Here is a 57,671-nt window from a genome sequence, read left to right on the forward strand (position 1 = left end):
TTTCATATTTACCTCCATTTCCGTCCGTCTTCGTCGGTCGGACACAAACATTTTATTAAAAATAATTTCTCTCCAATCGTTTTTGTAGTATCCTATAAGAGAGGTGGTATACTACAGAGCACGTGGAGGAGAGTAGGCAATTCTACTCGATATAGAATATCCTGAATATTTATAAGTCGCCGTCAGTCTTTCAAGCACAAACAAGTAGGACTTAGAGCCTGGACACTTAAGATTGTTTTAATCAACTATAGTGATATTTCGCAGACTGACAGTCAATGCCACTTCTCCTTTTTTGAAAGGAGTTTTTTTATGCTTAAAATCCACCGTTTTAATTGTGCTGGTCTTGATGTTCACAAGAACCTTATTGTTGCCACCATTGGTATCACTGACAAGAAAACTCGTGTCACTGAATATATTCAAAAAGTTTTCTCTTCTCTTAACTATGATCTCTATAACCTTAAAAACTGGCTTATTGAGCACAAATGCTTTGATGTCTGCATGGAATCTACCGGTAAATATTGGATCCCTGTCTTCAATATTCTTGAGACTGAATCTAAAATGAATATTGTCCTTGTTCATCCTAAATATGTCAAAGCTATCAAAGGCAAAAAAACAGACAAGAAAGATTCCAAATGGATTTGTGATCTTTTCAAACATGATCTTCTCAAATCATCTTTTATCCCATCTAAGGATATTCGTGAATTAAGAAATCTCTCTCGTTACCGCTTCAAGCTCATCTGTATGCGTACTTCTGAACGGAATCGTTATCAGAATTCTATGACCGTTTCCAATATCGCTCTTGCTTCTGTTGTTTCTGATCCTTTTGGAAAAACAGCTAAAGCCATAATGAATGAAGTTCTATCTACTGAAGCTATTGATGAAGCTAAAATCACAAAACTTATACATGGCAGCTGCAGAAACAAAGACAAAATAATTGAATCTCTTAAAAATTCCAAGATTGAGCCCGATCAAAGATTTAAGATGACAGAAATTCAATCACATATGAATGAACTTGATAAACATATTGAAGCTGTTGAAATAGAAATCATCAAACGTGCTTCCAGATACTTTGATGATTTCATCCATATTACGGAAATTGATGGAATACAGCTTATGTCTGCTATTCTTATCATTTCTGAAATCGGTGTTGATATGACACAATTTGAAACAGATAAACAGCTATGCTGCTGGGCTGGAGTCTCTCCTGCCAATAATGAAAGTGCAGGAAAGAAAAGATCAGTTCGTATCAGCAAAGCCGGGCAGTATCTTAAACCGGTATTAGTACAATGTGCATTGGCAGCCATCAGAAAGAAAAACAGTTATTTTGGTCAAAAGTATACAAGGATCAAGAAAAGAAGAGGACACAAGAAAGCAATCATAGCTATCGCAAGAATGATGCTTGTCAGTATTTATCACATGATTCTTACTGGAGAAAAGTTCAATCCTTCAGACTACGAATCATTTAAGGATCCAAAGCCACAAAGAGAAAAGAATAATTATACAGTTGAGACAGCACTGGACTTTCTAAAATCACAGGGATTTGATGTATCATCTATTCAAGAAATTCCTAAATAATATTCTGTTTTTTCTAAATGAAACCGAACTTGTTTTTAAGTTCGTCTTTTTTTGTGTTTTTACTCACGATTGGGTCAAATTATTTTTCACACTTCCTCCAGTAATAATGTAGCAAAAAAAAGATAAAGTTAGTTTATTTATTGATTAAGTGGTTGAAATTAATGATTGAACGGAAAAACGAAGAGTTGCCTCTTCGTTTTATCCATAAATTTATTCATATTTTATTATATTAGTTTTAGTCAAGACGATTATTAGCAACAACAAAATGCAATGCAATAAAAGCTAGTTCATCATCGTTAAATGAAAGATTTAATTGTTGCTTGATAATTTCATTTAAAACCTGGCTATATTTAAATTCAGTTGGATGACGTTCAATTATTTTATCTTTTAACGGATTTTCAACTTGTTCATTTTTACTTAAGCGTTCTAAAGCCGGTTCTAAGTGTAGACCGATAGCAATGATCAAACGATCATCATTACGATAATCATGTTGGAATTTTTCATTAATTACATCCATTGATTGTCTTAAAATTTGATAAACATGCTCATCGAGTAAGTCTAATCCTGAATTAATTTCTAAATCTAATTTTTGATTTTTTGATAAATACATTGAAACTAATGATATTTCGGCTTCAGGAAATTCAATATTAAATTCAGTTGCTAAGCGATCACAAAGCATTTTAGCATATGGATAACTATATTCTTGTTTATATGAAGAAATTTGACTATTACTTAAAGGAATATAGTTATTAGATTTAATTCTTAAAATTGCAATAGCTAAGTGAACTGCTAGATTATTGATTGAATTTTCACTAAGTGTTAAATCATAATCGTTGATTGTATTTTTTATGATACTTGTAATAAGCGCTTTTGTTTGATCAAAAGCTTCGTCATTATTGACTTGTAAATCCATTGTGAAACCTCCTACAACATAGATTATACTATATAATAAATTGAAGAAAAAATCTACTATTAAATCATTTATTTTTTTACATCTAATAGTGTTTGTAACTATCTGTTATTAGTCTATGGTTATTTGTAATCAATAATACATAGTATTATATTATTTTAAATGGAAGCGCTTACAAGAAAAACGTTTTTATCAGCAAAAATCAAAGAAAAAGAATTGTTAAAAATAATTTGTTTTTTTGGTGCAAATCACTGGAATATAAAATCATTTTATAATATAATGCAATCGTGGATAACAAAGGGAAAACAAGTGATTTTCCAAAATATAGTGTGTGTTATTCTTATTTGTAAATGTTTACTTAGAGTTAAATGAGTAATCTGCCAATATCCCTTGCTTAAATCAGATTATTATAAACTCAAGTAAGATTTGCTGGAAAAAATTTAAGGAGGAAAAAATTTATATGTTAAAGAAAGAACAATGGAATGGCTTTAAAGGTAGACTTTGGAAAGAAGAAGTAAACGTTCGTGACTTCATCCAACAAAACTACAAACCATATTATGGTGATGAATCATTCTTGGCCGGACCTACTGAAGCAACAGATAAGTTATGGGGTAAACTTCAGGAACTTCAAAAAGAAGAACGTGCTAATAACGGAGTATTAGATATGGAAACTCATGTAGTTTCTGGATTAACTGCTTATGGGCCTGGATATATTGATGAAGATCTTAAAGATCTTGAAAAAGTTGTAGGTCTTCAAACTGATAAACCTTTAAAAAGAGCATTTATGCCTTATGGTGGTATCAGAATGGCTGAACAAGCTTGTGAAACTTATGGATATACACCTGATCCAGAATTACACAAAATCTTTACAGTATATCATAAAACACATAACCAAGGTGTTTTCGATGTTTATACACCTGAAATTAGATTAGCTCGTCGTAATAAGATCATTACTGGTTTACCAGATACTTATGGACGTGGACGTATTGTTGGGGATTATCGTCGTGTTGCTTTATATGGTATCGATGAATTAATCAACTTTAAACAACAAGATTTGGCAGTTTGTGGTAGTGGTTCAATGACTGATGATATTATTCGTCGTCGTGAAGAAATTGCTGAACAAATCAAAGCTTTACAAGGTATGAAAAAGATGGCAGAAATTTATGGATATGATATTTCTGAACCAGCTAAAAATGCTCCAGAAGCAGTTCAATGGTTATACTTTGGATATTTAGCAGCTATCAAAACTCAAAATGGTGCTGCAATGTCAGTAGGACGTATTTCTACTTTCTTAGATATCTATATTGAAAGAGACTTAGCTGCTGGAACAATTACTGAAGAAGAAGCTCAAGAATTAATCGACCATTTCGTTATGAAATGTAGAATGGTTAAATTCGCTCGTATTCCTTCATATAACCAATTATTCTCAGGTGACCCAGTATGGGCTACACTAGAAGTTGCTGGTATTGGTTGTGACGGTCGTCCAATGACAACTAAAAACGATTTCCGTTTCTTACACACATTAGAAAACATGGGACCTTCACCAGAACCAAACTTAACAGTATTATATTCTTCTAGATTACCTGAAAACTTTAAGAAATATGCTGCTAAAATTTCTATTCAAACAAGCTCAATCCAATACGAAAATGACTGCGTAATGCGTCCAGTATGGGGAGATGACTATTCAATTTGCTGCTGCGTTTCTGCAACTCAAACTGGTAAAGAAATGCAATTCTTCGGTGCCCGTGCTAACTTAGCTAAATGTTTATTATACGCTATCAACGGTGGTGTCGATGAAAAAACTAAGACTCAAGTAGCTCCTGAATATCGTCCAATTACTTCTGAATACTTAGACTATGATGAAGTTATGAGAGCTTATGATCAATGTATGGACTGGTTAGCTGATATTTATGTAAATACACTAAACTTAATCCAATACATGCATGATAAATATTACTATGAAGCTGCTCAAATGGCTTTAATTGATACTGATGTTAAACGTACATTTGCAACTGGTATCGCTGGATTCTCTCATGTAGTAGACTCTTTAAGTGCTATCAAATATGCAAAAGTTAAAACAATCCGTGATGAAGATGGTATCGTTGTTGACTATGAAACTGAAGGAGATTTCCCTCGTTATGGTAACGATGATGACCGTGCTGATGATATCGCAGTTTGGTTATTACAAACTTTCTTAGGAAAGATCAAAAAACATCACACTTATCGTGATTCTGAACCAACTACTTCTATCTTAACTATTACTTCTAACGTAGTTTATGGTAAAGCAACTGGTTCATTACCTGATGGACGTAAAGCTGGTGAACCATTATCTCCAGGTGCAAACCCATCATACGGTGCTGAAAAATCTGGTTTATTAGCTTCATTAAACTCTGTAGCTAAATTACCATATGAATGGGCATTAGATGGTATTTCTAATACTCAAACAATCAGCCCTGATACATTAGGACATGATTTAGAAGAACGTAAAAATACATTAGCTAGAGTATTAGATGGATACTTTGATCAAGGTGCTCATCACTTAAATGTTAACGTATTTGGAACTGAAAAATTAATTGATGCTATGGAACATCCAGAAAAAGAAGAATATGCAAACTTCACAATTCGTGTATCTGGATATGCAGTTAAATTCATTGACTTAACTCGTGAACAACAATTAGACGTTATTTCAAGAACTTGCCATAAATCAATGTAATTTATTACAAAAATTTAATGTCAACAGCCTCTTAGTTTAAAGAGGCTGTTTTGATAAATCTAGAAATAGGAAAATGGAGAAAACAATGGATACTACAATTAAAGCAAAAGTGCATTCAATTGAAAGCTTTGGTTCTGTCGATGGCCCAGGAATTCGTTATATTCTCTTTTTATCTGGTTGTCCTTTACGCTGTAAATATTGCCATAATCCAGATACTTGGGCTAATGCTAAACCAACGATGGAAATGACCCCTCAAGAAGCTTTAGATAAAGCTATGAAATATAAGAGCTATTGGGGTGAAGATGGTGGTATTACTGTCAGTGGCGGTGAACCATTATTACAAATTGATTTCTTGATCGAATTATTTAAAATGGCTAAAGCTGAGGGAGTTACTACTTGTATTGATACTAGCGGGGGTAATTTTACTCGGGAAGAACCATTCTTTTCTAAATTTAATGAATTAATGAAATATACTGATTTATTGTTAGTTGATATCAAACATATCAATGAACAAGAACATATTAATTTAACTGGTAAAACTAATACTAATATCTTAGATATGGCTCGTTATTTATCAGATATTGAAAAACCAGTTTGGATCAGACATGTCTTAGTTCCTGGAATTACCGATAATGATGAATATTTAAAACAATTAGATCAATTTATTAGTACTTTAAATAATGTTCAAAAAGTGGAAGTTTTACCTTACCATACATTAGGTACTTTTAAATGGGAAGAATTAAAGATTCCTTATCCATTAGAAGGAGTTAATCCACCTAGCGAAGAAAGAGTTGCTAATGCCAAGAAATTATTACATACTGATCAATATCCAAAAAAGAAATATTAATCGACGGGATAAACTTAAAGGTTTATCCTTTTTATGTTCAATTATTTGGAAAATTAAGTTATAATAGGATATATGAACGAGGAGGTATAGTAATGAAATTAGGTGCGATTGAAGCTGGAGGAACAAAGTTTGTTGTTTGTATCGGTGATGAATCGGGAAATGTGATTGAAAGAGCGACATTTCCAACAGAAACTCCAGAAAAAACAATGGCCAATGTATTTAAGTTTTTTGATGGGAAAGATATTGAAGCATTAGGAGTAGGAAGTTTTGGTCCAATTGATCCTGATGTTAAAAGTCCAACTTATGGTTATATTACTACAACACCAAAACCAGGATGGCAAAATTATAATATCATAGGTGAGTTAAAAAAACGTTACAATATTCCAATGGGATTTGATACTGATGTTAATGGTGCCTGCTTAGGAGAAGCTTATTTTGGAGCAGCTAAAGGATTGGATAGTGCTTTATATATGACAATTGGTACTGGTATTGGTTGTGGTGCTATTGTAGAAGGAAATTTAGTTCATGGATTATTACATCCTGAAATGGGACATATTAAAATGATCGTCCGTGAAGATGACAGCTATGCTGGTAAGTGTCCTTATCATGGTACTTGCTTTGAAGGATTAGCTGCTGGTCCAGCAATCGAAGCTCGTTGGGGTAAAAAAGGTCAAGAATTACCTGCTGATCATCCAGCTTGGGATTTAGAAGCTTATTATATTGGACAAGCATTAGCTAATTATATTTTGATCTTATCACCTAAAAAGATCATTATTGGTGGTGGGGTAGCTAAACAAAAACAGTTATTTCCAATGATTTTCAAATATGTTAGAGAATTTTTAAATGGATATGTGCAAAAAGATGAGATTTTAACTGATAAAATTGCTGAATATATCGTTTCACCAGGATTAGGTGATAATGCTGGAGTATGTGGTGCTTTAGCTTTAGCTAAATTAGCATTAGAAAAATAAAAGTGGTAATATCGATTTGATATTACCATTTTTAATTAAACCAGTAATTTTTATAATCATACTTAAAAACTCGATACCACCAGGTTGCTCCATTGCCTTTAAGTGATTGGATCAACTGATCGTTATTATCAAATTCAAATGCTTCAAAAGCACTGCCGCTATCAACAAGTGTATTATTATCTAATTCTTGAACAGAACTAACATAGCCAGAATATGTAACTGGGATCTGTTTAACTAAACTAAAAGTCCGGTTGTTTTCATCGACTAAATATTTTTCATAATATGAATATTCACCATTAGTTCCTATTCCGGTACCATAATAGCTATCATCCAATGAATAATCATAATCGCGACTACTGCAGTAAGTATTATTATTGTTATAGAAGTATAAATAGTACTGTCCAGCTGGCAAAGAATCATCTGCTTGATAAACTACACAATGTTGACCAGCATTTAAAGAGAAATTACCACTGGCATCTAAAACAAGATCATCATAACCGCTTTCCTGCCAGAATTGTTTAGAATCAATCAAGTAATCTATTGTTGGTTCTTGATATAAATTAGATATTTTAATGATAGTTGATGTCTCACGAGAACTGATGATAATGCTGTTATCATCGATTAAATCAATCGAGTTAATATGCATCCAGTCTAAGGCTTCATCACCGTCATTAGTTAAATTTTTATAATAGTTGCTAAATAAATCTTTTAAATCAATCAGCTTGTTGATATCACCAGTTGTTGCATCAATGCTGATAATCAAATCTTCCTGGGTATCACTATTTTTTTGACTTGTTAGAACTAAAAAGTCGTTTTGAGCCCCAAAAATATAATCATGATGCAGTTTGTAATCACCGGTATTATATAGATTGGTAATTTGACCAGTACGATCCATTGCTGCAATTAAACTGGCACTAGTACTGAAGTACATAATATCATCTTCAAATAAGATCCGACAGCTGCGATAGCTGATAATCGGAATTTCACTGCGTATAGTACCATCATTATCATATATTAAAATAAAATCAATTTCTTCATTATCCTCTGCTGTTCGATTTCCTAACATTGTATAAAAACCATCGCTTAAGGGTTCGTTACTTTCCCCGTTAGTAACTTCAAGTTGAATGTTATCTTCACTCCCTGCAAGGTTAGTGGCATCATAGCTCCAGCATAGACTATCAACTAAATTATCAGTTTCATCATACAAATTAACCGTAATAATATTAGTAGTACCAGGAACACTGCCAACTAGTAAATATTCGTGAACAGTAGTATAGCCGTCTTGTTCATCGTTATTTAATGATTCACTGAAACTGTTATAGCCACTTGTTTCAATGCTATAATCAGCTTTACAAGCAATATCAGTAGTAAAATACATGTAAATTCCTGTAGTATTAGTTCCGAAAGGGTTTACGATCAATAGCGGATTATCAAAAGTATAGTTGTGCTTTTTGATTAAATGATTGATTTGTGATTTTATCTTTCCCTGTATTGTAAGTCATAGATAGTATTGACATCATCTGTAATCTCAGTCAGTTTAGTATATGTGATACTGTTATCATCTTCACTAGAGTTATAGGTCGTAACATTATCTCTGGTGATGAAAAGAACTAGTATTAAAGCTAAGACTACAATTAGTACTGGGATAATTATTTTTAATTTTGCCTTCTTCATTGTACCTCCTTCAGTCGCATTATTGTATAGAAATATGTAATAATTATCGAAATATCATAAAATTAAAAGGTATTGATATTAAGTTTTATGATGCAAATATATTTAGTAAAACAATATTAATTGACAGATAATATTATACAACATATAATATTATTGAAAATAAAGTAGGAAAGGGGATTGTCAGATGATTTTTAATACCGGAGCAGCGTTGTTAGATACGATTGTATTATCGGTTGTTTCTAAAGAAGCTAAAGGGACTTATGGTTATAAAATAACTCAGGATGTTAGAACGGCATTGGATGTATCGGAATCCACATTGTATCCGGTTTTGCGACGATTGTTGAAAGATGATTGTTTAAAAACATATGATCAAGAATATGGTGGACGTAATCGGCGCTATTATCAGATAACACCCAAGGGAAAGGCACAGTTACAGTTATATATCAAAGAATGGTATGAATATACCAGAAAGATAAATATGATTATTGGGGGAAATAATGATGAATCGTAAAGAGTTTTTAGATAGATTAGCATTTTTGCTTCAAGATATTGATGAAGAAGAAAGAAAGTCAGCGTTAGAATATTATGAAGCCTATTTTGATGATGCTGGAAAAGATAATGAGCAACAAGTTATTAGTGAATTAGGTTCACCTGAACAGGTGGCTGCGATAATTAAAGCTGGATTGGATGAAAGTTTTGATCAAAATATTGAATATAGTGAAACTGGAATGAAAAATTCTCGTTATAAACAAAATGATACTATAATTGAAGCTGAAATTATAGATGAAAGAAAGCAAGATAAAAATAGTCATTTTAAAGGTAATCCTGATCGAAATCGTATTTTATTGATCTTTATCGTTATTGCTGCTATTTGTTTGTTTGCAGGGATAGGAACTGGAATTATTCCAGTATTAGTGGGAATCTTCATTGCTGTTATCTTTTTTGGAATCGGAATTTTTATTGGTGGATTTGCCTGTTTAATTGGAGCTGTAGCCTGTATAATTAAAGGAATATTAGTAATTGGTGGTTTCACGGGCGCTGGTTTAATTACGATTGCTGCCGGTATAGGTTTGATAGCTTTAGCTTTATTGTTTTTTATGCTTGATGTTTTAATTATTAAATTGTTTCCATCACTCATTAGATTTGTCGTCAGATTAATCAGAGATATTATTAATTATATTTTACGACTATTAGATCGAGGAGGAAAAACAGAATGCGAAAAATAGGATATGCGATTTTAGTTATATCAATAATTGCGCTAATTTTTCTTGTTTCAGGGGCAATGTTAGGTGGTTTTAGTGAATTAGAAACGTTATATCACAATGGCGATTATAATATTAATTTACCATTTTATCAAACTAAGAATGTTGTTCAAGAATTTAGAGATGTGAGTAATCTAGAAATTAATTGTGAGATAGGAACTGCAAATATTAAAAGTTATGGTGGTTCATCAATAAAAGTTGAAGGTAGAAATGTTAGTAGAAAGATCAAGATTGAAAAAGAACATGAAACGCTAGTTATAAAAGACGGTAGTCAGTTTGGTCGTATATTCAACTATAACGATAATGATACTGGAATAACGATTTATGTGCCTAATGATTATCAATTTGACCAGGTAAATCTAGAAGTGGATGCTGGAAAAATGACTATTGATCAGCTTAACTGTCAAGAGTTGGAAATAAATGTTGATTTAGGTGATTTTTATGGTAATCAAATAGTAGCTACACAGGCTAAAATTGAAGTTGATGCTGGTGATATTACTATTGATTATTTAGATAGTATGAATTGTGATTTTAATTGCGATTTAGGAAATATTACCGCCACGGTGGCTGGTAGTGAAGCTGATTATGATTACGAGGTTGATAGTGACTTAGGAGATGTTACTATTGGTAGCTATAATAGTGACAGTATGGAAGATAAATATACTTTACAGCGTGGTGCCAATCGTAGATTAAAGGGTAGCTGTGATGCTGGCAATATTGAAATTTTCATGGAGGTATAAAGATGAAACGTTTATATCGATCAAATCAAGATCGGATGCTTTGTGGGGTTTGTGGTGGTTTGGCAGAATACTTTGATGTTGATCCAACATTAATTCGTTTAGCATGGGTTTTATTTGTTGCTGTTGGTGGTAGTGGTATATTAGCTTATTTTGTTGCTGCCATCATTATTCCAAGTCGATAGTAAAATAGTGTCATTTTACATGACACTATTTTTGATAGATTTGATAAGCTACATTGCTGGTAATTTCATCACCAATATTATAAACAATATTAGAAATGACATATTGACCATCATTGATGAAAATTTCAATAATATGCTGGTCATAAAAAATATTTAACTGACACTGATCAAGTTTTGGTGAAACCAGGTTGGTTTGTCCACCTTTATTAGTATAAACGAGCTGACGATCAATTTTTAAAGTACCATCAAAACTGATTGAATAACCACCAATATTTAAATAATCACCTTTATTTAAATTAGTTGTTATTTTGCATGGTTGGTTAAAATCAAAAGCGTTAACTTTTTTATTAAATAGTTGATCAACATTAGGATGAATATTAGTGTAAATATGATTATCATGGTAAGTAATTACTCGTGGATAAGTTATTAATCCAATCCAATCGTCTTCATCAGCTTTAGGCATCCGCATCCAACCAACATAAATGCGATTGCCATCTTTATCAATAGTAGTTTGTGGTGCATATAAATCAAGACCGTAATCTAAATAATTTAAATCACCAGTAATTTTTAAAGAGCAGTCATCATGATCAAAATCAATCGTGGTTATTCGTCCATGTGAAGGATAGCCAGTTGAATTAGTTCTTTCTGGTGACATGATCAATAAATATTGTCCATCAACTTCGAACACATCAGGGCATTCCCACATATCACCAATTTTGATCCCACGATAATTATTTACATATTCCCATTTTTTAGCATCGTCAGAACGATAAAATAATAATTGTCCATTATAATTGTTATCATCATCTAAATACTTGCTGGCAACAACTAAATAATATTTATCTTGATATTTCCAGACTTTAGGATCACGAGTGTGGGTTGGATGACCAATCTGTCCTTCTTTAAATTCTGGAATTATTAATGACTTAGCGTTGAGATTGTCAAAAGCAAAACCATCCTCACTAATTAATAGAGCCTGACTGGCAATGAATTCATCGCCACTAAAAGTTACATTAATATTTTCAGGATTAACTTTGGTATATTTTACTCCAGTATAATAGATATACATTTTATCATCAATTTCGATACTAGAACCAGAAAAACAACCATTTTGATCATATAATTTGCTTGGATATAAGGCTATTCCTAAATCCTGCCAATGAATAAGATCTTTGCTAATGCTATGGCCCCAATGCATAGTTCCCCATCTATTTTCATATGGATAGTATTGGTAGAATAGATGATAATTTCCCTGATAGTAAATAAAACCGACTGGATCATTGATCCAATGTTTAGGTGCGGTTAAGTGATATTTTGGATGCATTTAGTTTCCTCCTTGTTTATTCATTTCCTTTATTATAGCATCTTTTCATATGATAATTAAGCTGAAAACACAATATGTGCTAATACATTTTATCTGCTTATTTTTATCATGATAATAATTTTTGGTTGATTATTATTTTTAAATATGATATTATGGGTTTGTAAACAAAAATTGTATACATGTATTTGATGATACAATTAATAAAAGAAGGGGGATTTACATGAAAAAACTATTAGCGGTTCTTGCTAGTTTAGCCATGATGGTTTCATTGACTGGCTGCGGTGGAGGAAGTGATGATAATGTTCTTTATTATGCTTTAGACACTGAAGCTAGTTCATTAGATTCTACAGTGGCAACAGATGGGGCTTCATTTACAGCTATTGCTCAATTCGTTGAAGGTTTAACAGCTCGTGGTGAAGATGGTGAAATTGCTTTAAACTTAGCTGAAGATGTTGATACTAGTGAAGACGGTCTTACTTGGACATTTAAAATTAGAGATGATGCAAACTGGGAAAATGGTGATCCAGTAACTGCAAATGATTTTGTTTACGCTTGGACTAGACTTTTAAGAAATGGTGGCGAATATTCTTCAATGTTTGGACCAGATGGTGCTAACATCGTAAATGCTACTGCCATTATGGAAGGTACTATGGAAGCTGACCAATTAGGTGTTGAAGCAACTGATGACAAAACTTTAGTTGTTCATTTAGTTACACCTTGTGCTTATTTCTTGGAATTAATGAACTTTGCAGTTTTCTATCCACAAAATCAAGCATTCGTTGAAAAAGTTGGTGAAGATAACTATGCTACTTCTGCTGATAACTTATTATCTTGTGGACCATTTAAAGTAACAGATTATCAACAAGGTTCTCGTATTTCTTATGAAAAGAATGAAGAATACTTTAATGCTGATGCTGTACAATTAGATGGTATTGAAATTTATCAATCAGTTACTTCTGATACCGGAACAATGGGATTTGAAAACGGTGATTATGATTTCGTACCAATCAGTTTTGAAATGGTAGATCAATATGCTGATAATGATGCATTCTATACTTATCAACAAGGTTATATGCATTTCATTATGTTCAATTTCCAAAATCAATATTTACAAAATATTAACTTACGTCGTGCTATTAACTTAGCTATCGATCGTGCAGATTTTGCTGATAATGTCTTAAAAGATGGATCAGTAGCTGCTGAAGGTTTTGTACCTAGTGGTTTATCAGAAAGCTCTCAAGGAACTGATTTCCGTGATGATGCTGGAAGTTATTTAAGCTATGATTTAACTCAGGCACAACAATATTTAGATACAGCTTTACAAGAATTAGGAGTTTCAGAAATTACATTAGAATTATTATATGGTAATAACGAAGCACCAAATGATACTGCTGCAGAATATTTAGAAAGTGCTTTATCTAAATTAAATGGATTAAATATTGAAATGAAAGTAGAAACAAAAACTGCTAGATTAGATGACATGACAAATGGAAACTTTGATATGGCAGTAACTCGTTGGGGACCTGACTTTGCCGATCCAACAACTTATTTAACATTATACAATACTACAAATAGTAACAATGATGGTAAATATTCTAACGCTGATTACGATGCAATCTTAGCTCAAATCACTAATGAAACTGATGTTGATGCACGTTGGCAATTAATGATTCAAGCTGAAAAAATGTTAATGGATGAATATGCAATGGTACCTATTTTTGAAAAAGGTGGTACAGCATTATGGAATCCTGATTATGAAGGTTTAGTAATTAGAGTAACTGGACCAAACGTATTGAAATATGTTCATCGTGTTGAATAGTAGATAAAACAAAATAAAAAAAGTAGGTAGAAACACATTATATTTATCTATAATGTGTTTCTTTATTAAAGGAGGAAAAAGATATGGATAAGGCAATGGTTAAATATATAACTAAACGACTAGCCATTTCTCTTGTTACTCTATTTGTAATTATTGTAGTATTATTCGTAATGATCAGATCATTACCAGGAACTCCTTTTAACTCTGAAAGGATGACCGATGCACAACTGGCAGCAGCTAATGCCAAGTATGGTTTTGATCAACCTTTATTAGTACAATTTGTTATGTATTTAAAAGATATGATTACGGGTGATTTTGGTATCTCATTTACCTTATATAAAAATGTATCTGTAGCTTCATTAGTGGGAAATGCAGCAAAGATTTCATTTATGTATGGTATCGCAGCGACTATTTTTGGTACTTTAGTTGGAATGCTTTTAGGTGTTATTGCAGCACTTAAGAAAAATACTATCTGGGATACTTTAACAACAACAATTTCAGTTTTAGGGGTATCAATACCATCATTTGTTTTTGCTTTATTGATGGTTATGTTTTTTGCTTATGAATTGAAAATATTGCCATTGCAATATAGTAACCGAAATCCGATTTTTAGTTCAATCTTGCCAGTGCTGGCGCTTTCGATGAGCGTTATTGCTAACGTGGCTCGTTTTACCAGAACTGAGATGATTTCCGTATTAAATAGTGATTATATTACATTGGCTAAAGCTAAAGGGCTAGATGGTAGAACATTGATTTTAAAACATGCTTTAAGAAATGGTTTAATTCCAGTTATTACTATTTTAGGACCTATTTTGGTTAACTTGATGACTGGTACTATGGTTGTTGAACAAATCTGTGGGGTACCTGGTCTAGGAAAATTATTGATTAATGGTATTTCAGCAAACGATTATGATATCGTTCTAGCATGTGCTTTCTTATATGCGGTTATGTATATTGTAATTGTTTTTGTAATTGATGTTTCTTATGGATTAATTGATCCAAGAATTCGTTTAGGAAAGGGGTAAACAATGATGGATGAAAAATTTGAATTTTTGCCTGATGATTTTGATTTCGTCAGTGAGGGGCAAGTAGAAATCAAAGATGTTGTTACACCAGCCAAACCTTTTTGGAAGGATTCAATTGGTCGTTTTATTAAAAATAAAGGATCAGTAATTGGTATTATTTTTATTGCAGTTTATATTTTATTAGCAATCATCGTTCCGATGGTCAGTCAATGGAATTATGCTGAAATTAACACATCACTTGCCAATATTGAACCTAATGCAACTCATTTTTTTGGAACTGATAACTTTGGTCGTGATTTATTTGTTAGATTATGGCGTGGAGCTAGAGTTTCGTTATTAATTGCTTTTTTAGCAGTATTTATTGATGTTATTGTTGGAATGACTTATGGTTTAATTTCTGGATATTTTGGTGGTAAGGTCGATATGGTCTTACAAAGAATTCAGGAAGTCTTAAACTCAATTCCTACATTAGTAGTTTTAACTTTATTATTAACAGTTATGAAATCATCGCTAATTACTATTGTAATTGCTTTGTCATTTACAGAGTGGATTCCGATGTCAAGAATTACTAGGGCGCAAGTATTAAAAGTAAAAGAAGATGAATTTGTTTTAGCTTCAAGAACATTAGGAGCTTCCAACTTCTTTATCATTTTTAAAGAAATTTTGCCAAATATTATTAATCAGTTAATTATCATGTGTATGATGACTGTACCTAATGCCATCTTCTATGAAGCATATTTATCATTTGTCGGATTAGGTTTACCAGTACCAGAAGCATCTTTAGGTACATTGGTTAATGATGGATTCTCATTTTTCTTGATTTATCCATATCAGATGCTAATTCCAGCCATTGCTTTGGCAATTTTGATGTTATGTTTCAATTTAGTAGCTGATGGTCTTCGTGATGCGTTAGATCCAACCATGAAGGAGATGTAATTATGGAAGAAAAAAGAGAAAAGATTTTAGAAGTTAGAGATTTACACATTTCTTTTAAAACCGACTCTGGTAAAGTTAGTGCCATTCGTGGTGTAGATCTTGATTTATATAAAGGTGAAACAATTGCAATCGTTGGTGAATCAGGTTCTGGAAAAAGTGTTACTACTAAAGCAATTTTAGGAATTATGGCCAGCAATGGAACAATTGACAGTGGTTATATCAACTATGTCTGGTATGATGAATATACTGGTGAACGGCAAGAACGAGATATCGTACAAATGAGCGAACATGAAATGCAAAAAGAAATTCGTGGTCGTAAAATTGCCATGGTATTCCAAGATCCAATGACATCGTTAAATCCAACGATGACCATCGGTAAACAAATTATGGAACCAATGATCTATCACTATAAAACACCTAAAGAGGAAGCTTATAAAAAAGCAATTGAACTATTAGAATTAGTTGGAATTACTGATGCCGAAAAAAGAATGAAAAACTATCCTCATCAATTATCTGGAGGAATGCGTCAAAGAGTTGTTATTGCTATCGCTTTATCATGTGACCCATATGTATTAATTTGCGATGAACCAACAACAGCATTAGATGTTACGATTCAAGCTAAAATTTTGGAATTAATTAAAGAAATTCAAGCTAAAAAAGATTTATCAGTAATTTATATTACTCATGACTTAGGTGTTGTTGCCAAAGTGGCAGATTTTGTCAATGTAATGTATGCTGGAAAGATTGTTGAAAAAGGAACAATTGATGAAATTTTCTATGATCCACGACATCCATATACTTGGGGATTACTTTCATCAATGCCAGATTTAGATACTGATGATGATGTTTTATATACTATTCCTGGAACACCACCTAACTTGACTAATGAGATAGTAGGTGATGCTTTTGCACCACGTAATCCATATGCTTTGAAAATAGATTTACGTGTAGAACCACCAATGTTTGATGTGCCTGGTTCTTCAACTCATAAGGTTGCTAGCTGGTTAATGCATGAAAAGGCACCAAAAGTAGAAATGCCAGAATCATTAAAAAATCGTCTAGAAAAAATGAAAAGTGAGGGACTGTAAAGATGGAAACAAGAGAACCAGTATTAGAAGTTGAAAACTTAAAACAATTTTTTAGAATTAATCGTAAATTTACAGTCAAAGCCGTTAATGGAATTTCTTTTAAAATTTATCCAGGGGAAACTTATGGATTAGTTGGTGAATCTGGTTCTGGAAAATCAACTACTGGTCGTAGTATTATCCGTTTATATAAACCAACTGATGGTAAAATTACTTTTAAAGGTAAAGATATTTCTGGAAAAATGTCTAATAGTGACTTAAAACTATTAAGAACTAAGATGCAGATGATTTTTCAAGATCCGATGGCTTGTTTAAATCCCCGTAAAAAAGTTATGGATATTATTGCTGAAGGATTAGATATTCATCATTTATATAAAAATAATAAGGAAAGAGAAGAAAAAGTTTATGAAATGCTAGAGCTAGTTGGTTTATCAAAAGAACATGCCAGCCGTTATCCTCATCAATTTTCTGGAGGACAACGTCAAAGAATCGGTATTGCTCGAGCATTGATCATGGAACCTGATTTAATTATTGCTGACGAAGCAATTTCAGCATTGGATGTTTCAATCCAGGCGCAAGTAGTTAATCTGATGAAGAAAATTCAAAAGGATACTAATACAGCGATTTTGTTTATTGCCCATGATTTAAGTATGGTTAAATATATTTCTGATCATATTGGGGTTCTTCATTTAGGACATCTAGTTGAAACTGGAACAACTGAAGAAATATTTGAAAATCCGATTCATCCTTATACTAAATCATTGTTAAGTGCAATTCCAGTTCCTAACCCAAGAGTTGAAAAGAATCGTACTTCTTTAACTTATGATTATGATTCTAATGATATTGATTATGAAAAAGGAACGGAACATTTAGTTGATGGAACACATGTAGTTTTAGCTACTGATGAAGAATTTGCAAAATGGACGCAAAAACAGGTTTAGAATAATTATTTCTAAACCTGTTTTTTTTTATGGAATTAAAATATTGATTGCCTTAGAGGCAACTTCAATCGTTACTGGTAACTGTGACCCTTCTTCACCATCAATATCGATAACCAAGGGTTGATTAGTACTGATGGCAATTTTTTTAGCTTGAGTATAGTAGATAAAGGGACTATCAGCATGTTTTTTTAAAAGATAATCTTTTGATAATGCCATTAAATCAGTTACTGAACACTTTTTGATAACGATTAAATCTAATAAACCATCTTGAACATCGGCATAAGGGATAATGCAATCAAAACCACCAACTCGGTTGGTATTAGAAACCATAAACATTTTTGCTTCAATTTCAATTGGATCTTGATCATCTACTGTAATTGTTAAATCAATATTAGTATTTAACTGACTAGGAAGATTGATAATTCCATTGATATAATAGGCTAAAGGACCCAATCTTTTTTTATCGGCTTTGCTGACAGTAAAAGATACATCACTAAACATACCACCAGCAGCAACATTCATAAAATAACGATTATTTATTTTACCTACATCACAACATAGTGTTTTAAATTGTTTGATCAAATCACAGACTTTATCAACTTGACTTGGCAAATTTAAATAATTAGCAAAGTCATTAACAGTTCCAGCAGCTAAGATACATAATGGAATTGTTTTATGACTAGTGACCATCCCACTGACCACTTCATTGATGGTTCCATCACCACCAACGACAACTAGAAAATCATAATCATTTTGATTAACATTTAAAGCTTGATAGTAAGCATCATCTTTTTTTTGAGTGAAAAAGACATCTACATGGTTTACTAGCTGCTTTAGGGCTAATTGTCCAATTAGTTTATCTAATGAATTTTGAATTGTTCTTTGTCCTGAAGAAGGATTGATAATAAATAAACACCGTTTCATCTATTCTTTAACAAGTTCCAATAAAACTTTTACGGCTTGTTTCATCATGGTCAAAGACACGAATTCAAAAGGACCGTGAAAATTAGCACCGCCAGTACCAATATTTGGACATGGTAACCCTTTATAAGTTAAATTAGCTCCATCGGTACCACCTCTAATTGGTGTGGCAACGGGTTCGATTCCTACAGCGTTCATGGCCTTTTCTAATCGTTCAATAATATAATAATTTTCTTTAATAATTTTAGCCATATTTAGATAAGATTGATTGATTTCTAATTTAACTAATTCATATCCATATTTAGCATCTAAATAATCTTTAATGCGTTTAAAATCAGCAATTTGTTTTTGAATAGTATCATAATCATGGTTTCGAATGATATATTCGGCTTTAGCATATGAGCAGTCACCTTCTAAATGGTGGAGATGATTGAAACCATCATAATTATCAGTATAATATGGCTTCATTTGTTCTGGTAACATATTTTCAAATTCAATAGCGACATTAATAGCACTGATCATTTTATTTTTAGCATCACCAGGATGAATTGATTTACCGGTAATTTCTACTACAGCACTATAAGCGTTGAAGTTTTCATAGTTATATTCTTGTAAATCACCACCATCTAAGGTATAGGCATATTTAGCATCAAACTTCTTAACATCAAAATTTTCAGTTCCGCGTCCAACTTCTTCATCAGGGGTGAAAGCAATTTTAATGTCATTGTGTTTAATTTCAGGATGATGATATAAATAATCGGCTAAATCCATGATAATGGCAACACCAGCTTTATCATCAGCTCCTAGTAGAGTAGTTCCATCAGTAGTGATTAAATCATGACCGATCATTTTATTCATGATTTCAAATTTACTAGGATCTAGAGTTAAATTTAATTCTTGATTGATCGTAATTACAGAGCCATCATAATTGGTTACTTTATTTGGTTTAATATCTTTACCACTGGCATCAGGTGAAGTATCCATATGGGCAATAAAACCGATAACATCACCAGTACCACCATTTCCTTTGATAGTTCCATAAACGATACCATATTCATCTAAATGGGCATCGTCAATCCCAATTTCTAACATTTGTTTAACTAATTCTTTTCCTAATTCTAATTGTTTTAGTGTTGATGGTGTAGTTGATGAGTATTCATCAGATTGACTATCAAAACTAACGTATTTTAAAAATCTTTCTTCAATATTCATATCTAAGACTCCTTAATAATATTGTTTATGGTAATTATACCCACTAATTTGAATTAAAACAATCCCTTTATTAAGTACCCTTGTTGTTTATTTACTTCTTGGTCATTCTAAGATAAAATAGTAAAGATGTTTTTTTAAAGGAGTAATTATGGCAAAATATTATGCAGTAAAAAAAGGACGAAAACCCGGTATCTATAATAGCTGGGATTTATGCCAGCAACAAGTTAATGGTTTTAAAGGGGCAATTTTTAAATCATTTAAAACTGAAGCTGAAGCGTTAGCTTTTATTGAAGATAAACCATTAGAAAAAAGCTATGTAGATGTAGATGTTGACTTGCAGGCATATGTTGATGGAAGTTTTAATACTACAACTAGAGAATATGGTTATGGATGTGTTATCATTAAAGATCAACAGGTAGTTAAGGAGTTTTTTGGAAAAGGTAATAATGAAGAATTAACTGAAATGCGAAATGTGGCCGGAGAAATATTAGCGTGTTTAAATGCTTTAAAATATGCAATTGCTCATGGATATAAAAGCATTGGTATTTACTATGATTTTGAAGGAATTGAAAATTGGGCAACTAGTGCCTGGCAGGCAACTAAACCAGGGACCATTGCTTATCAAAATAAAATGAAAGAATTGCGACAGCAAATCGCTATAACCTTTGTTAAGGTAGAAGCCCATAGTGGTGATTTTTACAATGATCGGGCTGATAAACTTGCTAAAAAGGCAGTTGGTATTAAAGCTTAAAAGGGGAATTTAAATAAATGGCAAGGCAGATTAGACTAAGTAAAAGTAAAAGAAAAAAATTATCAAAAAGCTGGATTGGAATATTAATATTGATTATCATTGCCGGTTATAATTTTTATCAGGCAAATAAGTCTATTGAACCAGGGGAACGCTTTGAAGTTACTCTGTCAAAGTGTGTTGATGGAGATACGGCCTGGTTTGATATTGATGGTGAAACGACCAAAGTGCGTTTTTTGTATGTGGATACTCCCGAATCAACAAATGAAATCGAACCATATGGAAAAGAAGCCAGTGAGTTTACCAAAGATCAATTAACTAACGCTACGACCATTGAGCTGGAATTAAATAATGATGGCGATACAAATGATAAATATGATCGACTGTTAGCATGGGTATTTGTGGATGGTGAATTATTACAGGAAAAATTAGCTAGCGAAGGATATGTTGAAAAATTCTATGACTATGGTTATGATTATACCTATAAACAAGAAATCATCACAGCTGATAAACAAGCACAGGATTTACATAAAGGAATCTATAGTCTACCACAATAATCCAAATTGTATGTAAAGTTATGGTAATTATTTAAAAAAGCTCGAAAAACCGTTTAAAATTAAGATTTTTTAGGGGTGATTATCAAATTAATCATCCTCTTTTTTTATTTTTTCTAGGTAGAATACAGCTTTGAACCAAAAAAGTATTTGAAATTTAACATATTTTAAGGTATTCTATAACATATATAGTAAAGGAATAGGTGATTAAATGTTAAGGTATGTTTTAAAGCGTGTCCTGATTGGAATCGTAACACTTTTTGTCCTTGCTAGTGTAACGTTTTTTCTGATGAAAGCTACACCAGGATCACCAATCAATGGTGAAAAGTATAAAACAGAAGAAGCCTACCAAGCTGCGATGGAAAAGTATAATCTTGACAAACCAGTCTTTGAACAATACTTAATTTATATTGAGGATTTAGCTCATGGTAATTTAGGTGAAAGTATGGTTCAAGAAGGTAGAACGGTTGAGTATTATATCAAAAACGGTTTCCCAGTTACGGCACGATTAGGATCAATTAGTTTTATAGTTGCCGTTGTAGGCGGGATTTCTTTAGGAACAGCTGCTGCTCTTTCTGAAAAGAAATGGGTAAGTAATGTTTGTATGTTTATTGCAACGATTGGAGTTTCAATTCCTTCATTCTTAATTGCAATGTTATTGATTGTATTTGTTGGGGTGGAATTACAACTCTTGCCGTTTGTGGGGCTCAATAGCCCGGCCAACTATGTCATGCCAGCGATTTCGCTAGCACTTTATCCAATTTCGATGATTTCTCGTTTAACTAGAAGTTCATTAGTTGAAGTCATGAAACAGGATTATATTGTTTTAGCTCGTAGTAAAGGAACTCCATACCGTCGAGTTGTTCTTCGCCATGCGATTAAAAATGCAATGTTACCAGTTGTAACATACGCTGGACCAATGTTTGCATTTTTATTAACTGGAAGTTTCGTAGTTGAAAGTATTTATTCTATTCCCGGGGTTGGAAGTACTTTCGTTTCATGTGTTATGAATCGTGACTATCCAGTAATTATGGGAGTAACAATTTTCTTAGGTATTTTAATTATTTCATTTAACTTAATTACTGATATTATTTCAGCGTTAATCGATCCAAGAATTAGATTGAAGTAAGGGGGTAAAGATGATGGAAAATAAGAATAAAGAATTAGAACTTACTCCTGAATTATTTGAACCGCTTGCTGAATCTGAAAAAAATGCTGAAAAAATTTCATATGAAAGTAAGACGTATTTTCAAGATGCTTGGAGTCGTTTTAGACAAAATAAATTAGCTTTTGTGGGATTTTGCTTTTTAGCCGTTATGGTTGTTTGCTGCATCGTAATCCCAATGGTTTCACCATATACATATGATGGTCAAGATATGGCTAGTGCCAATTTGGGTTCTTCATTAGCTCATCCAATGGGAACTGATAAATTTGGTCGTGATATCTTAGTTCGGGTTATGTATGGTGGGCGTATTTCATTAACAGTTGGAGTTGTTGCTGCCTTTATTGCTTTATGTATTGGGGTATTATATGGCGGTGTTGCTGGATACTTCGGTGGTAAAGTTGATATGTTAATGATGCGTTTTGTAGATATGATGTATTCAATTCCTGATATCTTATACGTAATTTTGATCGTAGTAGTTATGGAACCGAGTATGTTTTCAATCCTGCTAGGGATTTCGATTTCGTCATGGATGGGAATGTCTAGACAGGTTAGAGCTCAGGTTATGACCCTAAAAGAACAGGAATTCTCACTTGCAGCCTTTGTATTAGGGGCAAGTCGTAAAAGAATTATTTTAAAACACTTGATCATTAACTCAATGGGACCAATTATTGTATCAGTTACGATGTTAGTTCCAAGTGTAATCTTTAATGAAGCTTATTTAGGTTTCTTAGGGATTGGGTTAAATGCCCCACAAGCCAGCTGGGGTACATTAGCTAACGATGCTCGTCAGGTCATGATGATTTATCCAATGCAGGTTGTTTGGCCAGTACTGGCAATCTGTTTAACCATGTTAGCATTAAACTTTATTGGAGACGGATTAGGCGATGCCTTAGATCCTAAGAAGAAGTAGGAGGTATAGAATATGAGTATGTTAGATATTAAACACTTGTCTACTGAATTCACTACTGAAAACGGGATCGTACAGGCTGTTAGAGATGTTACAATAAGTGTTGAAAAAGGTGAAATTTTAGGAATTGTTGGTGAATCTGGTTCCGGAAAATCACAAACAATGTATTCAGTAATGGGCTTGTTAGCGGGAAATGGTCGTGTTAGCGAAGGTGACATTACAATTGATGGAAAAGATATTTCACCAAAAAATTACGATAAAAAAGAATATGATAAAATCATGAGCAGTATTCGTGGAAATGATATGGCCATGATTTTCCAGGATCCAATGACTTTCTTGAATCCAGTTTTAACTATCGAAAAACAATTATGTGAACCAATCTTAAATCACAATAAGATTTCGAAAGCGGAAGCAAGAAAAAGAGCAATTGAATTAATGAAAAAAGTTGGTATTCCTTCACCAGAACAACGGATCAAACAATATCCATATCAGTTTTCTGGAGGGATGCGTCAAAGAATTATCATTGCAATGGCGCTGGCATGTAATCCAAAAGTAATTATTGCCGATGAACCAACAACAGCGTTGGATGTTACTATTCAGGCTCAAGTACTTGATTTAATTAAAAATTTAAAGAAAGAAATTGATTCAAGTATTATTATGATTACTCATGACTTAGGTGTCGTTGCCAGTATCTGTGATCGGATTGCTATCATGTATGGTGGTAAGATTGTTGAAATCGGTACTGCAGATGAAATTTTCTATAATCCACAACATGAATATACTAAAGGTTTATTATCTTGTATTTCTAATCCAGAAGAAGTGGAAAGAAAAGAATTACATCCAATTCCGGGATCACCACCTGATTTATTAAATATCGGTGATTGGTGTCCGTTTGTTGATCGTTGTGATAAAGCAATGAAGATTTGTAAAATGAAGATGCCAGAAGAAAAACAATTTAGTGAAACGCACGCATGTTCTTGCTGGTTATCTCACCCTTTAGCGAAACAAGGAAAGGGGGCTTAAAAGATGGATAAAAAACCAGTCTTAAAAATCGAAGATTTAAAAGTCTATTTTCAAATCGGTGGTGGCTTTTTAAAGAAAAAAGATATTGTCAAAGCAGTAGATGGGATTTCGTTTGAAATCTATGAAGGTGAAACATTCGGTTTAGTTGGTGAATCTGGGTGTGGTAAAAGTACTACTGGTAGAGCAATTGTTAAAATTAATACACCAACTGCAGGAAAAATCTATGTAAATGGTAAAGATATTACTACTATTAAGGGAAAAGAATTAAAACAATTTAAACGTGATGTCCAAATGATTTTCCAGGATCCTTATGCCAGTTTAAATCCACGTATGACAGTTGGGGAAATCATTAGAGAACCAATGGATATTCACAATATTGGTACTAAAGAAGAACGTGAGAAGCGAGTTCGTGAGTTGTTGGAAATTGTTGGTTTGAAACCAGACCACATTCGTCGTTATCCTCATGAATTCTCAGGTGGACAAAGACAAAGAATTGGAATTGCTAGAACTTTAGCATTAAATCCAAAATTCATTGTTTGTGATGAGCCTATTTCTGCGCTTGACGTTTCTATTCAGGCGCAAGTAATAAATTTGCTTGAAAAGATTCAAGCCGAAATGGGGATTTCTTATTTATTCATTGCCCATGATTTAAGTATGGTAAAACATATTTCTGATCGAATTGGGGTAATGTATTTAGGAAATTTGGTTGAGGTTGGTGATAGTGATGATGTTTATCGTCGTCCATTACATCCTTATACTCAAGCCCTTTTATCTGCTGTGCCAATTCCAGATCCAAAAGTGGCTCGAGAAAGAGAACGTATTGTTCTACAAGGAGAATTACCTAGCCCAATCAATCCGCCTAGTGGCTGTGTGTTTAGAACACGTTGCCCTAAGGCTACTGAGAAATGTGCTCAGGCTAAGCCACAACTTAAAACAGTTGAGGGTCGCCAGGTAGCTTGTTTCTTATATGAATAATTTTAGAAAGGGGAAAAAACATGAAAAAACTATTTAGCTTTCTAGTATGTTTAGCTATGTTAGTTTCACTAACTGGCTGCGGTGGTGGATCAAACCGTGATACTTCAACAGTTAGAGCTGCAGTAGGTGGGGACATTGAAATCTTAGACCCAGCTATTGTTGATGATTCTATTACTGCCAATGTATTGGCACAAATGTATGAAGGTCTATATAAATTAGATCAAGATGGTAATGCTGTACCAAATGTGGCAACTGATATGCCAGAAATCAGCGACGACGGTTTAACTTATACAATCAAAATTCATGATGGCTATAAATGGTCTGATGGGGAACCATTAACTGCAAATGATTTTGTTTATGCATGGAAACGTGCTGCTGCAATGGGAACTGGTACTGCTTATTATTCACAATTTATTTCTGAAAATGTTTTAAATGGTGGTACTGGTGCTGAACTTGGATCAATTGATGAATTGGCTGATTTTGGAGCTGTTGCATTAGATGATACAACTATCCAAATTACATTAAAGGCAAAATGCCCTTACTTCACTTCATTATTAACTAACACAGTATTCTATCCAATGCGTCAAGATGTTATTGAAAATGCTGATGCTCCTAATGGTGGCGATCCTTTAAAATCAACTTGGGCTGATCAAACTGACTTACCAACTAATGGTGCTTTCTCAGCTACTAAAGTAGATTCTAAAGATGAAGTTGTTTTAACTAAAAATGATGAATATCATGCTGCTGACGAAGTAAAATTAGAAACAATTTCTTTCAAAGTAATGGCTGATGCTAACTCAGAAACTAGTGCTTTCCAATCTGGAGAAATTGATTTCGCAACAAACGTTAACAGTGAAACTATTGAAAATAGCAAAGAATTACAAGATCAAGTTTATGTAATTGATCCATTTGTATGTAACTATTATGTTTTAATCAACTCTGGAGAAGAATGTACTAATGAAGTATTAAAAGACCCTGAAATCAGAGAAGCATTCTCTCTTGCAATTGACCGTGATGCTGTAATGCAAGCTTCTGGTAAAGGTGATTATGCTTATGAATTAAATAACTTAGTTCCTATTGGTATCCCTGGAGCTAATGGTGATTATACTGAAGAAGTTGGAAACAACTATGCAGGTGGTTATGATATTGAAAAAGCAAAACAAATTATGGAAGCTAAAGGATACAGCGCTGATAATATGTTAACATTAACATACAGCTACAACGATGTTCCTATGCATAAAGACGTTGCTCAAGCTATTCAAGCATCTGTAAAAGAAGCTTATATCAACTTAGAATTAAAAGTAGCTGAATTACAAACATTCTTTGATCAACGTGATAAAGGTGAATTCGAAACTTGCCGTCATGCAATGACTGCAGACTTCTTAGATCCAATGGCTTACTTATCTATGTACTATGGGTTCGATAAAGCTGGTAATACAGTTGATGATGCAACTTATGAATCTATGTTAGATGCAGCTAACGCTTTAGATGGTGCTGAACGTATGAATGGTTTACATGCAGCTGAACAATACTTAGTTCAAACTATGCATTATGTAGTTCCATTATTTGGATATACTGAACCATTCTTAAAAGCATCAGAATTAGAAGGTGTTACTTCTTCACCAGAAGGACATTATGATTTAACAAGAGCTTCATACACTGCTGAATAATTAATTACTTATTAGGAATACACTTATGTGTATTCCTTTCTTTATTTAAAAGTAGTATAATTTAGATATTATGAAAGGAGAAATTTATGATAAGTATAAAAACAGTAAAAGAACAATATCAAATAAAGGATAAAATCTTACAAGAACGTTTAGATTTGATTTTGCCTGAAGTAATGAAAGAATATGACGTAGATATGTGGCTTTCAGCATCGAAAGAGTATAATGAAGATCCACTTTTTCACGCAATTACCCCAGCTAGTTATCCAACAGCTAGACGAATTTCATTATTCGCTTTTGTTAAAAAGGGTGATGAAGTAAAACGTTTTTCATTATGTATGCCAAGCAAAGAGCTGGCTCCTTATTATACTAGCTATTGGATTGATTTTAATCACGAAGATCAAATGGCATGCTTAAATCGTTTATGCCAAGAATATGATCCTAAAAACATAGCTGTTAATGTTTCTGATAATTTTGCTTTTAGTGATGGAATGTCACAGGGATTATATGAAATGATCACTGCAAAGATGGATGAAAAATATCAAAAAAGGATTATTAGAAACGATGCTCTAGCAATCAAATTAATGGAATTAAGAACACCAACTGAATTAGAGTTACATCCAGAAGTTGTAGCTGTGGCTTTTTCGGTAATTGAAGAAGTATTCAGTGCTAAAAGTATTACTCCAGGTGTAACTACTTGTGAAGATCTTCAATGGTTAATGATGCAAAAAGTCAAAGATTTAGGTTTAGATTACTGGTTTGAGCCAACTGTTGATTTACAACGAGAGGGTCTTGAAGATAGCCAGTATTTTGGAGTAATTGAAAAAGGTGATTTGTTGCACTGTGATTTTGGTATTCGTTATTTGAATATTTGTACGGATACGCAACGGTTAGCTTATGTTGCTAAAGATGGTGAAACAAAAATTCCTGATGAGCTATTAGCAGGAATGAAAATAAATGATCGTTTCCAAGATATTGTTGCCAGCCAGATGAAAGTTGGAAAAACCGGAAATGAAGTTTTGATTGATGCATTAAATCAAGCTAAGGAAGAAGGAATTGAAGCGGTATTATATTCACATCCATGTAATTTTTACGGACATGGTCCTGGACCAACAATTGGATTATGGAATAATCAACAGGCTATTCCAGTAAAAGGTGATGTAAAATTGTCCAATAATACAACTTTTGCTTTAGAATTAAATACTAAGGCCCCTGTAAATAATCAAGATTATTATTTCTATACTGAAGAAACTGTTTTATTTAACGAAAAGGGATTAACTTATTTATATCCAGGTAGAAAGGACATTTATTTTATTAACTGCAATGAAAAATAAAATGAAACCGGCTTTTCAAAGTATTTCTGGTGGTTTGTTTGAAGCAGTAGAAAAAGCAGATGTTGGAGACAGTTATACTAAACTAGCTAGTCAGGGGGTATCCCTGATGGGCTGGGCTGATCCAATGATGCCTGATTATGCTTTAAATGAAACTGTCTTAAATAAAACTATCGAAGCTATTAAATCACCACTAGCCAGTCATTATACAGCTCCAACTGGTAATATGGAATTAAGAACAATTATTTGTCAACATGCCAGTAAAAAATATGGAGTGGATCTAGATCCAAATCGAAATATTATTATTACTCCTGGCAGTGACAGTGCGTTATTTTTTGCCATGTTCCCTTTTTTACAAGCTGATGATGAAGTAATTGTGCCATGTCCTTGTTATCCTAATAACTTACAAAATATCGCTATGATGCAAGCTAAAGCTAAAATATTACCATTAAAAAAAGAAAATGGGTATCAAATTGAGTCTTCAACTTTAGAAGCCTTGATTACTGATAAGACGAAAATGATCGTCTTGACCCATCCTAACAATCCAACTACGACTGTTTTTAATCGTGCAAGTTTAGAGGCAATTAGACAGGTAGTATTAAAATATGATTTAGTTTTAGTTTGTGATCAGGCATTTGAAGATTTTACCTTTGAAAATGAATTTATAGCTCCAATGAGCCTGCCGGGAATGTTTGAACATACAATTACTGTTTGTTCGGTCTCTAAAGGGATGGGTTTAAGTGGTTATCGAGTTGGTTATATTTTTGCTTGCGATGAAGTTATGGATGTAATGTATGGTTGTGCGGTTAGTGTAATTGGCGCAACGAATACCGTTAGCCAGATTGCTGTTATCGAAGCTTTTAAAAATCCTGATTTTATGGAAGAATTTAGACAAAAATATGATTATCGCCGAAAAATGGCTTATCGTATTTTAAACGAAGTTCCTGGTGTTTCAATGGAATTGAGTCAGTCTGGTTTCTTGGGCTGGGTTGATGTTAGTCGATTAGGAGATAGTAGTGAAATTTGTCAACGCTTAGTAACTGAAGCTAAGGTATCTGTAAATGATGGTAAAAATTATGGACCAGGTGGTGAAGGCCATTTTCGAATCGTTCTAGGGGTTTATCGTGATAATGATAAAGTAATTGCGGCATTAAATAATATTGCCTCAGTACTGACAAAAATTGCTCAGGAAAAGAAGATAAAATAAAAAGAACTAGATGACTAGTTCTTTTTACTTTTTTTATTTGCTCTTTTATGACATAAATAAGCGATTGCAATAGTAATAACAGCGACGATTGGTAAAATCCATAAGAAATTACTGTTGATGTATTGATAATCACCAGACCAGATTCCAGTCCATTCTCCAATTTTTTTGATTAAAATTGCAATTGCATAAGATGTAGTAACTACTTGCACTGCTCCTAAAATAAACTTAATGATTTTTGGAAATACTTCAGTAAATAAGATTAAAGAAACAATACAAACAGCACTGATAAAGCAGTTTATAACAAAATACATTGGCATTTCTCCTTTTATAAGTACTTAAATAAAATACCACAAAATACTAAGAAATGCAATATCAACTACATATTATCAATTAAATATGTTAAGATATATTTATTAGGGGGATTTTCAATGAAAATATTAACAATTTGTATTCCATGTACTAATGCAATCAATTATATGCATAAAGCTTTAGGGTCTTGTATGATTTTAAAAGATGATTTGGAAATTATCATTATTGATAATAATTCTACTGATGAAACTTATCAGGCGGCGTTAGCATATCAACAAGACTATCCTGAAACATTTAAAGTTATTAAAAATACGGAAAATGAAGATATTATCGCTCTAGCATATCGTCATGCCACTGGTTTATATTTTAAGGTTTTAGACAGTTATGATTGGGTAGATCGAGCCTCATTAGTACGAGTGGTCGAAACTTTACATGATATTATTAGAGTGCAAGCTAATTTAGATGTAATTGTCACTGATTATTGTGCTTTTTATGAAAAGAAACCACGAGTTGTTTCTTATCGTTCGGTTTTTCCTAAAGATAAGATTTTTGGATGGCATGAAATTAAGCATTTTAAGAAAAAACAGTATTTATTAAGGTCATCATTGATTTTAAAAACTAGGATCGTTAAGGAAGTAATTGATAATTTTTCATTAGGAGCTACGTTTCCTCTAGAAATATTAGCTTATGGACCTTTACCATATTTAAGATCATTTTGTTATATTGATATGCCACTACATTGTTTTGGGAGAAATCCATTTACTAATATTTCCATTGATACCTTTAAGCAAATGGATTTATTAAAAGTAGCACGGTTATATTTTGATTATTATGATATTTATAGTTTACGTTCACGTAAGCAAAGAAATTATATGATCAAGTATTTATCAATGGTAACTTTAATTGTCAGTGCTTTGCTTAGTCTTGAGGGTAATTTAGAGAGTATTCAAGATAAGGATGATTTATGGAATTATTTAAAATATACTAATGCTAAGTTGTATAAAGAGCTAAAAAAGACGTCTTATGGTCGTTTAGCAATTGTAGAAGGGCGTTTATCTAATAATGTGATTAAGTTGGCATATGATTTGATATTAAAAATTTATGGGATTTAATTGTATACATATTTATGATTTTAGTTTAAATGTTTTGGAATTTCCTAAATTAAGGAAAGAAAATTAGTTTTTTCAATATTTTTTGTTGACATTTTCTTAGTAATGGATATAATCTATTTATAAATCAGAAATGGTTTATAAGTAGGGGAAGAAAGATACACACTATAATAGTATCTAATATTAATAGACAGGACTTGTTGGGGGATGAGTTCTGTTTTATTTTGGCCTAAAAATAATTAGCATGATTGAATAAAATATACTATATTAGTTGCAATTTTCTTAAAATATCAGTATATTAACAAAAAGGGGTGAGATTATGAAGAATAAAAGTTTGATCAGAAAAGTTATTGAAACTGATCCAGCAGCACGATATGCTTTAAATGTTATTATCAATTATCCAGGGGTACATGCGATGTTCTGTTATCGGATCAATAACTTTTTGTGGACTAAGTTGCATTTGAAATTATTAGCGCGTTTATTAAGTCAAATTGCAAGATTCTTTACAGGAATTGAAATCCATCCAGGTGCGACAATTGGGAAAAGATTATTTATTGATCATGGCATGGGCGTAGTAATTGGTGAAACAACCATTATTGGCGATGACTGTGTTTTATATCAGGGAGTTACTTTAGGTGGTGTTGGTACTGGTGAACATAAAGTAAAACGCCATCCAACCTTATTAAATAATGTAATGGTCTCGGCAGGGGCAAAAGTAATTGGCGATGTAACGATTGGAAATAATACCATTTTAGGAGCCCAAACGGTAGTTTTAAAAGATGTACCTGATAATTGTACGGTAGTCGGTGTTCCAGCTTTTATAGTTAAGGAAAATGGTGTCAAAGTTAAAAAAGAATTATAAGCAATATTTATTTTTAATGCCACTTATTTTGTTTATCACCGATTATTATTTAATGATAAATGGTCATTTACAAAAAATTGATCATCTGGTTTTTGTAATTTTAAGAACATTAACAAGTGATATAGTTACTATATTTTTTATTTCAATAACTCAGTTGGGGAGTTTGTTTGGGATTTTGATCGTCACTGCTGGAGTCTTTTTATTTAATCGTAAACTGGCACTTACCTGTTTACTTACTGCTTTATTTACTCAAGGATTAAACCAGGTCTTAAAAGTGATTATCCAACGTCCTAGGCCAGAGGTCATGACATTTATTCATGAAAGTAACTATAGTTTTCCTAGTGGCCATGCAATGGCAGTCACTTGTTTATATGGGATGTTAATATATTATTTTTATCATAGTAATTTTAAATATCGGAAGTTGTTGATAGCAATTAGTGTGGTGATTATTACTTTAGTATCACTGAGTAGAATTTATTTAGGAGTGCATTATTTTAGTGATATTATTGGTGGAATTTTATTATCTATTAGTTTAATATTATTTATTATTCATTGGCCTTCTTTATTTTAAAGAAGGTTTTTTTGAATTTTTAAGCGCTTAATTTTAGTCAAAATATGGGATTAATTGTGTTATAATTAAAGTAGTTTTTAAAGGGGAGAAAATAAATGCAAAAGACAAAATTAAAGCAATATAGTATAATATTAATCTTAGGGATAATATTGATAGTGATTTTTAAAGTGTTTGATCCATCGTGGTTTACAGTTGTCTTGAAAGCATTTTATCCAGTTATCATAGGGGCAACATTGGCATATATCTTATATCCACTAGTAAAGATATTAGAGAATTGCTTTAATAATAATCAATCTAAATTTATTAGTAAACATAGTCGGGTAATAAGTATTTTAATTGTTTTCTTGGCATTGATTGTTTTATTAGTTTTGTTACTATACTGGTTAATTCCAGTGATTATGAGTTACATAATTGAATTAATTAATAATATTGATTATTATTATTTTAATTTTAAAACGACGATTAATCAAACTTTTAATGATCCGAAGATAACTGAAACGATTATTAAAGTTAGTGACAGACTAGTTAATTCAATAAAAAGTTTATCAGCTAATGATTATTTACGAATGATTGCTTTTGCCGGAAAGACCGGAAGTACTTTACTTACTATTTTAATGGGACTGATTTTTTGTCCTTATATTTTGATTGAAAGCAAGAAGTTATTAGGTATTTTTGATCGATTAATGTTATGTTTTATAAATCATCATAAATTGGATTTAATTCATCATTATGCTTATAAATCACATAAAATCTTTGGTGATTTTATTTATGGGAAATTTATTGATTCGGTAATTATAGGTTTAATTGCTTTAGTTGGTTTTTATTTCATGAATCTACCATTTTATCCTTTATTAGCCTTTGTAGTATTTATTACCAATATTATCCCTTATTTTGGGCCTTTTATCGGTGGTATCCCGGTTACTTTTGTGGTTTTCTTGATTGAAGGTTTGATGCCAGGGATTGCTACGGGAGTTTTTATCTTTGTATTACAACAGTTTGATGGATTATTCTTAGGACCACATATCTTAAGCGATACTGTAGGGGTTTCTCCATTTTGGATTATTACTTCAATAACAGTTTTTGGAAGTTTGTTTGGATTTTTTGGAATGCTGCTTGGAGTACCGATGATTTGTGTTATCAGAATGTTTTTTAATGATTTTATTGCTTATCGTAAAAAGATTAATGCCTATGATAAATCAACGAAATAAAATAAGCGAGATTATTTATTTCTCGCTTATTTTTTCAATTGCAGCTAATTGCACACAGATAGTCAGCAAAGTAGCGGCTTTATTTAATTCTTCTACAGTTGGAAAAGATGGTGCTATACGGATATTTTGATCTTGAGGATCTTTACCATATGGGAAAGTAGCTCCAACATTAGTAAGAGTTACGCCACCTTCTTGACATAATTGCCATACTCGTTTAGCACATCCTGGCATTACATCCAGACTGATAAAATAACCACCATTAGGTTTAGTCCATGTAGCAATCTCCTTACCACCTAATTCAGTTTCTAAACAATTAAGCACAGCATCAAATTTTGGCTTTAAAATTTTAGCATGTAATTGCATATGCTTTTTTAAATTAGCGACATCTTTAAAGAAGACTAAATGTCGTAATTGGTTCATTTTATCTTGTGAGATTGATTGAACTGATAAACGTTTTTTAATATCAGCAATATTATTATCGCTGGCAACTAAACATGAAATACCACTTCCGGCAAAAGTAATTTTAGATGTAGAAGCAACCATAATAACTAAATCTTCGTTATTATATTTTGGTAATTCGTCAAATATATTTAATAGCTGGTCACCAGGTGATGTTAGATCATGAACACAATAAGCATTGTCATAAATGATTCTAAAGTCTTTAGCAGCTGGCTTTAAGGCTGCTAGTTCTTTGATAACTTGATCACTATAAGTAATACCAGTTGGATTAGAATATTTAGGAACACAAAACATTCCTTTAACCGATTCATCTTTAATATATTCTCTAACAGCATCCATATCTGGTCCTTCATCGTTTAAAGCGATGGTAATCATTTCAATGCCAAAATATTCTAAGAAAGCAAAATGGCGATCATATCCAGGTGCTGGACATAAAAATTTAACTTTATCTAATTTTGACCATGGAGTATTGTTTAAAATTCCTGTGGCCATTGCTTGTGATAAATAATCAAACATTATAGTTAAACTTGAAGTTCCACCGATGATAATGTTATCAGCATTAACTTGAAGCAAATCACTAAAAAATGCTCGTAGTTCTTTTAAACCTTCAAGGCCACCATAATTACGGCAATCTACACCACCACAGATATATTCTTGACAATTAAGTAAATCCATTGATAAATCTAATTGATCGCTTGATGGTTTACCACGTGACATATCTAATTTTAAACCTTGCTGTTTAAATTCATTGTAACGTTTTTCTAATTCTATTTTTGCATCAATAAGTTCTTCTTGATTCATTTGCGAAAATGCTTTCATGACAGTCCCCCTTATAAATATATGTAAGTCGTAAGTATTGTAACCATTATAGTTCTTTTTTTCAAGATGAATACTTAAATTTAAAGGAATTTCTTGAAAAAAGATTGACTTGAAGTTAACTACAAGTATTAAAATTAATTTATTAGAAATAGTAATCTTGACAGAAATAAAGGACTTAATTAAAGGAGGTAGCCAGGTGAAAACAAAAGTTTTAGGTAAAGATTTTAAAGTGTCCGCAATTGGTCTAGGATGTATGGGGATGACCCATGGGTTTGGAGATGCTGCTAATCCTGATGAAATGATTGAAGTAATTCGTGGAGCTTATCAGGCTGGAATTACAATGTTTGATACAGCTGAATGTTATCAGGGAGTTGGAGTAGATGGCCAAATTTTGTATAATGAAGATTTAGTAGGAACAGCTTTATCAATCTATCCTCGTGATAGTTACCAAATTGCAACTAAATGTGGTATTAAAGTAGTAAATAATGAACAAGTTTTAGATGCAAGACCTGAGGTGATTAGAGCTTCATTAGCTGGTTCTTTAAAAAGATTAAAGACAGATTATGTAGATTTATATTATTTACATCGAGTTGATCCAAATACACCAATTGAAACAGTGGCTATGGTAATGAAAGAATTAATGGTTGAAGGAAAAATCAAGCATTGGGGATTAAGTGAAGCGGGAATCGAAACCATTAAAAAAGCCCATGCTATTTGCCCTTTAACGGTTGTTGAAAGTGAATATTCGATGATTTTTAGAGAACCAGAAAATAATGGTTTATTAAAAACACTACAGGAGTTACAGATTGGCTTTGTTCCATTTGCTCCGCTAGGAAAAGGTTTTCTAACGGGAACAATTGCCAGTAATCAAAGTTTTCCTGTTAATGATACACGCAGCAAACAGCCACGATTTAAAAAGAAAAATATGCAGGCCAATCAGATTCTGATCGATCTAATAGAAAAAATAGTTACAAAGAAACAAGCCACTCCAGCTCAAATTGCCTTGGCCTGGGTCATGGCACAAGGAGATTATATTGTTCCTATACCTGGTAGTCGTAAATTGAGTCGAATTAAAGAGAATATTCAAGCTACGGAAATTAAATTTACTGCTCAAGAATTGTCTAAAATCAAAGAAGCATTAGACAAAATGGAATTACAGGCTTTACGTTGGGATCCTGATTCAACTATGGCTAAAAGAGTCGGGCGCTAAAATCAATTGCCGGATTAATAAAACTGCTCTATAATATAACTAAAAGAGGTGACAAAGATGACAATTGCAGAAGTAAGTAAGAAGTTTGATATTAGTTCTACTACTTTAAGGTACTATGAAAAAATTGGATTGATGAATCCTGTTCATAAAAATTCCAGTGGTCATCGTGATTATCAGGAAGCTGATTTTCGGCGGATTAATTTTATTAAGTGTATGCGAAAAGCTGGAATGACAATTGAACAGATAAAATTATATGTTGATTTATTTAATGAAGGCGAACATACTATTCCCAAACGTAAAGAAATTATGATTGAACAGTTAGGTAATCTAGAAGCTCAAGTTCGTGAGTTAGAGGATGTCATCAGCTATTTAAAAAATAAAATTGAAAATTATGAAAATACGCTGGTAAAAAGAGAAATGGAACAACGTCATCATCAAAGAGGATAAAAAGTCAAATCTCGTAGAATAAAATAGTTCTACGAGATTTTCTGTGTTATAATGGAGTATATTAATACAACAGATACGTAGTGATAGATAATGATACAAATAGTTGAAAGGTGGAGGTAATTTTATGCGGATTTATTTGATTATCGGGATCGTAGTAGTAGTTATATTATTATTGCTTTTAATTATTTTTTTAAGAAAAAGAAATCGACGCCCAAAATATTATATATTGATTGTTAATTTTGATGATGGATATTTTTATGATTTAGCTGCTGATGAACGGTTTAATAAATTAGCCAGCTTTGAAAAAAATGGGGATGGATTTATTGCTAGAACGCATTTAAATGAAGTTCAGTTGAAAAAAGAAATTGGTCAGATTTTAGACATGGATCTGGCAAAAGTACACGTTATTATTAAAAGATGGTGGCTAAATCGCAATCAGGAAGATTTTATGTAAGGCATGAAGCAATTCATGCTTTTTGTATTTGTTAAATTATTTACTGGTTTAGATAGTTAAAATTTGTCAATACATTTAATGGAGGCGATGAAATGATCGATCAAGTTAAATTATTGGCAGGAGCCCAGGATATAAATGGGATTTTTTTACCTATAGATGAGATTTATATTTTAGTATCAACTGGTTATACCCATAGTATTTTAGAAAATCGAGTTCGAAAACAATATTATGTCAACAATAAATACATTGATTTCAAGTCTGAGTAGTCAATCAGACTTTTTTATCTAAAAACAACTTCCAATAATGAAAGTTGTCAGTATCATAACAGGGAGGTGATTAAAAATGATTGATCCAAAAGATTATCCATTTCATGTTAAGTGGCTTGGTGGGATAGAAGAATTTGATGATTATATTAACTCATGGAAAGAAGCCGCACCGTGGGATAATGAAAATCACATAAAAGAAATATTAGATGGAGAAGAACAAGCACAGGTTAGTATGTCTATGTGGTCCAACCCATATATGCGATAACCAATAAAGTTTAATATAAGGAAGTGTTTTAAATGACTGAAAAAGAAAAAGAACAAGAATATAAAAGATTGTGTATTAAATTAGGTTTTATTCCGTCAGAATATGAGCCTGATACATCAAAAGGTGTTTTTGAAGACGGCAATATGTATAATCCATTTAAAAAATTAACGTATGATGAATTAATGTTTTTATATGATAACGGTTATTTAGATAAAAAATAAAACTCCGGTTATTCATAATTAAGCCACCAATAAAGGAGTGATAAGGTCATGAGTATAGAAAATGACCTAGTAAGAAGAAAAAAGCCGTTATGTCTTTGAGATAAATTTTACCTATAAATGTTAATGGTATTACCAGGCGGTATTGGAAATCAGGCTTTACTACTAAAAAAGAGGTTCAGGAGCACGAGACACTGATCAGGGCTGAGGTTAAGGAAAAAGGCACGATGAAAAAAGATAGTCTCAAGATCCTTGATTGATGTCTATCAGTAATTTTTAGACTTTGGAGCAAGTCAGTACCAGGAAAATACTATAAAAAATATAGTTAATTATCACTATTTCAAAGTTGTACTTATCAAAATGCTTGATTATGCCTCGCTACAGGGCTACTTCAATATGGTATTGAGACAAATAAAAACATCAGGAAAGCACTAAATTGCATTATAAAATACACTTTTAAAGTTGGTTATATTAGTAACAATCGTAACTGTCACTGGTAAGGAAAATGCTGGAAACGTTGATAAAATACTTGATCAACAAGGTGTTTTGATTTTGGTAGATGCTCTTATAGATAAAAGCATTTTTGACCTGGATAATGATATTATTCATGCAGATAAAAAACTAATCTGCAAAGAATTAAAGAAAAAAGACTTTAAAATTTCCCATGAATGAAGTCCAAAAATCTAATTCCCCTACCTGGTATTCTTAAAGATATTATTAACGGTTTATGGTCAATCCATCTAACAAGGCTATTTGCGACGTAGAGGGCTTTGTATGGGCATAGATTAGAATACTAGATATTTCTTTTAATTTCTTATATGCTAAGACATACCTATGTTACAATGCTGGTAATTAATATTGTTGATTTAAAAACTGTGCAGGATTTAATGAGACATAGTAATATCAATACTACTATGAGCATTTACACGCATATTAAAAAAAGCATTAATTAGAGGTTAGTATTTTTGAAAAAAATGTGGTAAAAACATCAGATAAACAAAAAGCCCTCAACTAGAATTGGCTCTAGAATGAGGGTTTCAAGCAATTTTATAAACTTTATAGATTTATATTTGGCATCCCTAGTAGGAATCGAACCTACAACTTAACCTCCGGAGGGTTACGTGATATCCATTTCACTATAGGGACATTTCTTGATTAGTATAACATTTATTTTAATAAAAATAAATAACAACTGAATAATTTTTTTATTTTATCAAAGAAAAAAGTATAAAGCTAAATGAAAAAAGGGTAGGCTAATTAAAAAAATCATGCTATGCTATTTTTAATAAAAAAGTTAATAAAAATGAATGGATTTTGTTGCTTCAATCGTATTATTAGTGAAAAGAGTTAGATTTACTAAATAATCGAGGAGGGATTTTGATGAAAAAAATTATTATTAGTTTATTAACTGGAATTGGATTGTTAGGATTTGGAGCCAATGTGATCATGGCTGATGCACCAGCTAACAGTAGTACTAATCAAGGAGGTACTGCTACGGTAACTGAAATTACTGGTACTAATTGCAATCATGTTGATAGTGATGGAGATGGTATTTGTGATTATTGCCAGGCAAATTGTGGAAACAGTCAGGAAAATTATCAATGTAAGCATCATGATGAAAATGGTGATGGTATTTGTGATAATTGTAATGAAAGTTGTCCTCACTATGGCAATACTGGCACTACTACTAGTTCAACTAGCTATGGTCATCATGAAAATGGACATAATGCAAGACACCATGGTAATCATCATTAATAAAGGCTAGTTTAATGCGTAGTGAACATGAATTGAATCGGGTTATTGATCAATACGGTGATACTGTTAGACGAATTTGTCTGCTTTATTTAAAAAATGAAGCTGATAGTGAAGATATTTTTCAAACAGTTTTTTTGAAGTATGTTACTAGTACCACTAAATTCGATAGTTCGGAACATGAAAAAGCCTGGATTATTCGGGTTACTATCAATAACTGCAAGGATTTACTTAAAAAGTTTTTTCGTCGAAAAACAGTGTCACTTGATGATTTGATTGAAAAACCCAGATCTTTAAGTGATGATCATCGTGAAGTGATTGAAGCGGTGTTGTCGTTACCGCAAAAGTATCGAGATGTTATCTATTTACACTATTATGAAGGTTATACAGCACCAGAAATTAGTCAAATTCTTGGTAAAAATGTTAACACTGTTTATACACTCCTGACTCGTTCCAAGAAAATGCTGCGAGAACAATTAGGGGGTGATTATGATGGATAAAAAGATCCAAGAAGCTTTTGACCAGATTCAAGTTGAAGATCGTTTAAAAGATAAAACTAAAGCTTATATAGTAAAACAAACCAAGAATTATACTAAAAGTAAACAATTTCATTTTTATCGTTTAATTCCATTAGCAGTATCTTTGATATTACTGATAATTGGTGGGTATTGGTTATATTTTGTTCCAACAGTAGCTATCAGTGTTGATATTAATCCGTCAATTGAACTAGGTATTAATCGTTTTAATCAGGTTGTTTCTGTTGATAGTTATAATGATGATGGTAAGTCATTATTAGAATCATTGGATCTTAAATATCGAGATTATCAAGATGCGATTGATTCAATAATCAATAATGATCAGGTCATTGCTTATTTATCTAATGATGAAGTGATGACAATTTGTGTTATAGGTGATGAAAATAACCAGTCTAATCAAATTTTATCGAATCTTGAAACAGTTACTAATGATCAAAGTAATACTTATTGTTATCATACTAATCATCATGAGGTTAATGATGCTCATGAATTGGGATTGTCGTATGGTAAATACCATGCATATTTAAAACTTCAGGAGTTGGATCCTAGTATTACGATTGATGATGTTCAAAATATGTCAATGAAAGAAATTCATCATTTGATTGAATCACTTACATCAAGTAATGGAAGTGCTGAAAGTGGCGAAAGTAGTGAACATGGTCACCATCATGGTCAACACCATGAATAAAAGGATTTTAACTAAAATCCTTTTTTGTAACATAATAAATCGATATTGACTAAAAAAATAAAAAATCCAGCAATATTTAATCAATGATGTATCAATGATCTTTAAATAACCGGCTCCAATGATCATATCACAAATCAGTAATAGTAAAAGAGAAATAAAAAGATGATCTTTATTTTTATAAGCAAAAAATAAATTTAGAAGACTGTAGGAAAGATAAATAAGCGCTAGAGCTATCAGTGGATCAACTATTAAAAGAATACATAAAATAAAAGGAAAATATTGCTGGTAGTTTAATAGTTTTGAATATTGAATCTGAACCAAAATAAAAAAGAAAATACCAATAGTGTAGTGATGAGTAAATAATAATAGATAATCACCAATTAACATGTAAAAAAATGTTTTTATCATCTGAATATTTTTGATAGTGTAAAAACTATAGATTAAATGAACGATCGTTGTCAGCAGTTTAATGCTGTTGCTATCTTTATTGAGAAAATCGAAAATGATAAAGATAATAAAAAGAATGAAATTTAAAACGAGCATTTAACCACCATTATTAGTTTGAGTTTTTTAGTAAGATATAATCAAAAAGAGTGTAGTAAATTAGGATAATTTGATAGAATATAGATAACTGGGGGAAAAGTAATGAAACATATTTTTATCATCAATCCTAATAATCAAAGTAAAATAGAAAATATAATCGTAAAAGTGATGCAAGGATATCAATATGAAATCAAGTATACGCAATATCCACGACATGCTACTAAAATAGCTTCTAATTATTATTCATGTCATTATCGCATTTATGCAGTTGGTGGCGATGGCTTGATTCATGAAATTGTTCAGGGACTAGCTGGCAGTGATAATGAGTTAGTGGTAATTCCCATGGGTACAGGCAATGATTTTATTCGTACGATTGCCAATAGCCATGATCCACAATTGTTATTAGAACAATCATTGAAGCTAAAAGCTCAGCCGATTGATTTGATACAAGCTAATGATATTTATTGTATCAACGTTCTTTGTTGTGCTTTTGATAGTGATATTGCCAATAATGTCCATAATTATAAACAAATCAGGCTGTTACCACGTTCTTTACAGTATGTCAACGTTTTATTACATCGGGTTTTTAAATATCATCTTTCTTTGACTAAAGTTAGTTTAAATGGGGAAAAATTATATGAGAACAAGCTGTTGTTAGGAGCGCTTTGTAATGGACAATATTTTGGTGGTGGCTTTAAAATTGGTAAATATGCTAATGTTCAAAATGGTCTAATTGACATTAATCTTGTACCTAAATTACCAGGTTATAAAATTTCTTATTATCTTTCATTGCTACTAACTGAAAGACTTGAAAAAGGAAAATTGTATTATCATAATCAATTAGAAAGGGTTACGCTTGAAAGCTGGCAGGAAGTTAATATCGATGGTGAAGTTTATCCTCCAGGCACTTATCAATTGAGAATTGTTAAAAATCAGTTAAAAGTTGTCTTATTTACTAAAAATTAATTGACTTTCGTAACTTTTTGGATTATTATTACTGCTATAAAAGGGAGTAGCTGACACAATAGTGTTTACGATTTCGTCAATACGATGATTTATCATCCGGAACGTGATTAAACAGCGAGACTTTTATTGCAAAAATCGATGCAATAAAAGTGCTCGCTTTTATTGTGGAAAAAGAGGAGAAATGAAAATGAAGGCTTATTACAACGAGAGCAAAACGGAAGTTAGAAAACGTGTTAATGGGTCGTTAAAACCATTGACAGACCAGCAAGTTAAGGCTAATCAAGAAAAGTACGGGTTAAATGAGCTGGTAGAAGCAAAAAAGAAAAGCTTATTCAAAGTTTTTCTAGAACAGTATCAAGATTTTTTAGTTATTATTTTAATTATCGCGGCGATTATTTCGGGGTTTTTAGGTGACTTTGAAAGTACGATCGTAATTTTAATCGTTATTACGATCAACGCCATTTTAGGAACTGTTCAAACAGTTAAAGCGGAACAGTCATTAAACAGTTTAAAAGAATTATCTTCACCAAACGCTAAAGTTTTAAGAAATGGACAAATCATTGAGATTCCTAGTAAGGAAGTAACTATTGGTGATGAAGTTCATCTAGAAGCTGGTGATTTTATTCCAGCAGACGGTCGTATTTTAGAAAATGCTAGTATGAAAGTTGACGAAAGTGCTTTAACTGGTGAAAGTGTGGCGGTTGAAAAAGACACTGATGTAATTGAAGGAGAAGTTCCATTAGGTGATCGAACTAACATGGTTTATTCTGGAAGTTTTGTTACTTATGGACGGGGTACTTTTTTAGTAACTGCTATTGGTATGGATACTGAAGTTGGTAAAATTGCGCAATTATTAAAATCAACTTCTGAAAAGAAAACACCATTACAAGTTAACTTAGATAATTTTGGTAAAAAATTATCAATTATCATTATCATTTTCTGTGCTATTTTATTTGGAATTAATATTCTTCAAGGTGGTAATCCTGGAGATGCCTTTATGTTTGCAGTTGCTTTAGCTGTAGCTGCCATTCCGGAAGCATTAAGTTCAATTGTTACGATCGTGTTATCATTTGGAACCCAAAAGATGGCTCGTGAAGGGGCAATTATTCGTAAATTACAGGCTGTTGAAGGTTTAGGTAGTGTTTCTATTATTTGTTCTGATAAAACTGGTACCTTAACTCAAAATAAAATGACAGTTGAAGACTACTATGTCGAAGGTCAAAGAATTCCAGCTGATCAAATTGATCCAAATATTCCGTTCCATAAAGACTTAATACGTTTAAGTATTTTATGTAATGACTCATCTAATGTAGATGGAAAAGAAATTGGTGATCCAACTGAGACAGCGTTAATTAATTTAAGTCAAAAATTAGGTGTTCCAGCCAGTAGAGTTCGTGGTGTTTATCCACGTTTAAGCGAATTACCATTTGATAGTGATCGTAAAATGATGTCAACTTTACATCAATTAAAAGATGGTTATACTATGATCACTAAAGGTGCGGTTGATGCTTTAATTGATCGTGTAAAATATATTCGTAAAAATAATCAAGATGTTGCTATCACGGATCAAGATAAAGAAGATATCTTGAAAATGAACTTGGAGTTTTCTCAAGGAGGACTTCGGGTCTTAGCGTTTACTTATCGTCGTTTTGATGAAGAAAAAAACTTAGATTATGATGATGAAAATGATTTAACTTTCTTAGGGTTGATTTCAATGATGGATCCACCTCGTGAAGAAAGTGCTGCTGCGGTTGCTGAAAGTAAAATGGCTGGTATTACACCAATCATGATTACTGGAGATCATAAAATTACAGCTGCTGCTATTGCTAAAAGAATTGGTATTTTAACTGATATGTCACAAGCTGTCGAAGGTAGTGCTATTGATAATTTAAGTGATGAAGAATTACAAAAATTTGTGGAAGATAAACGCGTTTATGCTCGTGTTTCTCCAGAACATAAAATTAGAATCGTTCGTGCCTGGCAAGATAAAGGTAATATCGTTGCCATGACAGGGGATGGTGTTAATGACGCCCCAGCTTTAAAACAGGCTGATATCGGAGTAGCTATGGGAATTACTGGTAGTGAAGTTTCAAAAGATGCTGCTGCCATGGTTTTAACTGATGATAACTTTGCTACAATCATTAAAGCAGTTGAAAATGGTCGTAATATTTATGCCCATATCAAAGATGCAATTCAGTTCTTATTATCTGGTAACTTTGGAGCAATTCTAGTTGTTTTATATGCTTCACTTTGTGCTTTACCAGTTCCATTTGAACCAGTGCATTTATTGTTTATCAACTTATTGACTGACAGTTTACCTGCAATTGCTTTAGGTTTAGAGCCACATAGCAGCGCTGTTATGAAAGAAAAACCTCGTCCAATGAATGAGTCAATTCTAACAAAATCATTCTTAACTAGTATTGGATTGGAAGGTTTGGTTATTTCAATCATGACAATGATTGGCTTTATGATTGGTTACCAGGAAAATGCTGTTTTAGCTAGTACAATGGCTTTTGGTACTTTATGTTTATCAAGATTAGTTCATGGATATAACTGTAAATCAAAAACACCAGTATTGTTCAAAAAAGGTTTCTTTAATAATATCTATTTACAAGGGGCTTTCTTAATTGGCTTCATATTAATCACAAGTGTTTTAGTTATTCCATTCTTTGATACAATGTTTAAAGTACAAACTTTATCATTACAACAATTTGTGCTTGTATTTGGTTTAGCTTTAGCTAACTTACCAATTATTCAAATTCTTAAATGGATTAGAAGTCGTTTTAGTAAATAAGGAAAGATTTTAAAAGTCTTTCCTTTTTATTTTGAATTGATGGTTGCCGGCAATCTATTTATCAATTTGTAAGGAATGAGGATTTTTGGTATACTAATATTGCATATAGTTTTATCAAATTATATGCATATATGTAAAGACAGAAAAAGCTAAATATTGTGATTGATTTTTTGGATAATATATAAAAGACTGACTGACCATATTAACTGACTATGTATTTCATAAAAAATCTTTCCGATAATTATTTATACACGAACATAACATTAATATTTGGCTAAGTTTTCTGTCTTTTTCTTTAAATATTAAATAATTAACGGATATATATGTAAAATCATTTTATTCATAATGAAAAGAGGAATTAAATATGGATGTTAAAACAAGGATATCTAATCTTAAATTCGACGATATGACTAAAGATGAAACTATTAGAGTGATTCGGTTACTTAAATCAGCATTATTACAACAAAAAAATGAAAAATATGATCCCTTTAATGTATATACTATTACTCAGAGTGAATTTACCAACAATTCTTTGGGCATCGAAAATCCAAATTTCTCCATAAATAAGCAGCAAATTAGTCGTATATATGAAGATGGTTATTTGTATGATTGTAATAAATATCTTAATATTCAAACAGTTGAAGAAATAACCGGTCATTATCTTTTATTTAATGAAATGCTGGATACTTTAAATGATGAACTTAGTCAAGAGTTAATCAAAAAATATCATTATATTTTCAAACATGATGTTTTTATTGAAAGGGTTAATGGTCATCCGTGTGGTGAATATAAAAAGACTGATAATAATACTAAAACTGAACAGTTTGTCAAACCAGCTAAGGTAAAAAAAACGATGCAAGAGTTAATCGATTGGTATAATAACCAGCCAAAGGATTTATTAAGGATTATCCGTTTTTTGGTTGAATTTGATAAAATCCATCCTTTTTATAGTGGTAATGGAATTATAGGAAGAATGCTGGTCTTTAAAGAATGCTTAAAAAATGATATTTTTCCAGTAATATTTAAAGATGAATCCCCATTTAGTGCAATTAATTATCATGAAAACATGAAATCAGCAAAAGAGCAAGATAATTTACTTATTTTGCAGATTGGTTTCGGTTTTGCTGCTAAAAAATATCAACAACAATATTTTGAATTGATTCAATCATCTTTATCTGAATACCAAACAAGCCAGGCTGCCAGCAAAAGTTATGCACCAGCTGAAAAAAAAGATAAAAATTAATCAAGGATTGACCGTAACTTGGAATTGGTGTAAATTAAACATCGTATAGTATAAATAATATCGAGGTGGAAATTGTGGAAGTAGCATTAAAAACAGATTCAAGAAAGGTAAAACCGGGTGATACCTTTATTGCCATTCCTAATGTGGTAAGAGATGGTCACGACTATATTGAACAGGCAATAAAAAATGGTGCGGTTAAGATAATTTGTGAACATGGCAGTTATAGTGTAGAAACTCAAATTGTTCCTAGTACCCGTAAATATTTAAAAGATTATCTGTATCAAAATTATTACCCATTAATTAAGGATATGAAATTAATTGGGGTAACTGGTACTAATGGTAAAACAACAACTTGTCTAATGATTTACCAAATCTTAACGATGTTAAAAGTAAAAGCGGCTTATATGGGAACGATTGGTTTTTATTATGGTGATGTTAAAAAGCCGATGGCTAATACTACGCCTGATGTTGATGTTTTATATAATATGTTATTAGAAGCTAAAGATCATGGAATTGAATATTTTGTAATGGAAGTTAGTTCGCATGCTTTAGATATGGACCGGATTCATGGTTTAGAATTTGATGAAGTAGCTTTTACTAATTTAACTCAGGATCATTTAGATTATCATAAGACTTTAGAAAATTATGCTAATGCTAAGCAAAAATTATTTAAAAAGACTCGTCATCAAAAGATTGCAGTTATCAATGGAGATGATCCGCATTTTCAACATTTTGTTTTAGAAAATAATCATAATATTATTATTAGTGAAACAAACGGGGATTTAACCATTGAAAATATTACTTTTAGCCATTTGGGTACCAGTTTTAGTTTTAGTTATGAAAACCATCAATATCAAACAACATTAAATATGGTAGGTCGTTATAATGTTTATAATTACTTAACGTCAATGTTGTTAGTTCATTGTCTAGGGTTTGAAATTGATCAGATTTTGCAGCTTAATGATCGTTTGAAGGCACCAGCTGGACGAATGGAATTGATCAAATATCAAACCAATAGTATCTTTGTTGACTATGCTCATACACCTGATGCAGTCTTAAATGTTTTAAATAGTGCTCAAGAATTTAAAATCGGACGGATAATTACTATTATTGGCTGTGGTGGTGATCGTGATCCATTAAAACGGCCTATTATGGGCAAAATTGCAGTTGAAAATAGTGACTATGTTATTTTTACCAGCGATAATCCCCGCAGTGAAGATCCGTTAAAAATTTTAGATGATATTACCAGAGAGTTAACTGGAGATAATTACTGTATTGAAGAAGATCGGGCAAAGGCAATTAAACAAGGAATTGATTTATTACATGATAATGATATTTTGATGATTCTTGGTAAAGGACATGAAGATTATCAAATTACTAAAGCTGGTAAACATCACTTCAGTGATCAAGAAGAGGTAGCTAAATATCTTGAACAAAAAAGTTAGGTTAATGACTATTGAAGACTACCAATCAGTTTTTGATTTATGGCAACAAAGTAAGATGGTTGGTTTATGCTCTCTAGATGATAGTTATGAAGGTATTTACAAGTTTTTAAAACGTAATCCCAGCAGTAATTTTGTAGCTTTGATAGATGATCAATTAGTTGGAGCTATTATGAGCGGTCATGATGGTCGTCGCGGTTTTATTTATCATTTAGTAGTGGCTCAAGATCATTCACGTCAAGGTATTGGGCCGGGAGTTAGTGTTTAAATGCCTGGAGGCTTTAGAGAAAGAAGAAATAACTAAAGTAGCAATCGTTGTTTTTAAAAATAATGAAAATGGTAATGCTTTTTTGCAGCATTTAGGCTTTGAATTACGGGATGATTTAGTGTATCGAAATATTAGTATTAATCAGGAGAATAATTAAATGCGAATTCATCAGTTAGATATAAGTGAAATAAAGTTTGAGCGGAAAACTTATACGGATAGTTTATCAGCTTCAATCAAACGAATTGGATTATCTTTTCCAATCAAAGTAAAATTTGAAAATAATCAGTATTATTGTGTTGATGGTCATAAACGTTTAACTGCCATCAGTGATATCGATGATGATAATTTATATACTAAACGTCGTAAAGTCAATGTCATCATTACCAATAATGGTGATTTACGGTCTAATGATTGCTGGCGTGGTCGAAATATGCATTAAAGACGAGGGAAACCTCGTCTTTTTAATCAATAATTCGATTTAATAATTCTACAGCGTCCATAGCATCTTTAGAATAATAATCAGCATTAATTTCTTTAGCATAATCTTCAGTTAGGACAGCACCACCGACAAAGATTGGACACATACCATCAATTTCTTTTAACATGGCAATTGTTTTTTCCATTGAAGCAACGGTTGTTGTCATTAAAGCACTTAATCCAATTGCTTTTGGATGATATTGCTTATAAGCTGCCACGATATCTTCTGGTGGTACATCCTTTCCTAAATCGATTATTCTATAACCATAACTTTCTAAAACGACCTTAACGATATTTTTACCAATATCATGAATATCACCCTGGACCGTAGCCATGATTACTGGCCCTTTAGCTTTTGAAGATTCATTAAAAGTTTCTTTGATTACATTAAAAGCAATTTTCGATGTTTCAGCGGCTTGAATTAACTGCGGTAAAAAGATAGTGTTGTTTTCATATTGAACGCCAACTTTATCTAAAGCTGGAATTAGAATCTGATTGATTACTTCTAAACCGTCTTTTGTTTCTAATTCTTTTTTAGTTGCTGCTGTTACTTCATCTTTTAATCCCCGAATGATAATATCTTCTAAATTGAATTCAAGGGTAGTTTGTGGTGTTTTATTTGTTTGATTAGCTTGTCGATTGATATAAACAGTTGCATCGTGGTCATAATTATATAAAACATTAAAGGCATCAATAGCACTCATCAATTCTTGATCGAGTGGATTAATAATTGGTAAATCTAATCCTGCAGTCATCGCCATTGTTAAAAAGGTCTTATTTAATAATGGACGATTAGGTAATCCAAATGAAACATTGCTGACTCCAAGTACTGTGTGCACCCCTAATTTTTCTTTGACCATTTGAACAGCTTTGACAGTTTCCATCACTTCTTTTTGTTGAGCTGAAACAGTTAATACAAGACAATCGATAATGATATTTTCTTTACTGATACCATAATCAGCAGCAGTCTTGATAATTTTTTTGGCAATTTTGAAACGATCTTCAGCTAATGGTGGAATACCATTTTCGTCTAAAGTTAATCCTATAACAACACCACCATATTTTTTTACAATAGGAAAAATAGTTTCCATTGTTTCCATCTTCCCATTTACTGAATTAATTAATGGCTTTCCATTATAATAACGACAGCCCTGTTCAATAGCGGTAACATTGGAACTATCGATTTGCAATGGTAAAGAAACAACTTCTTGAATTAACTTGATAACTTTTTTCATTGTTGCTGGTTCATCAATTCCAGGCAAGCCAACATTGACATCTAAAACATGGGCTTTAGCTTGATCTTGTTTGATTGCTTCAATAACTAATTCATCATAATGCTGTTGCTTTAAAGCTTCCTTTAATTTTTTCTTCCCAGTTGGATTTAAACGTTCACCGCAAACAACAACATGATGGCCAAATTCTACTGTTTGGCTGCCACTGGACACTCGAGTGGCGATAACAGGATTTGTAGTAACTGGTTGATCAGGTAAAGCTTGTTTTAGTGCTTGAATAAATTCTGGGGTAGTACCACAGCAGCCCCCAACGACTCTAACACCATTATTTACATGTTTAATAGTTTCGTTAACGAATGTCACTGCATCCATATTGTAGCAGGTTTTTCCAGCTACAAGACATGGTAAACCGGCATTTGGCTGGACAATTACTGGGACAGTAGCCGTGGATAAGATTTCATTGATAATTGGGGTTAATTCAACGGGTCCTAATGAACAGTTTACCCCTAATGCGTCAACATTTAATCCTTCTAGGACATTTACCATTGTTAGTGGATCACAGCCTGATAAGGTTCGTTGGTTACTTTCAAAAGTCATAGTGACAAAAACTGGTAAATCGCTGTTTTCTTTAACCGCCAGAACTCCAGCCTTGACTTCATAAATATCAGTCATAGTTTCCAGCAAGACTAAATCAACTTTATCTTTGGCAATCAATACTTGTTCTTTGATAATGTCATAAGCCTGATCAAAGGTTAAAGTTCCCATTGGCTCTAATAGTTGACCAATAGGTCCAATATCCAAAGCAATATAACATTGATCTTCTAAATGGGCTTTTTTTCTAGCCGCAATTGCATTATCAATGGCACTGTTGATAATATCTGATAATTCATAGGGAGCGTCTTTCATTTTTAAAGCGTTAGCTCCAAAAGTATTAGTGGTAATAAAATTGGCACCAGCTTTTAAATATTTTAAATGAATTTCTTGAATTAATTCAGGCTTGGTGATATTTAAACATTCAGGAATATCACCAGCTTTCAACCCAGCTTCTTGAAGCTGGGTTCCCATCGCTCCATCAAAAACTAATATTTCTTTTTTTAATCTATCTTGTAACATCTTTGCCCTCTTTTCCGATATTGACAGTTATCTTTTAAATAGCAGCTAAAACAATGTCTCTTTTGCTGCTGGTTACCAATTCCAATTAAGCCAATCATTGATTTTTGTGGCAAAAGCAAACAATCAGGTAAAACTGTTAAACCAATATGCTTATCACACTGTAATGCTTTTGCTAAAGGTCGATTCAGTTCTATCGGTACATTACCATAGCCTGGACAAAATCTAAACGTATGTAATCCAAAGTTTTGCTTTGCTTCAAATTCATCGCATTTAGCTTCGAGATAACTGCTGGCAACTGCATCAAGAATCGTCATTTTAGTAAGATCGATAATACTATAGTATTTTAACTTTTTATCCAATTCTAGACCTAGAGTACAGGCAATAACAACGACCTGATTACAAGAGTCAAATAAATCAATTAAATCAGGATAATCAATTGTTAAATCTAACTCTTTGATAGTTAATGGCTGATGGCTTAAAGTAAATATCTGATACATAATTTTTGGAGAAAACTGAGTAATTTCTTGTAAACATTCATTTAATAATTGCTCAGTTTGGTTGTCAATTTTTTGATTCTGGTAACCAAGATATTTTAAAGCATTTTCTTTAATCATCGATAAATTCCTTAAAAATATTTTCAGTTCTAAGTAATATTTCTTTAACGATTTCAGGACGATTCATTGTATATAAATGAATACCATCAACCCCATTAGTAATTAAATCAATAATTTGATTGGTAGCATAGTTTAAACCGACTTCACGCATTGCTTTAGGATTGTTTCTAAAACGTTCCAAAGAAGCTGATAAGGTATAAGGAATATTGCTGCCACTTAATTTAGCCGTATTTAATAAAGAACGGCTATTAGTTGCCGGCATAATTCCGGCGATAATTGGTACATTTATTCCGCGTAATCGAGCTTCACGAACTAGTCGGTAGTAATAATTGTTATCGTAAAATAACTGTGTAATCAAATACTGGGCTCCAGAATCAATTTTCTTTTTTAAAGCATCTAAATCAGCTTCCAAAGAAGGTGCCTCTTGATGGACTTCTGGATAACAGGCTCCACTTAAACAGAAAGTATCGGGATAATTTTTTGTGATAAATTCATTTAATTCACTGGCATATTTAAAACAGTGCGGAGCGGTCTGGGGATCATAATCTTTAGGATAGTCTCCACGCAAAGCTAAGATATTTTCAATCTTATTTTCTTTTAATTGATTTAAAACCTGAGTTAATTGTTCAGGAGTGGCATCGATACAACTTAAATGAGCTACCGGTTCAACATCATAATCACGTTTAATTTTAGAAACGATTTCGACAGTGTTTCTAGTAGTTGAACCACCAGCACCATAAGTAACCGAAATGAAATCAGGCTTTAACTTTGCCAGTTCATCTATGGTTGCATAAATAGAACTAATATCACCATCATTTTTTTTAGGTGGAAATATTTCAAAAGATAATGTTGGTTTTTTCATTAATTTATCAATAATCTTCATCTTTGTTTCTCCTTGAATTTATTACGTACATTATAGAAAATAGCGTCTTTTTCGTCAACTGTCTTCTTCAAAGCAGCTATCGATAATTTTAGCCGCCATAACACTAAACTGATTAGAATAATAGGCTAGAACTAAAATTAGAATTAGTCGTTTTTGATCATCTTCGATATCTAGTTCATAGTTGGAAACTATGTTTTCAAGCATAGTTTTAAAATTTGATTTTTGTTCATTTTTTATCTTAAGAAAATAATTATAAATAGTTTCTAAATCTTGATTATTTTCATATACTGGTGTTAACAATTGTTTAATTTCTTGAAGCGTAATTGTATTTTTTAAATTATAGATCAGTAACATGGCAATAATTTGTTCTTTGGAATATTTTTTTCCTTTTACCGGTTTGATGATTCCCGCTTTAGAATAGTTATTGATCATGGTTTTGGTTAATAGTTTATCATCTTGATGTCGTTTGTTATCAGTTAGATTATTTTCAAATAAAGTCATGATTTGATCCATATATAAATCTAGGGTTGGAATATCTTGACTGTTTAAATCGCTTTGATTGATTGTTTCTTCAAGAATAGTCTCAAGTTTTTTTACCATTATGTTCACCTCATGTTAATTTTATCTTAATTTATTAGATGATTCAAGATATGGTTGACATTGATATAAATAATGGTATTATTATCATACAATATAGTTTTAAAAACTACATTAGGAGGTTTTGATATGAAATTTTTTAAGAACGCTATGGATCCTGTTAGCAGTGAAACTCATTTTATTGGGGCAATTCTTTCATTAGCTGCTTTGATTGTGATGATGATAATAGCCATTATTGAAGACTCTACTCAGTTTACTAAAATTGGAATTATTGTTTTTGGGATTTCATCAGTTGCATTATATACTGCAAGTACTGTTTATCATTATTTTAATGGGAATCCTGATAATAAAATAAAGTTATTTTTACGAAAATTAGATCATTCAATGATCTATGTTTTGATTGCTGGAACTTATACACCATTTTGTTTAACTTACTTAGACTATCCTCATAGTATCTACTTTCTTGGAGTAATCTGGTCAATTGCTTTGATTGGAATCTTAATCAAATTATTTTGGATCAAAGCACCACGAATTCTATCAACGATATTTTATTTATTGATGGGCTGGGCCTTGATTTTTGATTTTCCAGCATTTTTAAATATTCCATTAGGATGTTTAGCTTTAGTTGCTTGTGGCGGTATTAGTTATACAGTTGGGGCAATTATTTATTTAATTAAAAAACCCAACTGGTTTAAAAGTTTTGGATTCCACGAATTGTTTCATATCTTTGTTATGATTGGTTCTGCTTTCCATTTTGTAGCCGTTATTGTTTATGTTCTGTTTTAATTTTTAAATCTATAAATTATGATTAAAAAGTTAATTTTAAATTAACTTTTTAATTTTTTTACCTAAAATACTAATAATTTACTTGAATTAAGAATTCTTATTATTGGCATTTTACTTTATCTTGTGGTTATTTTTCAATTATTGTATAATATTTTTGGGTGATATAATGAATTTAAGAAAAAGAGATAAGTTTATATACTTGATTACGATGATCGTGATTCTTGGGGGAGATCAGTTAACTAAACATTTAGTTTCATCGTCAATGCAATTAGGACAGTCTCATGAAATAATTGATAATCTGTTTTATTTTACATATGCACAAAATACGGGGGTTGCCTGGGGAATGTTTGCTGGGCATTTGAGCATTTTTATCATTATTGCTTTAGTTGCCGCAATAGTGATAATTGCTTTTTTTAGAAAAACAGGTGAAAATGATGTTTTAACTCGTTATGGCTTGGTCTTAACTTTTGCTGGATTAGCGGGGAATTTAATTGATCGTCTATTTTTTGGTTATGTTCGTGATTTTATTGATGTAGTGATTTTTGGTTATAATTTTCCGATTTTTAATATTGCTGATATGGCAGTAGTAATTGGAGTTGCTTTGATTATTATTGAAATTGTAATTGAGGAGTATGTGCATGGAAAAGATTAATTTTATTGTGGAAACAAATAATCAGCGTCTTGATAAAGTAATTGCACAACAATTACCTGAAATTTCACGGACAAGAATTCAAGAAATGATTAGCCAGGGACTAGTTTTAGTTAATGGTAAGGTTGAAAAGGCTAGTTATAAAACTAGAATTGAAGATCAAATTGAAATAACTTTAAAGGAAAATACAGATTTGGATTTAGAACCAGAAAATATTCCTTTAAATATTGTTTATGAAGATAGTGATATCATTGTTGTTGATAAACCAAGTGGAATGATCGTTCATCCTTCACCAGGTATCAATCATGGTACATTAGTTAACGCTTTATTGTACCATTGTAATGATTTATCAGGAATCAATGGGGTAAATCGACCTGGAATCGTTCATCGAATTGATAAAGAAACTAGTGGGTTATTAGTAGTAGCTAAAAATGATCATGCTCATAAAATTTTGTCACAACAATTAAAAAATCATGATATGACAAGAAGTTATATTGCTTTAGTTCATGGATTGATTCCTCATCAATTGGGAAAAGTTGATGCTCCGATTGGTCGTGATAGTAAAGATCGTCAAAAAATGGCGGTTACTAGTCATAATAGTAAACATGCAGTGACTAATTTTAAAGTGTTAAAAAGATATCGTTCTATGAGTTTAATTGAATGTCGTCTCGAAACTGGACGTACTCATCAAATTAGGGTTCATATGAGCTATATCGGTTATCCAGTTTATGGGGATCCTAAGTATGGATGGCGCAAAGATGATCAAACATATGGTCAGTTTTTACATGCTAAAAAGCTGGGATTTATTCATCCAACTACTAATAAATATATTGAGTTTGAAAGTGAATTACCGGATTTCTTTCAAGAAAAATTAAATCAATTGCAGGAGGAATATGAATATGCCAAATAAAGTTATCAATTGGACGCAGTACTTTATGGGAGTTGCTAAACTATCGGCTTTTCGCTCTAAAGATCCAAACACTCAAGTAGGTGCTTGTATTGTCAATCCTGATAATAAGATCGTTGGAGTAGGGTATAACGGGCTTCCATGGGGATGTGAAGATAATGAGTTTCCTTGGGAAGTAAGAGAAGGGGAACTATATGACACTAAATATCCTTATGTTGTTCATGCGGAACTAAATGCCATTTTAAATAGTACTAGTAACTTAAAAGGATGTCGTATTTATGTTTCATTATTCCCTTGTCATGAATGTGTTAAAGCGATTATTCAAAGTGGTATCAGTGAAATTATTTATGAGGATGAAAAGTACAAAGGTACTGATAGTGATCGAGCTGCTAAAAGAATGTTAGATGCGGCCGGGGTCAAATATACCAAAGTGCCACCATTTACTATTGATATAAGATAAGACAGCCTGGCTGTCTTTTTTAATGTGTAATTAAAAAGTTTAGTTATTGACAAATTCCGGTTATCTTGTTAATAATGGGATATAATAAAAAAGGATAACAAAAGTTATCCTAGATTAAATCCTTAATTCGCTTAAAATTGGTCATATTAGTCTTAGTAACTTTATTAAGCATTTTAGCACCATACTTTTTAGCTACCTCAACTGCAACAGCATCAACACTATTACTGTTACCACGAGGTAATTTCATTTTTAAACTTCGTGACATATTGTTGAAATATTGTAGGTAAGCATATCGTGATAAAATATTAGAACAAGCTATACCCAAATATTTTTCTTCACCTTTTTGAAGAAATTTTAAATCCTTAACAACAATTACTTCACTTTTTAAATAGTTATAATAAGTCTTTGGTGAAACAAATTGATTAACTAATTTATCTTTTACGGGCATACCTACTTTTTGCATTACATTTGTCACGGCCTGGTTATATAGTTTAGCTTTAATATTCGCAAGATTATTTCCTTGTTTGACCATAGCATTATAATGAGAATTATCAAGTATCAAAAGACTATAAATTATGCGGTCTTTGATTTCTTTTGCTACTTTCACCAATTCCTTGTTATCCATTTCTTTGGGATCACGTACCCCCACACTCAAAAGCCATTCGTAGTCGCGTTCATCAACATAACATGAAACAACACACAACGGTCCGAAAAAGTCAGCGGAACCAGTTTCATCACAAGCAATATGACTTACATTAATATATTGGCTAGTAATGGGAGTTTCAACGGAACTTGAGTAGCTGAGAGTCGCAAGTTTATCGTAAGCATGCATATTAATAACACTGATTCTTTTTGAATTATCTTTTACTACATTCATGTTCTTCACTTGCCTCCTAGTCCTATATTTATTATAACATGATTTTAATATTTTTGACAGTAGAAATTTGTTTTGCTACAATGTATACTAAAAGAAATTGGGGTGATTCGATGAATTTTATCTTAAATCCAGTTAATATTGATATTGTCATTGCTATAATTTTGATTGTAATGTTAATATTTGGATATATAAAAGGTTTTATTTATAGTGTCTATGGTTTGTTAGCGACATTAGTTTCTTTATTTTTAGCACTATATTTATCAAGTCCCATAGCTGCGCTTTTTAAAGTGTATCAAGTATCGGGCTTGGGTGAACAAGTTGGTGAAGTCATTAATCGTTTCTTGATTTTTGTTATCTTGTTTATTGTAATCAAAGCCATAGTAGCGCTAATTGGTTTAGTGATTAAACCTTTAATTAAAGGAATTATTGACAGAATTAGTATTTTTAAAACCATTGATGGGATTTTAGGTGCCCTTTTTAAATTAATCGAAGGAATAATCTTGATTTATATTGCATTAATTTTTATCATAACACCAATTGTTCCTGGTGGTAAAGAAAGTGTTGATAATACATTGCTTGCTAGTCGGATTTTACGATTAGTTCCTTCTTTAAGTGAAGAAATGAGTGCAGTAACTGATGGAGTTGTAGTATTTGATGATTTCTTTGATCAGGGATTACAAAATAATAGTTATGATCCAACAACGATGAACTCGGTGATCACAATGTTATCATCAGCTTATGATTATGGACTGGTCAGTCAAGAAAATATGGTAGAAATGCTATATCGTTATTATGATCCAATTGAAAGTCCGGTTGTTGTTGATAATGAGTTATATCAACAGACAGTTTCGTTGTTAAATCAAATTAATGAAGTATCTTTTGATCAAAATCGGGTTTTAAGTAAAATAATAGTGAGTGAGTAAAATGAAGGAT

General features: G+C 32.0%; 63 protein-coding genes and 1 tRNA gene (1 of these 64 running past the window's edge). 50 read left to right on the forward strand and 14 right to left on the reverse strand.

Going from position 1 to position 57,671, the window contains the following annotated elements:
- Positions 1–309: 309 nt before the first annotated feature.
- Positions 310–1,575 carry an IS110 family transposase gene (locus Q0K54_RS01535; RefSeq protein ID WP_294578080.1) on the forward strand — a complete coding sequence of 422 codons (1,266 nt, stop codon included), beginning with the start codon at positions 310–312 and terminating at the stop codon, positions 1,573–1,575.
- Positions 1,576–1,810: 235 nt separating this feature from the next.
- Here the strand turns inward: Q0K54_RS01535 and Q0K54_RS01540 are convergent, their stop codons facing one another.
- On the reverse strand, positions 1,811–2,488 hold the full coding sequence (locus tag Q0K54_RS01540; protein ID WP_294578081.1) for a PRD domain-containing protein: 678 nt from the start codon (positions 2,486–2,488) through the stop codon (positions 1,811–1,813).
- Positions 2,489–2,945: 457 nt separating this feature from the next.
- Here Q0K54_RS01540 and pflB point away from each other — a divergent pair, with 457 nt between their 5' ends.
- The 3 genes from pflB to Q0K54_RS01555 all read left to right on the forward strand — a co-directional run bounded on the left by pflB (position 2,946) and on the right by Q0K54_RS01555 (position 7,016).
- Positions 2,946–5,198 carry a formate C-acetyltransferase gene (gene pflB / locus Q0K54_RS01545; protein ID WP_294578082.1) on the forward strand — a complete coding sequence of 751 codons (2,253 nt, stop codon included), beginning with the start codon at positions 2,946–2,948 and terminating at the stop codon, positions 5,196–5,198.
- A gap of 85 nt (positions 5,199–5,283) precedes the next feature.
- A complete protein-coding gene (pflA, locus tag Q0K54_RS01550; protein WP_294578083.1) occupies positions 5,284–6,045 on the forward strand; it encodes a pyruvate formate-lyase-activating protein in 762 nt (253 codons plus the stop codon).
- 92 nt (positions 6,046–6,137) lie between these two features.
- Positions 6,138–7,016: an ROK family protein gene (locus Q0K54_RS01555; RefSeq protein WP_294578084.1), complete on the forward strand. Its 879-nt coding sequence runs from the start codon at positions 6,138–6,140 to the stop codon at positions 7,014–7,016.
- A 31-nt stretch (positions 7,017–7,047) separates the two neighbouring features.
- Here the strand turns inward: Q0K54_RS01555 and Q0K54_RS01560 are convergent, their stop codons facing one another.
- On the reverse strand, positions 7,048–8,394 hold the full coding sequence (locus Q0K54_RS01560; RefSeq protein ID WP_294578085.1) for an aryl-sulfate sulfotransferase: 1,347 nt from the start codon (positions 8,392–8,394) through the stop codon (positions 7,048–7,050).
- Between the two features lie 98 nt (positions 8,395–8,492).
- Positions 8,493–8,690: a hypothetical protein gene (locus tag Q0K54_RS01565; protein WP_294578086.1), complete on the reverse strand. Its 198-nt coding sequence runs from the start codon at positions 8,688–8,690 to the stop codon at positions 8,493–8,495.
- A 184-nt stretch (positions 8,691–8,874) separates the two neighbouring features.
- Between Q0K54_RS01565 and Q0K54_RS01570 the strand changes: the two genes are divergently transcribed.
- From Q0K54_RS01570 to Q0K54_RS01585, 4 genes are read left to right on the forward strand one after another with little or no spacing between them, the layout of a single operon-like run.
- Complete coding sequence (locus Q0K54_RS01570; RefSeq protein WP_294578087.1) at positions 8,875–9,201, forward strand: PadR family transcriptional regulator; 327 nt, start codon at positions 8,875–8,877, stop codon at positions 9,199–9,201.
- Entirely contained in the window at positions 9,188–9,916 is a 729-nt protein-coding gene (locus Q0K54_RS01575) for a DUF1700 domain-containing protein (RefSeq protein ID WP_294578088.1), read from the forward strand. The genes Q0K54_RS01570 and Q0K54_RS01575 overlap by 14 nt, the downstream gene beginning before the upstream one ends.
- Positions 9,904–10,692, forward strand: coding sequence for a DUF4097 family beta strand repeat-containing protein (locus Q0K54_RS01580; protein WP_294578089.1), 789 nt, complete (start codon positions 9,904–9,906; stop codon positions 10,690–10,692). The genes Q0K54_RS01575 and Q0K54_RS01580 overlap by 13 nt, the downstream gene beginning before the upstream one ends.
- Before the next feature lie 2 nt (positions 10,693–10,694).
- Entirely contained in the window at positions 10,695–10,874 is a 180-nt protein-coding gene (locus Q0K54_RS01585) for a PspC domain-containing protein (RefSeq protein ID WP_294578090.1), read from the forward strand.
- A 25-nt stretch (positions 10,875–10,899) separates the two neighbouring features.
- Here the strand turns inward: Q0K54_RS01585 and Q0K54_RS01590 are convergent, their stop codons facing one another.
- A complete protein-coding gene (locus Q0K54_RS01590; protein ID WP_294578091.1) occupies positions 10,900–12,198 on the reverse strand; it encodes a glycoside hydrolase family 32 protein in 1,299 nt (432 codons plus the stop codon).
- Between the two features lie 220 nt (positions 12,199–12,418).
- On the opposite strand from Q0K54_RS01590, the gene Q0K54_RS01595 reads away from it, so the two are divergent.
- The 5 genes from Q0K54_RS01595 to Q0K54_RS01615 all read left to right on the forward strand — a co-directional run bounded on the left by Q0K54_RS01595 (position 12,419) and on the right by Q0K54_RS01615 (position 18,004).
- On the forward strand, positions 12,419–14,017 hold the full coding sequence (locus Q0K54_RS01595) for a peptide ABC transporter substrate-binding protein (RefSeq protein WP_294578092.1): 1,599 nt from the start codon (positions 12,419–12,421) through the stop codon (positions 14,015–14,017).
- 83 nt (positions 14,018–14,100) lie between these two features.
- Entirely contained in the window at positions 14,101–15,042 is a 942-nt protein-coding gene (locus Q0K54_RS01600; protein WP_294578093.1) for an ABC transporter permease, read from the forward strand.
- Between the two features lie 6 nt (positions 15,043–15,048).
- The gene (locus tag Q0K54_RS01605; protein WP_294578094.1) at positions 15,049–15,978 is read left to right on the forward strand and encodes an ABC transporter permease; all 930 of its coding nucleotides are present in this window, start codon (positions 15,049–15,051) and stop codon (positions 15,976–15,978) included.
- Positions 15,979–15,980: 2 nt separating this feature from the next.
- Positions 15,981–17,066: an ABC transporter ATP-binding protein gene (locus Q0K54_RS01610; protein ID WP_294578095.1), complete on the forward strand. Its 1,086-nt coding sequence runs from the start codon at positions 15,981–15,983 to the stop codon at positions 17,064–17,066.
- A gap of 2 nt (positions 17,067–17,068) precedes the next feature.
- On the forward strand, positions 17,069–18,004 hold the full coding sequence (locus Q0K54_RS01615; RefSeq protein ID WP_294578096.1) for an ABC transporter ATP-binding protein: 936 nt from the start codon (positions 17,069–17,071) through the stop codon (positions 18,002–18,004).
- A gap of 27 nt (positions 18,005–18,031) precedes the next feature.
- On the opposite strand, the gene Q0K54_RS01620 is transcribed toward Q0K54_RS01615, so the two are convergent.
- Entirely contained in the window at positions 18,032–18,928 is an 897-nt protein-coding gene (locus tag Q0K54_RS01620; RefSeq protein ID WP_294578097.1) for a diacylglycerol kinase family protein, read from the reverse strand.
- Positions 18,929–20,137: a peptidase T gene (pepT, locus tag Q0K54_RS01625; RefSeq protein WP_294578098.1), complete on the reverse strand. Its 1,209-nt coding sequence runs from the start codon at positions 20,135–20,137 to the stop codon at positions 18,929–18,931. It abuts the gene before it with no gap.
- 148 nt (positions 20,138–20,285) lie between these two features.
- Here pepT and Q0K54_RS01630 point away from each other — a divergent pair, with 148 nt between their 5' ends.
- The 9 genes from Q0K54_RS01630 (at position 20,286) to Q0K54_RS01670 (ending at position 29,714) form a co-directional block, all read left to right on the forward strand.
- The gene (locus tag Q0K54_RS01630) at positions 20,286–20,888 is read left to right on the forward strand and encodes a ribonuclease H family protein (RefSeq protein ID WP_294578099.1); all 603 of its coding nucleotides are present in this window, start codon (positions 20,286–20,288) and stop codon (positions 20,886–20,888) included.
- 17 nt (positions 20,889–20,905) lie between these two features.
- The gene (locus tag Q0K54_RS01635; RefSeq protein ID WP_294578100.1) at positions 20,906–21,442 is read left to right on the forward strand and encodes a thermonuclease family protein; all 537 of its coding nucleotides are present in this window, start codon (positions 20,906–20,908) and stop codon (positions 21,440–21,442) included.
- A gap of 208 nt (positions 21,443–21,650) precedes the next feature.
- The gene (locus tag Q0K54_RS01640; RefSeq protein WP_294578101.1) at positions 21,651–22,568 is read left to right on the forward strand and encodes an ABC transporter permease; all 918 of its coding nucleotides are present in this window, start codon (positions 21,651–21,653) and stop codon (positions 22,566–22,568) included.
- 10 nt (positions 22,569–22,578) lie between these two features.
- The gene (locus Q0K54_RS01645) at positions 22,579–23,514 is read left to right on the forward strand and encodes an ABC transporter permease (RefSeq protein ID WP_374011439.1); all 936 of its coding nucleotides are present in this window, start codon (positions 22,579–22,581) and stop codon (positions 23,512–23,514) included.
- A gap of 12 nt (positions 23,515–23,526) precedes the next feature.
- Positions 23,527–24,534: an ABC transporter ATP-binding protein gene (locus tag Q0K54_RS01650; protein WP_294578103.1), complete on the forward strand. Its 1,008-nt coding sequence runs from the start codon at positions 23,527–23,529 to the stop codon at positions 24,532–24,534.
- 3 nt (positions 24,535–24,537) lie between these two features.
- Positions 24,538–25,509 carry an ABC transporter ATP-binding protein gene (locus Q0K54_RS01655; RefSeq protein ID WP_294578104.1) on the forward strand — a complete coding sequence of 324 codons (972 nt, stop codon included), beginning with the start codon at positions 24,538–24,540 and terminating at the stop codon, positions 25,507–25,509.
- Positions 25,510–25,529: 20 nt separating this feature from the next.
- Positions 25,530–27,179 carry a peptide ABC transporter substrate-binding protein gene (locus Q0K54_RS01660; protein WP_294578105.1) on the forward strand — a complete coding sequence of 550 codons (1,650 nt, stop codon included), beginning with the start codon at positions 25,530–25,532 and terminating at the stop codon, positions 27,177–27,179.
- 86 nt (positions 27,180–27,265) lie between these two features.
- Positions 27,266–28,510, forward strand: a complete 1,245-nt coding sequence (locus Q0K54_RS01665; protein WP_294578106.1) for a M24 family metallopeptidase — start codon at positions 27,266–27,268, stop codon at positions 28,508–28,510.
- Position 28,511: 1 nt separating this feature from the next.
- Positions 28,512–29,714, forward strand: coding sequence for a pyridoxal phosphate-dependent aminotransferase (locus Q0K54_RS01670; protein WP_294578107.1), 1,203 nt, complete (start codon positions 28,512–28,514; stop codon positions 29,712–29,714).
- Positions 29,715–29,728: 14 nt separating this feature from the next.
- Here Q0K54_RS01670 and Q0K54_RS01675 read toward each other — a convergent pair whose 3' ends face one another.
- On the reverse strand, positions 29,729–30,025 hold the full coding sequence (locus tag Q0K54_RS01675) for a hypothetical protein (RefSeq protein ID WP_294578108.1): 297 nt from the start codon (positions 30,023–30,025) through the stop codon (positions 29,729–29,731).
- A gap of 117 nt (positions 30,026–30,142) precedes the next feature.
- Between Q0K54_RS01675 and Q0K54_RS01680 the strand changes: the two genes are divergently transcribed.
- The 4 genes from Q0K54_RS01680 to Q0K54_RS01695 all read left to right on the forward strand — a co-directional run bounded on the left by Q0K54_RS01680 (position 30,143) and on the right by Q0K54_RS01695 (position 33,773).
- Positions 30,143–31,135, forward strand: coding sequence for a glycosyltransferase family 2 protein (locus tag Q0K54_RS01680; protein WP_294578109.1), 993 nt, complete (start codon positions 30,143–30,145; stop codon positions 31,133–31,135).
- A gap of 316 nt (positions 31,136–31,451) precedes the next feature.
- Complete coding sequence (gene epsC / locus Q0K54_RS01685) at positions 31,452–31,994, forward strand: serine O-acetyltransferase EpsC (RefSeq protein WP_294578110.1); 543 nt, start codon at positions 31,452–31,454, stop codon at positions 31,992–31,994.
- A complete protein-coding gene (locus Q0K54_RS01690; RefSeq protein ID WP_294578111.1) occupies positions 31,966–32,565 on the forward strand; it encodes a phosphatase PAP2 family protein in 600 nt (199 codons plus the stop codon). The genes epsC and Q0K54_RS01690 overlap by 29 nt, the downstream gene beginning before the upstream one ends.
- 95 nt (positions 32,566–32,660) lie before the next feature.
- Positions 32,661–33,773, forward strand: a complete 1,113-nt coding sequence (locus tag Q0K54_RS01695) for an AI-2E family transporter (RefSeq protein ID WP_294578112.1) — start codon at positions 32,661–32,663, stop codon at positions 33,771–33,773.
- Between the two features lie 15 nt (positions 33,774–33,788).
- Here Q0K54_RS01695 and Q0K54_RS01700 read toward each other — a convergent pair whose 3' ends face one another.
- Positions 33,789–35,051 (reverse strand): aminotransferase class I/II-fold pyridoxal phosphate-dependent enzyme, encoded by a 1,263-nt coding sequence (locus Q0K54_RS01700; protein ID WP_294578113.1) that lies wholly within the window; start codon positions 35,049–35,051, stop codon positions 33,789–33,791.
- 196 nt (positions 35,052–35,247) lie between these two features.
- On the opposite strand from Q0K54_RS01700, the gene Q0K54_RS01705 reads away from it, so the two are divergent.
- From Q0K54_RS01705 to Q0K54_RS13755, 8 genes are all read left to right on the forward strand, one after another.
- Positions 35,248–36,261 carry an aldo/keto reductase gene (locus Q0K54_RS01705; RefSeq protein WP_294578114.1) on the forward strand — a complete coding sequence of 338 codons (1,014 nt, stop codon included), beginning with the start codon at positions 35,248–35,250 and terminating at the stop codon, positions 36,259–36,261.
- Positions 36,262–36,318: 57 nt separating this feature from the next.
- Entirely contained in the window at positions 36,319–36,708 is a 390-nt protein-coding gene (locus tag Q0K54_RS01710; RefSeq protein WP_294578115.1) for a MerR family transcriptional regulator, read from the forward strand.
- A 124-nt stretch (positions 36,709–36,832) separates the two neighbouring features.
- The gene (locus Q0K54_RS01715) at positions 36,833–37,162 is read left to right on the forward strand and encodes a hypothetical protein (protein WP_294578116.1); all 330 of its coding nucleotides are present in this window, start codon (positions 36,833–36,835) and stop codon (positions 37,160–37,162) included.
- A gap of 92 nt (positions 37,163–37,254) precedes the next feature.
- Entirely contained in the window at positions 37,255–37,428 is a 174-nt protein-coding gene (locus Q0K54_RS01720; RefSeq protein WP_294578117.1) for a hypothetical protein, read from the forward strand.
- A 76-nt stretch (positions 37,429–37,504) separates the two neighbouring features.
- Positions 37,505–37,693 carry a hypothetical protein gene (locus tag Q0K54_RS01725; protein ID WP_294578118.1) on the forward strand — a complete coding sequence of 63 codons (189 nt, stop codon included), beginning with the start codon at positions 37,505–37,507 and terminating at the stop codon, positions 37,691–37,693.
- A gap of 32 nt (positions 37,694–37,725) precedes the next feature.
- Positions 37,726–37,914, forward strand: a complete 189-nt coding sequence (locus tag Q0K54_RS01730; RefSeq protein ID WP_294578119.1) for a hypothetical protein — start codon at positions 37,726–37,728, stop codon at positions 37,912–37,914.
- A 128-nt stretch (positions 37,915–38,042) separates the two neighbouring features.
- Positions 38,043–38,171 carry a hypothetical protein gene (locus Q0K54_RS13750; protein ID WP_374011441.1) on the forward strand — a complete coding sequence of 43 codons (129 nt, stop codon included), beginning with the start codon at positions 38,043–38,045 and terminating at the stop codon, positions 38,169–38,171.
- Positions 38,172–38,729: 558 nt separating this feature from the next.
- A complete protein-coding gene (locus tag Q0K54_RS13755) occupies positions 38,730–38,864 on the forward strand; it encodes a tyrosine-type recombinase/integrase (protein WP_374011440.1) in 135 nt (44 codons plus the stop codon).
- 118 nt (positions 38,865–38,982) lie between these two features.
- Here Q0K54_RS13755 and Q0K54_RS01735 read toward each other — a convergent pair.
- Positions 38,983–39,057, reverse strand: a tRNA-Arg gene (locus Q0K54_RS01735).
- A 234-nt stretch (positions 39,058–39,291) separates the two neighbouring features.
- Between Q0K54_RS01735 and Q0K54_RS01740 the strand changes: the two genes are divergently transcribed.
- The 10 genes from Q0K54_RS01740 (at position 39,292) to Q0K54_RS01785 (ending at position 48,582) form a co-directional block, all read left to right on the forward strand.
- On the forward strand, positions 39,292–39,666 hold the full coding sequence (locus Q0K54_RS01740) for a hypothetical protein (RefSeq protein WP_294578120.1): 375 nt from the start codon (positions 39,292–39,294) through the stop codon (positions 39,664–39,666).
- A 14-nt stretch (positions 39,667–39,680) separates the two neighbouring features.
- The gene (locus Q0K54_RS01745) at positions 39,681–40,163 is read left to right on the forward strand and encodes an RNA polymerase sigma factor (protein ID WP_294578121.1); all 483 of its coding nucleotides are present in this window, start codon (positions 39,681–39,683) and stop codon (positions 40,161–40,163) included.
- Positions 40,156–40,887, forward strand: a complete 732-nt coding sequence (locus tag Q0K54_RS01750; protein ID WP_294578122.1) for a hypothetical protein — start codon at positions 40,156–40,158, stop codon at positions 40,885–40,887. The genes Q0K54_RS01745 and Q0K54_RS01750 overlap by 8 nt, the downstream gene beginning before the upstream one ends.
- A 645-nt stretch (positions 40,888–41,532) precedes the next feature.
- On the forward strand, positions 41,533–42,396 hold the full coding sequence (locus tag Q0K54_RS01755) for a diacylglycerol kinase family protein (RefSeq protein WP_294578123.1): 864 nt from the start codon (positions 41,533–41,535) through the stop codon (positions 42,394–42,396).
- Positions 42,397–42,583: 187 nt separating this feature from the next.
- Positions 42,584–45,190 carry a cation-translocating P-type ATPase gene (locus Q0K54_RS01760; protein ID WP_294578124.1) on the forward strand — a complete coding sequence of 869 codons (2,607 nt, stop codon included), beginning with the start codon at positions 42,584–42,586 and terminating at the stop codon, positions 45,188–45,190.
- A 364-nt stretch (positions 45,191–45,554) separates the two neighbouring features.
- The gene (locus Q0K54_RS01765; RefSeq protein WP_294578125.1) at positions 45,555–46,433 is read left to right on the forward strand and encodes a Fic family protein; all 879 of its coding nucleotides are present in this window, start codon (positions 45,555–45,557) and stop codon (positions 46,431–46,433) included.
- A gap of 74 nt (positions 46,434–46,507) precedes the next feature.
- A complete protein-coding gene (locus tag Q0K54_RS01770; RefSeq protein ID WP_294578126.1) occupies positions 46,508–47,878 on the forward strand; it encodes a UDP-N-acetylmuramoyl-L-alanyl-D-glutamate--2,6-diaminopimelate ligase in 1,371 nt (456 codons plus the stop codon).
- Positions 47,862–48,143: a GNAT family N-acetyltransferase gene (locus tag Q0K54_RS01775; RefSeq protein WP_294578127.1), complete on the forward strand. Its 282-nt coding sequence runs from the start codon at positions 47,862–47,864 to the stop codon at positions 48,141–48,143. Before Q0K54_RS01770 ends, Q0K54_RS01775 begins: the two co-directional genes overlap by 17 nt.
- Positions 48,136–48,300 (forward strand): hypothetical protein, encoded by a 165-nt coding sequence (locus tag Q0K54_RS01780; RefSeq protein WP_294578128.1) that lies wholly within the window; start codon positions 48,136–48,138, stop codon positions 48,298–48,300. Before Q0K54_RS01775 ends, Q0K54_RS01780 begins: the two co-directional genes overlap by 8 nt.
- Positions 48,301–48,582 carry a ParB N-terminal domain-containing protein gene (locus tag Q0K54_RS01785; RefSeq protein WP_294578129.1) on the forward strand — a complete coding sequence of 94 codons (282 nt, stop codon included), beginning with the start codon at positions 48,301–48,303 and terminating at the stop codon, positions 48,580–48,582.
- A gap of 22 nt (positions 48,583–48,604) precedes the next feature.
- Here the strand turns inward: Q0K54_RS01785 and Q0K54_RS01790 are convergent, their stop codons facing one another.
- The 4 genes from Q0K54_RS01790 to Q0K54_RS01805 are packed head-to-tail and all read right to left on the reverse strand — an operon-like array spanning position 48,605 to position 53,062.
- The gene (locus Q0K54_RS01790; protein ID WP_294578130.1) at positions 48,605–50,965 is read right to left on the reverse strand and encodes a homocysteine S-methyltransferase family protein; all 2,361 of its coding nucleotides are present in this window, start codon (positions 50,963–50,965) and stop codon (positions 48,605–48,607) included.
- Complete coding sequence (locus tag Q0K54_RS01795; RefSeq protein WP_294578131.1) at positions 50,947–51,579, reverse strand: vitamin B12 dependent methionine synthase; 633 nt, start codon at positions 51,577–51,579, stop codon at positions 50,947–50,949. Before Q0K54_RS01795 ends, Q0K54_RS01790 begins: the two co-directional genes overlap by 19 nt.
- Positions 51,572–52,462, reverse strand: a complete 891-nt coding sequence (gene metF / locus Q0K54_RS01800; RefSeq protein ID WP_294578132.1) for a methylenetetrahydrofolate reductase [NAD(P)H] — start codon at positions 52,460–52,462, stop codon at positions 51,572–51,574. Before metF ends, Q0K54_RS01795 begins: the two co-directional genes overlap by 8 nt.
- 54 nt (positions 52,463–52,516) lie before the next feature.
- The gene (locus Q0K54_RS01805; RefSeq protein ID WP_294578133.1) at positions 52,517–53,062 is read right to left on the reverse strand and encodes a DUF1836 domain-containing protein; all 546 of its coding nucleotides are present in this window, start codon (positions 53,060–53,062) and stop codon (positions 52,517–52,519) included.
- A gap of 126 nt (positions 53,063–53,188) precedes the next feature.
- Here Q0K54_RS01805 and Q0K54_RS01810 point away from each other — a divergent pair, with 126 nt between their 5' ends.
- The 4 genes from Q0K54_RS01810 (at position 53,189) to Q0K54_RS01825 (ending at position 55,861) form a co-directional block, all read left to right on the forward strand.
- The gene (locus Q0K54_RS01810) at positions 53,189–53,845 is read left to right on the forward strand and encodes a hemolysin III family protein (RefSeq protein ID WP_294578134.1); all 657 of its coding nucleotides are present in this window, start codon (positions 53,189–53,191) and stop codon (positions 53,843–53,845) included.
- 166 nt (positions 53,846–54,011) lie between these two features.
- Positions 54,012–54,497 carry a signal peptidase II gene (gene lspA, locus Q0K54_RS01815; RefSeq protein WP_294578135.1) on the forward strand — a complete coding sequence of 162 codons (486 nt, stop codon included), beginning with the start codon at positions 54,012–54,014 and terminating at the stop codon, positions 54,495–54,497.
- Positions 54,484–55,404: an RluA family pseudouridine synthase gene (locus Q0K54_RS01820; RefSeq protein ID WP_294578136.1), complete on the forward strand. Its 921-nt coding sequence runs from the start codon at positions 54,484–54,486 to the stop codon at positions 55,402–55,404. Before lspA ends, Q0K54_RS01820 begins: the two co-directional genes overlap by 14 nt.
- Complete coding sequence (locus tag Q0K54_RS01825; RefSeq protein WP_294578137.1) at positions 55,394–55,861, forward strand: dCMP deaminase family protein; 468 nt, start codon at positions 55,394–55,396, stop codon at positions 55,859–55,861. The genes Q0K54_RS01820 and Q0K54_RS01825 overlap by 11 nt, the downstream gene beginning before the upstream one ends.
- A gap of 109 nt (positions 55,862–55,970) precedes the next feature.
- Here Q0K54_RS01825 and rnhC read toward each other — a convergent pair whose 3' ends face one another.
- Positions 55,971–56,738: a ribonuclease HIII gene (gene rnhC, locus Q0K54_RS01830; protein WP_294578138.1), complete on the reverse strand. Its 768-nt coding sequence runs from the start codon at positions 56,736–56,738 to the stop codon at positions 55,971–55,973.
- 110 nt (positions 56,739–56,848) lie between these two features.
- Here rnhC and Q0K54_RS01835 point away from each other — a divergent pair, with 110 nt between their 5' ends.
- Positions 56,849–57,661 carry a CvpA family protein gene (locus Q0K54_RS01835; protein ID WP_294578139.1) on the forward strand — a complete coding sequence of 271 codons (813 nt, stop codon included), beginning with the start codon at positions 56,849–56,851 and terminating at the stop codon, positions 57,659–57,661.
- Between the two features lies 1 nt (position 57,662).
- Positions 57,663–57,671: the start of an endonuclease MutS2 gene (locus tag Q0K54_RS01840; RefSeq protein ID WP_294578140.1), read on the forward strand. Its footprint extends 2,304 nt past the window's final position; 9 of the gene's 2,313 nt are visible here — the first part of the coding sequence; the start codon lies at positions 57,663–57,665; its stop codon lies beyond the right edge, outside the window.

The organism is uncultured Thomasclavelia sp. (genome assembly GCF_944324745.1).
In the GTDB taxonomy this organism is placed as follows: domain Bacteria; phylum Bacillota_I; class Bacilli_A; order Erysipelotrichales; family Coprobacillaceae; genus Thomasclavelia.

Coding starts and splice junctions, on each gene's coding strand:
- Q0K54_RS01555 (WP_294578084.1), top strand. CDS start 6,138: ATGAAATTAGGTGCGATTGAAGCTGGAGGAACAAAGTTTGTTGTTTGT.
- pflA (WP_294578083.1), top strand. CDS start 5,284: ATGGATACTACAATTAAAGCAAAAGTGCATTCAATTGAAAGCTTTGGT.
- Q0K54_RS01580 (WP_294578089.1), top strand. CDS start 9,904: ATGCGAAAAATAGGATATGCGATTTTAGTTATATCAATAATTGCGCTA.
- Q0K54_RS01565 (WP_294578086.1), bottom strand. CDS start 8,690: ATGAAGAAGGCAAAATTAAAAATAATTATCCCAGTACTAATTGTAGTC.
- Q0K54_RS01635 (WP_294578100.1), top strand. CDS start 20,906: ATGGCAAGGCAGATTAGACTAAGTAAAAGTAAAAGAAAAAAATTATCA.
- Q0K54_RS01585 (WP_294578090.1), top strand. CDS start 10,695: ATGAAACGTTTATATCGATCAAATCAAGATCGGATGCTTTGTGGGGTT.
- Q0K54_RS01820 (WP_294578136.1), top strand. CDS start 54,484: ATGGAAAAGATTAATTTTATTGTGGAAACAAATAATCAGCGTCTTGAT.
- Q0K54_RS01560 (WP_294578085.1), bottom strand. CDS start 8,394: ATGTATTTTACTACTGATATTGCTTGTAAAGCTGATTATAGCATTGAA.
- pepT (WP_294578098.1), bottom strand. CDS start 20,137: ATGAATATTGAAGAAAGATTTTTAAAATACGTTAGTTTTGATAGTCAA.
- Q0K54_RS01640 (WP_294578101.1), top strand. CDS start 21,651: ATGTTAAGGTATGTTTTAAAGCGTGTCCTGATTGGAATCGTAACACTT.
- Q0K54_RS01790 (WP_294578130.1), bottom strand. CDS start 50,965: ATGTTACAAGATAGATTAAAAAAAGAAATATTAGTTTTTGATGGAGCG.
- Q0K54_RS01630 (WP_294578099.1), top strand. CDS start 20,286: ATGGCAAAATATTATGCAGTAAAAAAAGGACGAAAACCCGGTATCTAT.
- Q0K54_RS01760 (WP_294578124.1), top strand. CDS start 42,584: ATGAAGGCTTATTACAACGAGAGCAAAACGGAAGTTAGAAAACGTGTT.
- Q0K54_RS01745 (WP_294578121.1), top strand. CDS start 39,681: ATGCGTAGTGAACATGAATTGAATCGGGTTATTGATCAATACGGTGAT.
- Q0K54_RS01570 (WP_294578087.1), top strand. CDS start 8,875: ATGATTTTTAATACCGGAGCAGCGTTGTTAGATACGATTGTATTATCG.
- Q0K54_RS01660 (WP_294578105.1), top strand. CDS start 25,530: ATGAAAAAACTATTTAGCTTTCTAGTATGTTTAGCTATGTTAGTTTCA.
- Q0K54_RS01535 (WP_294578080.1), top strand. CDS start 310: ATGCTTAAAATCCACCGTTTTAATTGTGCTGGTCTTGATGTTCACAAG.
- Q0K54_RS01645 (WP_374011439.1), top strand. CDS start 22,579: ATGATGGAAAATAAGAATAAAGAATTAGAACTTACTCCTGAATTATTT.
- Q0K54_RS01835 (WP_294578139.1), top strand. CDS start 56,849: ATGAATTTTATCTTAAATCCAGTTAATATTGATATTGTCATTGCTATA.
- Q0K54_RS01655 (WP_294578104.1), top strand. CDS start 24,538: ATGGATAAAAAACCAGTCTTAAAAATCGAAGATTTAAAAGTCTATTTT.
- Q0K54_RS01650 (WP_294578103.1), top strand. CDS start 23,527: ATGAGTATGTTAGATATTAAACACTTGTCTACTGAATTCACTACTGAA.
- lspA (WP_294578135.1), top strand. CDS start 54,012: ATGAATTTAAGAAAAAGAGATAAGTTTATATACTTGATTACGATGATC.
- Q0K54_RS01620 (WP_294578097.1), bottom strand. CDS start 18,928: ATGAAACGGTGTTTATTTATTATCAATCCTTCTTCAGGACAAAGAACA.
- Q0K54_RS01725 (WP_294578118.1), top strand. CDS start 37,505: ATGATTGATCCAAAAGATTATCCATTTCATGTTAAGTGGCTTGGTGGG.
- Q0K54_RS01795 (WP_294578131.1), bottom strand. CDS start 51,579: ATGATTAAAGAAAATGCTTTAAAATATCTTGGTTACCAGAATCAAAAA.
- Q0K54_RS01810 (WP_294578134.1), top strand. CDS start 53,189: ATGAAATTTTTTAAGAACGCTATGGATCCTGTTAGCAGTGAAACTCAT.
- Q0K54_RS01715 (WP_294578116.1), top strand. CDS start 36,833: ATGCGGATTTATTTGATTATCGGGATCGTAGTAGTAGTTATATTATTA.
- Q0K54_RS01700 (WP_294578113.1), bottom strand. CDS start 35,051: ATGAAAGCATTTTCGCAAATGAATCAAGAAGAACTTATTGATGCAAAA.
- pflB (WP_294578082.1), top strand. CDS start 2,946: ATGTTAAAGAAAGAACAATGGAATGGCTTTAAAGGTAGACTTTGGAAA.
- Q0K54_RS01710 (WP_294578115.1), top strand. CDS start 36,319: ATGACAATTGCAGAAGTAAGTAAGAAGTTTGATATTAGTTCTACTACT.
- Q0K54_RS01690 (WP_294578111.1), top strand. CDS start 31,966: ATGGTGTCAAAGTTAAAAAAGAATTATAAGCAATATTTATTTTTAATG.
- Q0K54_RS01755 (WP_294578123.1), top strand. CDS start 41,533: ATGAAACATATTTTTATCATCAATCCTAATAATCAAAGTAAAATAGAA.
- Q0K54_RS01615 (WP_294578096.1), top strand. CDS start 17,069: ATGGAAACAAGAGAACCAGTATTAGAAGTTGAAAACTTAAAACAATTT.
- Q0K54_RS01765 (WP_294578125.1), top strand. CDS start 45,555: ATGGATGTTAAAACAAGGATATCTAATCTTAAATTCGACGATATGACT.
- Q0K54_RS01665 (WP_294578106.1), top strand. CDS start 27,266: ATGATAAGTATAAAAACAGTAAAAGAACAATATCAAATAAAGGATAAA.
- Q0K54_RS01605 (WP_294578094.1), top strand. CDS start 15,049: ATGGATGAAAAATTTGAATTTTTGCCTGATGATTTTGATTTCGTCAGT.
- Q0K54_RS01590 (WP_294578091.1), bottom strand. CDS start 12,198: ATGCATCCAAAATATCACTTAACCGCACCTAAACATTGGATCAATGAT.
- Q0K54_RS01730 (WP_294578119.1), top strand. CDS start 37,726: ATGACTGAAAAAGAAAAAGAACAAGAATATAAAAGATTGTGTATTAAA.
- Q0K54_RS13755 (WP_374011440.1), top strand. CDS start 38,730: ATGCTAAGACATACCTATGTTACAATGCTGGTAATTAATATTGTTGAT.
- Q0K54_RS01805 (WP_294578133.1), bottom strand. CDS start 53,062: ATGGTAAAAAAACTTGAGACTATTCTTGAAGAAACAATCAATCAAAGC.
- Q0K54_RS01610 (WP_294578095.1), top strand. CDS start 15,981: ATGGAAGAAAAAAGAGAAAAGATTTTAGAAGTTAGAGATTTACACATT.
- Q0K54_RS01540 (WP_294578081.1), bottom strand. CDS start 2,488: ATGGATTTACAAGTCAATAATGACGAAGCTTTTGATCAAACAAAAGCG.
- Q0K54_RS01595 (WP_294578092.1), top strand. CDS start 12,419: ATGAAAAAACTATTAGCGGTTCTTGCTAGTTTAGCCATGATGGTTTCA.
- Q0K54_RS01575 (WP_294578088.1), top strand. CDS start 9,188: ATGATGAATCGTAAAGAGTTTTTAGATAGATTAGCATTTTTGCTTCAA.
- Q0K54_RS01600 (WP_294578093.1), top strand. CDS start 14,101: ATGGATAAGGCAATGGTTAAATATATAACTAAACGACTAGCCATTTCT.
- Q0K54_RS01825 (WP_294578137.1), top strand. CDS start 55,394: ATGCCAAATAAAGTTATCAATTGGACGCAGTACTTTATGGGAGTTGCT.
- Q0K54_RS01680 (WP_294578109.1), top strand. CDS start 30,143: ATGAAAATATTAACAATTTGTATTCCATGTACTAATGCAATCAATTAT.
- metF (WP_294578132.1), bottom strand. CDS start 52,462: ATGAAGATTATTGATAAATTAATGAAAAAACCAACATTATCTTTTGAA.
- Q0K54_RS01740 (WP_294578120.1), top strand. CDS start 39,292: ATGAAAAAAATTATTATTAGTTTATTAACTGGAATTGGATTGTTAGGA.
- rnhC (WP_294578138.1), bottom strand. CDS start 56,738: ATGAATGTAGTAAAAGATAATTCAAAAAGAATCAGTGTTATTAATATG.
- Q0K54_RS01675 (WP_294578108.1), bottom strand. CDS start 30,025: ATGTATTTTGTTATAAACTGCTTTATCAGTGCTGTTTGTATTGTTTCT.
- Q0K54_RS01720 (WP_294578117.1), top strand. CDS start 37,255: ATGATCGATCAAGTTAAATTATTGGCAGGAGCCCAGGATATAAATGGG.
- Q0K54_RS01670 (WP_294578107.1), top strand. CDS start 28,512: ATGAAACCGGCTTTTCAAAGTATTTCTGGTGGTTTGTTTGAAGCAGTA.
- Q0K54_RS01785 (WP_294578129.1), top strand. CDS start 48,301: ATGCGAATTCATCAGTTAGATATAAGTGAAATAAAGTTTGAGCGGAAA.
- epsC (WP_294578110.1), top strand. CDS start 31,452: ATGAAGAATAAAAGTTTGATCAGAAAAGTTATTGAAACTGATCCAGCA.
- Q0K54_RS01695 (WP_294578112.1), top strand. CDS start 32,661: ATGCAAAAGACAAAATTAAAGCAATATAGTATAATATTAATCTTAGGG.
- Q0K54_RS01750 (WP_294578122.1), top strand. CDS start 40,156: ATGGATAAAAAGATCCAAGAAGCTTTTGACCAGATTCAAGTTGAAGAT.